Origin of the sequence: Mesorhizobium sp. M1428 (assembly GCF_040317515.1) — a bacterium.
Taxonomy (GTDB): Bacteria; Pseudomonadota; Alphaproteobacteria; order Rhizobiales; family Rhizobiaceae; genus Mesorhizobium.
This window is the reverse complement of sequence record NZ_JAMYKT010000002.1, coordinates 277104-333674: the sequence shown is the minus strand read 5'-3', so window position 1 is coordinate 333674 and position 56571 is coordinate 277104. Positions and strand designations below refer to the sequence as shown.

The 56571-nt window shown below is 60.9% G+C and carries 53 protein-coding genes and 1 riboswitch (2 of these 54 running past the window's edge); of the genes, 30 read left to right on the top strand and 23 right to left on the bottom strand.

The genetic code is table 11. The annotated features are described in order from the left end of the window. From NKG60_RS04865 to NKG60_RS04830, 8 genes are all read right to left on the bottom strand, one after another. Positions 1-771, bottom strand: the 5' portion of a protein-coding gene (locus NKG60_RS04865; protein ID WP_352662161.1) for a Gfo/Idh/MocA family protein. Its footprint begins 306 nt before the window's first position; only the first 771 of its 1077 coding nucleotides appear in the window; the start codon lies at positions 769-771; its stop codon lies off the left edge, out of view. A gap of 4 nt (positions 772-775) precedes the next feature. Beyond that, positions 776-1597, bottom strand: coding sequence for a sugar phosphate isomerase/epimerase family protein (locus NKG60_RS04860; protein WP_352662158.1), 822 nt, complete (start codon positions 1595-1597; stop codon positions 776-778). A 185-nt stretch (positions 1598-1782) separates the two neighbouring features. After that, complete coding sequence (locus tag NKG60_RS04855; protein WP_352662156.1) at positions 1783-2625, bottom strand: carbohydrate ABC transporter permease; 843 nt, start codon at positions 2623-2625, stop codon at positions 1783-1785. 5 nt (positions 2626-2630) lie between these two features. Then, positions 2631-3530, bottom strand: a complete 900-nt coding sequence (locus NKG60_RS04850; protein WP_352488892.1) for a carbohydrate ABC transporter permease — start codon at positions 3528-3530, stop codon at positions 2631-2633. Positions 3531-3666: 136 nt separating this feature from the next. Beyond that, on the bottom strand, positions 3667-4911 hold the full coding sequence (locus NKG60_RS04845) for an ABC transporter substrate-binding protein (protein ID WP_352662151.1): 1245 nt from the start codon (positions 4909-4911) through the stop codon (positions 3667-3669). 123 nt (positions 4912-5034) lie between these two features. Next, positions 5035-6180: an ABC transporter ATP-binding protein gene (locus NKG60_RS04840; RefSeq protein ID WP_352662148.1), complete on the bottom strand. Its 1146-nt coding sequence runs from the start codon at positions 6178-6180 to the stop codon at positions 5035-5037. Positions 6181-6269: 89 nt separating this feature from the next. Then, the gene (locus tag NKG60_RS04835) at positions 6270-7220 is read right to left on the bottom strand and encodes a PfkB family carbohydrate kinase (protein WP_352662145.1); all 951 of its coding nucleotides are present in this window, start codon (positions 7218-7220) and stop codon (positions 6270-6272) included. 3 nt (positions 7221-7223) lie between these two features. Beyond that, on the bottom strand, positions 7224-8024 hold the full coding sequence (locus tag NKG60_RS04830) for a beta/alpha barrel domain-containing protein (protein WP_352662395.1): 801 nt from the start codon (positions 8022-8024) through the stop codon (positions 7224-7226). A 162-nt stretch (positions 8025-8186) separates the two neighbouring features. On the opposite strand from NKG60_RS04830, the gene NKG60_RS04825 reads away from it, so the two are divergent. The 3 genes from NKG60_RS04825 (at position 8187) to NKG60_RS04815 (ending at position 11399) form a co-directional block, all read left to right on the top strand. Continuing rightward, positions 8187-8948: a DeoR/GlpR family DNA-binding transcription regulator gene (locus NKG60_RS04825; RefSeq protein WP_352662143.1), complete on the top strand. Its 762-nt coding sequence runs from the start codon at positions 8187-8189 to the stop codon at positions 8946-8948. 270 nt (positions 8949-9218) lie between these two features. Beyond that, a complete protein-coding gene (locus NKG60_RS04820; protein ID WP_352662140.1) occupies positions 9219-10367 on the top strand; it encodes a Gfo/Idh/MocA family protein in 1149 nt (382 codons plus the stop codon). 18 nt (positions 10368-10385) lie between these two features. Further along, positions 10386-11399 (top strand): alpha/beta hydrolase, encoded by a 1014-nt coding sequence (locus NKG60_RS04815; RefSeq protein WP_352974227.1) that lies wholly within the window; start codon positions 10386-10388, stop codon positions 11397-11399. Here the strand turns inward: NKG60_RS04815 and NKG60_RS04810 are convergent. Next, complete coding sequence (locus NKG60_RS04810; protein ID WP_352662134.1) at positions 11359-12381, bottom strand: LacI family DNA-binding transcriptional regulator; 1023 nt, start codon at positions 12379-12381, stop codon at positions 11359-11361. The genes NKG60_RS04815 and NKG60_RS04810 overlap by 41 nt on opposite strands. 266 nt (positions 12382-12647) lie before the next feature. Here NKG60_RS04810 and NKG60_RS04805 point away from each other — a divergent pair, with 266 nt between their 5' ends. Both NKG60_RS04805 and NKG60_RS04800 read left to right on the top strand, forming a co-directional pair. After that, a complete protein-coding gene (locus NKG60_RS04805; RefSeq protein WP_352662131.1) occupies positions 12648-13598 on the top strand; it encodes a sugar kinase in 951 nt (316 codons plus the stop codon). Further along, the gene (locus NKG60_RS04800) at positions 13595-14881 is read left to right on the top strand and encodes a D-tagatose-bisphosphate aldolase, class II, non-catalytic subunit (RefSeq protein WP_352662128.1); all 1287 of its coding nucleotides are present in this window, start codon (positions 13595-13597) and stop codon (positions 14879-14881) included. The genes NKG60_RS04805 and NKG60_RS04800 overlap by 4 nt, the downstream gene beginning before the upstream one ends. Before the next feature lie 1036 nt (positions 14882-15917). Here NKG60_RS04800 and NKG60_RS04795 read toward each other — a convergent pair. After that, the gene (locus tag NKG60_RS04795; RefSeq protein WP_352662125.1) at positions 15918-16058 is read right to left on the bottom strand and encodes a hypothetical protein; all 141 of its coding nucleotides are present in this window, start codon (positions 16056-16058) and stop codon (positions 15918-15920) included. Positions 16059-16166: 108 nt separating this feature from the next. Between NKG60_RS04795 and NKG60_RS04790 the strand changes: the two genes are divergently transcribed. Then, a complete protein-coding gene (locus NKG60_RS04790) occupies positions 16167-17084 on the top strand; it encodes an NADP-dependent oxidoreductase (RefSeq protein WP_352662122.1) in 918 nt (305 codons plus the stop codon). Positions 17085-17339: 255 nt separating this feature from the next. On the opposite strand, the gene NKG60_RS04785 is transcribed toward NKG60_RS04790, so the two are convergent. From NKG60_RS04785 to NKG60_RS04760, 6 genes are read right to left on the bottom strand one after another with little or no spacing between them, the layout of a single operon-like run. Then, entirely contained in the window at positions 17340-17933 is a 594-nt protein-coding gene (locus tag NKG60_RS04785) for a HupE/UreJ family protein (RefSeq protein ID WP_352662119.1), read from the bottom strand. A gap of 47 nt (positions 17934-17980) precedes the next feature. Continuing rightward, a complete protein-coding gene (locus tag NKG60_RS04780) occupies positions 17981-18520 on the bottom strand; it encodes a hypothetical protein (protein WP_352974224.1) in 540 nt (179 codons plus the stop codon). Between the two features lie 2 nt (positions 18521-18522). Next, complete coding sequence (locus NKG60_RS04775; RefSeq protein ID WP_352662113.1) at positions 18523-19731, bottom strand: agmatinase family protein; 1209 nt, start codon at positions 19729-19731, stop codon at positions 18523-18525. Between the two features lie 11 nt (positions 19732-19742). Continuing rightward, positions 19743-20552 carry an ATP-binding cassette domain-containing protein gene (locus NKG60_RS04770; protein ID WP_352662110.1) on the bottom strand — a complete coding sequence of 270 codons (810 nt, stop codon included), beginning with the start codon at positions 20550-20552 and terminating at the stop codon, positions 19743-19745. Continuing rightward, positions 20549-21451, bottom strand: a complete 903-nt coding sequence (locus tag NKG60_RS04765) for an ABC transporter permease (RefSeq protein WP_352662107.1) — start codon at positions 21449-21451, stop codon at positions 20549-20551. Before NKG60_RS04765 ends, NKG60_RS04770 begins: the two co-directional genes overlap by 4 nt. Positions 21452-21465: 14 nt before the next feature. Further along, positions 21466-22530, bottom strand: coding sequence for a putative urea ABC transporter substrate-binding protein (locus NKG60_RS04760; RefSeq protein WP_352866028.1), 1065 nt, complete (start codon positions 22528-22530; stop codon positions 21466-21468). A gap of 102 nt (positions 22531-22632) precedes the next feature. Further along, a riboswitch (guanidine-I (ykkC/yxkD leader) is annotated at positions 22633-22748 on the bottom strand. 374 nt (positions 22749-23122) lie between these two features. Between NKG60_RS04760 and NKG60_RS04755 the strand changes: the two genes are divergently transcribed. The 8 genes from NKG60_RS04755 to NKG60_RS04720 all read left to right on the top strand — a co-directional run bounded on the left by NKG60_RS04755 (position 23123) and on the right by NKG60_RS04720 (position 29011). Further along, positions 23123-23764 (top strand): NADPH-dependent F420 reductase, encoded by a 642-nt coding sequence (locus NKG60_RS04755; RefSeq protein ID WP_352662101.1) that lies wholly within the window; start codon positions 23123-23125, stop codon positions 23762-23764. Beyond that, positions 23761-25239, top strand: coding sequence for an aldehyde dehydrogenase family protein (locus NKG60_RS04750; RefSeq protein ID WP_352662098.1), 1479 nt, complete (start codon positions 23761-23763; stop codon positions 25237-25239). Before NKG60_RS04755 ends, NKG60_RS04750 begins: the two co-directional genes overlap by 4 nt. Positions 25240-25275: 36 nt before the next feature. Next, positions 25276-25620, top strand: coding sequence for an antibiotic biosynthesis monooxygenase family protein (locus NKG60_RS04745; RefSeq protein WP_352662095.1), 345 nt, complete (start codon positions 25276-25278; stop codon positions 25618-25620). 8 nt (positions 25621-25628) lie between these two features. Continuing rightward, positions 25629-26399: a type 1 glutamine amidotransferase domain-containing protein gene (locus NKG60_RS04740; protein ID WP_352974220.1), complete on the top strand. Its 771-nt coding sequence runs from the start codon at positions 25629-25631 to the stop codon at positions 26397-26399. Between the two features lie 144 nt (positions 26400-26543). Beyond that, on the top strand, positions 26544-26888 hold the full coding sequence (locus tag NKG60_RS04735) for a hypothetical protein (protein WP_352662089.1): 345 nt from the start codon (positions 26544-26546) through the stop codon (positions 26886-26888). Positions 26889-26963: 75 nt separating this feature from the next. After that, positions 26964-27758 carry a helix-turn-helix domain-containing protein gene (locus NKG60_RS04730; RefSeq protein WP_352974218.1) on the top strand — a complete coding sequence of 265 codons (795 nt, stop codon included), beginning with the start codon at positions 26964-26966 and terminating at the stop codon, positions 27756-27758. A 70-nt stretch (positions 27759-27828) separates the two neighbouring features. Next, on the top strand, positions 27829-27957 hold the full coding sequence (locus NKG60_RS04725; protein WP_352866118.1) for a YdeI/OmpD-associated family protein: 129 nt from the start codon (positions 27829-27831) through the stop codon (positions 27955-27957). Between the two features lie 244 nt (positions 27958-28201). After that, entirely contained in the window at positions 28202-29011 is an 810-nt protein-coding gene (locus NKG60_RS04720; RefSeq protein WP_352974217.1) for an MBL fold metallo-hydrolase, read from the top strand. 152 nt (positions 29012-29163) lie between these two features. Here NKG60_RS04720 and NKG60_RS04715 read toward each other — a convergent pair whose 3' ends face one another. Continuing rightward, complete coding sequence (locus NKG60_RS04715) at positions 29164-30033, bottom strand: LysR family transcriptional regulator (protein WP_352974216.1); 870 nt, start codon at positions 30031-30033, stop codon at positions 29164-29166. A gap of 233 nt (positions 30034-30266) precedes the next feature. Here NKG60_RS04715 and NKG60_RS04710 point away from each other — a divergent pair, with 233 nt between their 5' ends. Genes NKG60_RS04710 through NKG60_RS04700 form a run of 3 tightly spaced genes read left to right on the top strand, consistent with a single transcriptional unit; the run spans position 30267 to position 31592 of the window. Then, the gene (locus NKG60_RS04710; protein WP_156937304.1) at positions 30267-30422 is read left to right on the top strand and encodes a YjiS-like domain-containing protein; all 156 of its coding nucleotides are present in this window, start codon (positions 30267-30269) and stop codon (positions 30420-30422) included. 10 nt (positions 30423-30432) lie between these two features. Further along, positions 30433-31416: an aldo/keto reductase gene (locus NKG60_RS04705; protein WP_352974214.1), complete on the top strand. Its 984-nt coding sequence runs from the start codon at positions 30433-30435 to the stop codon at positions 31414-31416. A gap of 32 nt (positions 31417-31448) precedes the next feature. Further along, positions 31449-31592, top strand: a complete 144-nt coding sequence (locus NKG60_RS04700) for a hypothetical protein (protein ID WP_352866014.1) — start codon at positions 31449-31451, stop codon at positions 31590-31592. Here the strand turns inward: NKG60_RS04700 and NKG60_RS04695 are convergent. The 3 genes from NKG60_RS04695 to NKG60_RS04685 all read right to left on the bottom strand — a co-directional run bounded on the left by NKG60_RS04695 (position 31577) and on the right by NKG60_RS04685 (position 35951). Then, the gene (locus tag NKG60_RS04695; RefSeq protein WP_352974212.1) at positions 31577-33523 is read right to left on the bottom strand and encodes a calcium-binding protein; all 1947 of its coding nucleotides are present in this window, start codon (positions 33521-33523) and stop codon (positions 31577-31579) included. The genes NKG60_RS04700 and NKG60_RS04695 overlap by 16 nt on opposite strands. A 405-nt stretch (positions 33524-33928) precedes the next feature. Continuing rightward, positions 33929-35035 (bottom strand): acyltransferase family protein, encoded by a 1107-nt coding sequence (locus NKG60_RS04690; RefSeq protein WP_352662068.1) that lies wholly within the window; start codon positions 35033-35035, stop codon positions 33929-33931. Between the two features lie 94 nt (positions 35036-35129). Further along, the gene (locus NKG60_RS04685; RefSeq protein ID WP_352662065.1) at positions 35130-35951 is read right to left on the bottom strand and encodes a class I SAM-dependent methyltransferase; all 822 of its coding nucleotides are present in this window, start codon (positions 35949-35951) and stop codon (positions 35130-35132) included. 425 nt (positions 35952-36376) lie between these two features. Between NKG60_RS04685 and NKG60_RS04680 the strand changes: the two genes are divergently transcribed. The 8 genes from NKG60_RS04680 (at position 36377) to NKG60_RS04645 (ending at position 47590) form a co-directional block, all read left to right on the top strand. After that, complete coding sequence (locus tag NKG60_RS04680; RefSeq protein ID WP_352489794.1) at positions 36377-37087, top strand: AAA family ATPase; 711 nt, start codon at positions 36377-36379, stop codon at positions 37085-37087. Between the two features lie 88 nt (positions 37088-37175). Then, a complete protein-coding gene (locus tag NKG60_RS04675) occupies positions 37176-38459 on the top strand; it encodes a hypothetical protein (RefSeq protein WP_352662061.1) in 1284 nt (427 codons plus the stop codon). 287 nt (positions 38460-38746) lie between these two features. Further along, positions 38747-38980: a Trm112 family protein gene (locus NKG60_RS04670; protein WP_023675609.1), complete on the top strand. Its 234-nt coding sequence runs from the start codon at positions 38747-38749 to the stop codon at positions 38978-38980. Positions 38981-39319: 339 nt separating this feature from the next. Beyond that, positions 39320-40543, top strand: coding sequence for a glycosyltransferase family 4 protein (locus tag NKG60_RS04665; RefSeq protein ID WP_352662058.1), 1224 nt, complete (start codon positions 39320-39322; stop codon positions 40541-40543). Then, a complete protein-coding gene (locus NKG60_RS04660; RefSeq protein ID WP_352662056.1) occupies positions 40540-41796 on the top strand; it encodes an O-antigen ligase family protein in 1257 nt (418 codons plus the stop codon). The genes NKG60_RS04665 and NKG60_RS04660 overlap by 4 nt, the downstream gene beginning before the upstream one ends. Positions 41797-41800: 4 nt before the next feature. Beyond that, positions 41801-43798 (top strand): asparagine synthase (glutamine-hydrolyzing), encoded by a 1998-nt coding sequence (gene asnB, locus NKG60_RS04655; RefSeq protein ID WP_352662053.1) that lies wholly within the window; start codon positions 41801-41803, stop codon positions 43796-43798. Position 43799: 1 nt separating this feature from the next. Next, complete coding sequence (locus tag NKG60_RS04650) at positions 43800-46016, top strand: GumC family protein (RefSeq protein ID WP_352662050.1); 2217 nt, start codon at positions 43800-43802, stop codon at positions 46014-46016. A 122-nt stretch (positions 46017-46138) separates the two neighbouring features. After that, the gene (locus NKG60_RS04645) at positions 46139-47590 is read left to right on the top strand and encodes a lipopolysaccharide biosynthesis protein (RefSeq protein WP_352662047.1); all 1452 of its coding nucleotides are present in this window, start codon (positions 46139-46141) and stop codon (positions 47588-47590) included. A 147-nt stretch (positions 47591-47737) separates the two neighbouring features. Here the strand turns inward: NKG60_RS04645 and NKG60_RS04640 are convergent, their stop codons facing one another. Continuing rightward, positions 47738-48853, bottom strand: a complete 1116-nt coding sequence (locus NKG60_RS04640; RefSeq protein WP_352662044.1) for an NAD-dependent epimerase — start codon at positions 48851-48853, stop codon at positions 47738-47740. Between the two features lie 247 nt (positions 48854-49100). Beyond that, positions 49101-49814, bottom strand: coding sequence for a helix-turn-helix transcriptional regulator (locus NKG60_RS04635; RefSeq protein WP_352489803.1), 714 nt, complete (start codon positions 49812-49814; stop codon positions 49101-49103). 286 nt (positions 49815-50100) lie between these two features. On the opposite strand from NKG60_RS04635, the gene NKG60_RS04630 reads away from it, so the two are divergent. Beyond that, positions 50101-51840 (top strand): sensor histidine kinase, encoded by a 1740-nt coding sequence (locus tag NKG60_RS04630; protein ID WP_352662040.1) that lies wholly within the window; start codon positions 50101-50103, stop codon positions 51838-51840. 185 nt (positions 51841-52025) lie between these two features. On the opposite strand, the gene NKG60_RS04625 is transcribed toward NKG60_RS04630, so the two are convergent. Beyond that, the gene (locus NKG60_RS04625; RefSeq protein WP_023675618.1) at positions 52026-52703 is read right to left on the bottom strand and encodes a LuxR C-terminal-related transcriptional regulator; all 678 of its coding nucleotides are present in this window, start codon (positions 52701-52703) and stop codon (positions 52026-52028) included. Positions 52704-53213: 510 nt separating this feature from the next. On the opposite strand from NKG60_RS04625, the gene NKG60_RS04620 reads away from it, so the two are divergent. The 4 genes from NKG60_RS04620 to NKG60_RS04605 form a co-directional block, all read left to right on the top strand. After that, positions 53214-53936 carry a nucleotidyltransferase family protein gene (locus NKG60_RS04620; protein ID WP_023675619.1) on the top strand — a complete coding sequence of 241 codons (723 nt, stop codon included), beginning with the start codon at positions 53214-53216 and terminating at the stop codon, positions 53934-53936. Positions 53937-53989: 53 nt separating this feature from the next. Then, positions 53990-55126 carry a DegT/DnrJ/EryC1/StrS family aminotransferase gene (locus NKG60_RS04615; protein WP_352490098.1) on the top strand — a complete coding sequence of 379 codons (1137 nt, stop codon included), beginning with the start codon at positions 53990-53992 and terminating at the stop codon, positions 55124-55126. Next, positions 55123-55797: a sugar transferase gene (locus NKG60_RS04610; RefSeq protein WP_352489804.1), complete on the top strand. Its 675-nt coding sequence runs from the start codon at positions 55123-55125 to the stop codon at positions 55795-55797. Before NKG60_RS04615 ends, NKG60_RS04610 begins: the two co-directional genes overlap by 4 nt. Positions 55798-55871: 74 nt before the next feature. Beyond that, positions 55872-56571, top strand: partial view of an SDR family NAD(P)-dependent oxidoreductase gene (locus NKG60_RS04605; RefSeq protein ID WP_352662035.1) — the 5' portion only. It continues 305 nt past the right edge of the window; only the first 700 of its 1005 coding nucleotides appear in the window; its start codon is at positions 55872-55874; the stop codon falls past the right edge of the window.

Genomic DNA, 56571 nt, shown 5'->3' with positions numbered 1-56571 from the left:
CTCGTGCCAGTCCATGCGCACGGCAACCGTGAGGTCGAGATGGCCGAGCGCGCCATTGGCGAACTCGGTCTCGACGAACCAGCAATAGGCGCCGAATTTTTCGTTGAGGCGGGCACGCACAGCGGTGATCTCGCCGCACAGGAAGCGCGCCGTGTCGACGAGATGCGAGCCATGCGCCAGCATGAAATATTGCCTGAGATCGGCCTTCGGATTTCCGGCCGGCTTCCTCGCCAGCTTGCTGGTGACGGGCAGAGGTTGGATCGCGTCGGTGTTGGTGTAGCGATGGGTGGAATCGCAATACCAGGCCTTCAGTGCCAGGATGTCGCCCATCTCGTCGCGGACGAAATCGCGCGCCGCTTCCAGCGCCGGGTCGAAGCGCTTCATGTGCCCGACCTGCAGCACCTTGCCGGAACGGCTGACCGCATCGGCAAGCTTCTGGCCTTCCTCGACCGAGACGCCGATGGGCTTTTCGCAGAGAACGTGCTTGCCAGCCTCGAGCGCCTTGATCGACATCGGCACGTGATAGGCATCGGAGGTGGCGACGATCACCGCCTCGAGTTCAGGGTCGGCCAGCATTTCATCAAAGTCGCCATACATCTTCTGCGGCTCATAAGTGGCGCCCATGCGTGCCAGCAAATCGGGCGCGGCATCGCAGATCGCATAGAGATCGGCATTGCTGGCCTTCACGCAGGATTCCAGATGCGCGAATTGCGCGATCGGCCCGCAGCCAAGCACACCGACACGAAGACGACGGTCTTTCTTGCGGATCATTGTCTCAGGCTCCGTAGCCGCGCATGGTCTGGCGGTTGGTCTTGACCGCTCCGGCCGGATCGGCGGCGGCGGTTTCGGATTCCTCTTCCAGCACCAGCCAGCCGTTGAAGTTGGGCGCCGCGCTAGCGATCTCGATCACTTTCGCCGTGTCGCAGACGCCCTTGCCGAGCATCGCCCAGGCGCCGCTCGCATCGACATCCTTCAGGTGCACGTAGCAGATGCGATCGCGATAGGTTGAGAGCGTGCCGGCCATGTCCTTGTGACCGCGCAGGATGTGGCCGGTGTCCGGCACCCAGCCGACCAGCGAGGCGTCGAGCAGCCCGAAGATGCGGTCGTAATCGGCGCGGTCGTAGAGCAGCGTGTTGTGGTGCGAGCTCGGATGCACCGCGACCTGGACGCCGACCTTGCGGCCGAGTTCACCAGCCTTGTTGTAGACTTCGGCCGCAATGGCGAACTTGTCGTGGCGCGGACCGTCCGACACGACGGTGGCCGAGCCCATGGACACCAGCGCGCCCGGAAAGGCGGCGGCAAAATCGATCCAGCGCCTGGCGGTCTCGAGGTCGGCGCCGATCTTCTCCTTGAGTGTGAAGCCGCTATTCGAACCGAAGGCGAAGGAGACGAGCGTCAGGCCGGATGTCTTCAGCGCCGTCGCGAACTGCGCCGGTTTGCCGGCATAGCGGCCGATCATCGTGTCGGTGATTTCGATGCCGGCATAGCCGCCATCGGCGATCGCTTTGAGCAGGTCGTCGGGGCCGCCGGCAAAACAGTCTCCGAGCATTTCCCAGGTGAAGGTCTGGCAGCCGACTTTGAGGTCTTTCACGTTCATCCTTTCATTCCTTGATTCCACCTGCGCAGGCCCTTCGATGATGTGGCGCTGGAAGAACGGCACCAGCACGATCAGCGACGCTACGGCGCCTGAGGCCGCGGCGATATCACCTGCCAGCAGAGAAGGTCCAATCCATCGATTGCGATGCGCGGCCTACTCCATCGGTTCTCCGTGGGAGGGACATCCTACTTGACCGAGCCCGCGGTCATACCGGCCAGAAAGAACCTCTGGGCAACGAGGTAGATGAGCAAGAGCGGTAGCGAGCCGAGCACGCTCATCGCCATCATCTGGTTCCATTCGAAGGCGTGCTGCCCCATCAATAGCTGGATACCGATCGGGACGGTGCGCATGGACGTTGACTTCGTCAGCGTCAGCGCAAAGAGAAATTCGTTCCAGCACAACAGGAAGGTGTAGACCGACGTCGCCACGATACCGGGCAGTGAAATCGGGACGATCACCCGCCAGAGTGCGGTCCAGCTGCTGCCGCCGTCGACAGCCACCGCTTCATCGAGATCGCGGGGCAAGGTGTTCAGATATCCCGTCATCAGCAGGATCGCGTAGGGCAGCGTAAACACCAGGTAAGTCAGGATCAGTGCGACGTAGGTGTCGAAGATGCCATACGAGACGACAAGCCCGAAGAAGGGGATCAAAAGCGTGATCGGCGGGATCGTCTGCGTGCTGATGATGAGTGTGTTGAGGCTGCCCTTACCGCGGAAATTGAAACGGCTGAACCCATAGGCCGCCAGCAAGGCGATCAGCACCGTCAGCACGGTCACCGCTCCGGCCACGAAGTAGCTGTTGAAGAAGAAGCGCAGCTTTACCGGGTCGCCAAGGATGGCCGCATACGCTTCCAGCGTGACCGCCTTCGGCAGGACGGTTGGTGGCAGGGCAAAGATTTCGGTATTCGACTTGAACGAGCTGCTCAGCATCCAGTAGATCGGGAAGGCCGCGAAAAAGAGCCCTGCTGCAAGCGCGACATGCAGCGCGACGGTGATCAGCCTGTCTTTCGGCGTGTGCCTTTTCCTCATGGTGACTATCGAGCCTTTTGATAGCGGATGTAGAACAGCGTCAGGCCGAGAGAGATCAGCAGGATGACCACGGCGCTTGCCGACGCCTGCGACAGGTTGTAGCTCGAAAACGCCAGCTTGTATGTGTAGGTGCTGAGGACCTCGGTCGAATAGATCGGACCGCCGCCCGTCGTTATCCAGATCAATGGAAAGACCTGCATGGTCCAGATGAAGTCGAGCAGAGAGATGCTGATGATGATCGGCATCAGCTGCGGGATGGTGATGAAGATCAGCTTCTGGTAGGCCTTCGCCCCGTCGATATCGGCAGCCTCGTAGAAATCCTTGGGAATGCCCTGCAAGCCTGCGAGCAGGCTGACCATGAAAAGCGGGTAGCCCGCCCAGATATTGGCGAAGGTGACGGCGTGCAGCGCGGTCTCGGGCGAGGAAAACCACTCGACCTTGGAACCGATGATGCCCATCTGCATGAGAACGCTGTTCACGACACCGTTCGGCTCGAGCAGGAGGCGCCAGATCACGGCGATAATAACCGCGGTGAACAGCCAGGGCAGAATGTAGAGCACGCGCAGGATATTGCGCAGCGTCGGATTGATGCGGTCGCTGTTCAGCATGAGCGCGAAGATCATGCCGATGGTCATGTGGAAGACGACACTCATACATGTGAAGTAGAGCGTGTGCCACAGCGAAGCCCAGAACACCGGATCGTTAAAGATTGCCTGGTAGTGTTTCAGTCCGGCAAAGGACGGGTCGCGACGCAGCACTGCGCTGTTCTGGAACGAATAGCCAATCACCGTCACCATCGGCAGCAGCATCAGCAGGCCGATTATGAGGAGCGAGGGCGACAGGTAGAGATAGGGTGCGACCGCTCGTTTCAGTCTATGGTGGCGGGAGCGCTTCTGCCGGGTCATATGCCAACCTTGGGATACGCCTTCAAGAGAAGGGGCTTCGGAAACAGGTCCGTCTCGCATTGCCGATCCGTTGTTGCCGGAGGCCTGCCCGAAGTCAGGCCCCCGGTCGAAGATCGAAAACGAAGAAACAGGCCGATCAGAATTTCGCCATCCAGCCCTTTTGAGCGTTGGCCGCGGCTTGTTCCGGAGACTGCTCGTCGGTGAGCATCTTCTGCGCTTCCACGTCGAACTGGGTCATCAGGTCTTCCGCCACCGGCAGGCCCGTGAACTCATTGGCAAGATAACCGGTCTTGAAGATTTCGAAAGCCTTGCCGAAAGCTTTGTCGGAGGTCACGAAATCGGGCTTGGCGTTGACGTTGCCCGGGAAGGCGTTGGCCAGCGACACCAGTTTGGCGTTCACCTTTTCACTCATCAGATATTGGACGAGCTTCCAGGCTTCCTCCTGATGTTTCGAGGCCGCAGAGATGCCGATGCCCCAGGAGGCGTAGGGAAGGCCGCGCTTGCCGTTGTAGTTCTCCACGACCGGGACCGGGATGAGATCGAAGTTCAGTTTGGGATTGCGTTTGCGGATGAGGTTCACATGCGCAAGCGAGTCGATCATCATTCCGACCCGATCGTTGACGAATTCCTCGACCTTTTCCTGCTCGGTCTTGGTGGCAATGCCGGGCGAGATGACGCCGGCGTCGTTCAGCGATTTGACGAACGTGAGCATATCCACCACCGGCTTGCCCTCGAGAGCCGGCTTGCCGTCACCCATCATCGATTGACCCGATGCCCAGACCCACGACATCATGTCGTTCTGGACACCGGACGGCGTTTGCAGCGACAGGGGTAGCACCCAGCCATACTGGTTCTTGTCGGCATGCGTCATCTTCTTGGCGGCTTCGAGAAACTCCGCGCGGGTCGACGGCAGCTTGGTCACGCCTGCCTGGGCGGCGAGGTCCAAATTCACGAAGACCGGATAGACGAACGAAGCCACGGGAAACATCACCGCCTTGCCGTCCACCTTGATGATATCCGCGACCTGGCTCTTGTCGAACCCGCTCGCATCCATCATCGGGTTCATGTCGGCCAGCGCATTCTGCGCGTTCAAATTGTTCACCCAGGCGCCGTCGAGGCCAACGACGTCGCTAAGCGTTCCGGTTGCAGCACCAACCGAGATCTGGTCTCGCGTGGTCGCATAGGGGCCGCTGACCAGCGTCACCTTGATTCCGGGGTTTGCAGCCTCGAAGTCATTCATGATCGCCCTGAGCGAGCCGGCCGGCAATTCGGGCTCCCACCATTGGGTGAATTCCAGCGTCGTATCCGCCATGGCGCCGGTTGCGCCAAGCAACCATGCGGCCGCGGCTATTTTCAGCATCGCGGGTTGTATCCGAAACATCACTTTCTCCTCCTTCTTCAAAATCGACCGCACAATGCGGCCGATCGTCTGGTTTATTTAGAAGTCTTCTTGCGAGTATCTTTCGCAGGCGCCTCACTCTCGCCTGCGGTCTGCTGCAGATATTCAGATCGCCAGATGCGTCTCGGGATCGAAGAAATGGAACTTGGCATCATCCACGGCCAACCCGATTTCCGAGCCGGAGTGCACGGCGCTGATCGGCTCGAATCTCGCCACCGCGTTCGATGCCAGGCCAAAATCGTCCACCGCGTCCGGATCGCCGGAATCCACCCGGACCGCGTCGATGTTCAGGTGAACGATATGTTCAGAGCCGAGTTCTTCGATCGAAGTCACCTTTGCGGGTATCGTCTGATACTTGCGACCGGATTCGAGGCTGCTGTCATAAAGATCCTCCGGTCGTATGCCGAACACGACCTTGCGCCCCGCATACGACCTCAAGCCCGGCCTGCGCACGAAGGCTGCATCCTGCAGCCGGATGGCGAAGGTGCCGGAAATCAGTTCGTCGCCGGTCAGGGTCGCCTCGAAAAGGTTCATCGAAGGAGAGCCGATGAAGCCGGCAACGAAGGCGTTCACCGGCGATTCATAGAGCCTCTTGGGTGTGTCGACCTGCTGCAGCACGCCGCCTTTCAACACCGCGACCCTGTCCCCCATCGTCATCGCTTCGGTCTGGTCGTGGGTCACGTATATGGTCGTGACGCCGAGTTGCTTTTGCAGACGGGTGATTTCGGCGCGCATTTGCACGCGCAGTTTCGCGTCCAGATTGGAAAGGGGTTCGTCCATGAGAAAGGCGGCCGGCTCGCGCACCATAGCGCGGCCCATGGCAACCCGTTGACGCTGTCCGCCCGAAAGGTTCGCGGGTTTGCTGTCCAGCAAAGACGTCAGCTGAAGGGTTTTGGCGATCTCGTCCACGCGCTTCTTGCGCTCGGCCTTCGGCTTGCCTGCCAGCCGCATCGAAAAGGCGATGTTTTCGAACACCGTCATATGTGGGTAGAGCGCGTAGCTCTGGAAGACCATCGCTATGTCGCGGTCCTTGGGCGGCATGTCGACGACGTCGACTCCGCCGATCCGAAGACTGCCGCTGGTGATGTCCTCCAATCCCGCGATCATTCGCAATGCGGTGGATTTGCCGCAGCCGGACGGCCCGACGAGAATCAAGAACTCGCCGTTCTCGACCGATAGGTTCAATTGGTCGATCGCGCGAAAATTGTTCCCGTAGGTTTTGCAGATACTCTCAAGAATGACTTCTGCCATCTTCCTCCCTCCACAAGTATAAGCCGCTGATTTTATAATTGTTCTCGGCTTATGTTCACCTCCGAAATATTTCCTCCGACAGCTTCAGGCTATGTTCCAGTATCGACATGCGCACTTTTCAGTTCGACTGCTGACGGCGCGTTGGTCGATGCCAGGAGTTCCGTGACCTGGTCGTCAGTCGGAAGCGCCTCGCGCCCGCCACGCCCGGTTATCGAAAGGGCCGCCGCCGCGGCCGCGAATGCCACCCGGCCTGCGGCGTCGGCTCCGCGCGTCAACGCAAGGGCATAGGCGCCATGAAAGCAGTCACCCGCGCCGGTCGAGTCGACGACCACAACCCGGTGCGGGGGCAAGTGCCAGAGACCTGTCTCTTCACGCCCGCGATAGTACACGCCCCTCCCACCATCGGTCAGAACCACGGCGGATCGCGACGGCAACCATAATGCCTCGAGCATCTCGGCGGGCGATCGGCACCCCGTGGCAGTCCGCGCAAAGCCGAGTGGAAGAATGAGATGGTCGCAGAGCGCGATCAGCCGCTCCGTGGCGGGGCCGCCGCTCCATTCGATATCGCCGAGGATCGCAAGGCCGAGATCGCGAGCCCGAGCCACGACATCCAGCGACCGGATCGCGTAGCTATCGACGATCAAGACGGTCGCGCGGCTGAGGATATCGTCCGGAAAGTCGGGAGCGGTGCCCAGCATCGCATCGTCGTCATACGCGATGAACCGTTCCCCGTCCGAGCCGACGGTGATCCGTGAGCGCACCGGGCGCGCGTCGGGATGGCGCGGCGCGAATGCGGTTTCAACACCGCTCGCAACGAGATCGCGCAGCACGGCGTCGTCCGCGGCACTGCCCAGCCATCCGACGAACCCGGCGGTTCCGCCGAGCCGCACGACTGCGGCCAGCGCCGTCGCGATATTTCCCCCAAAAGCGCGGGCATTTTGCAGGACCTTCCCCTTGCCCGCCGACAACGGCTGATCGACATAGACGATGTCGTCGATCGCAATAGCGCCGAAGCCGAGGATCGAGGGGACGGTGGGCATCGTTCAGGCACCCGCCTTCGCCAGGGCGTCTTGCGCCGAAAGGCCGTCATGGATGACGCCGCGAAAGGCAAGCGCTGCCTTCTCCGGATCGCCATGCCCCCAGAGATTGCGGCCCACCACGGCACCGCGTGCGCCGGCACGGATGGCGTCCGCCGTCTGCTGAAGCGCGCCGAGTAGCGTATCGGTCTTCGGACCACCCGCGATCACAACCGGCACCGGGCAAGTCCGGACGGTCTCTCGGAACGACTCGAAATCGCCCGTGTAGCCGATCTTGATCACGTCGACGCCGGACTCGTAGCCGATGCGCGCCGCATAGGCGATCTCGTCGGGGGTGAAGACGATTTTTGCTCCGTCGGTGAAATCGCGTGGGTAGATATGCGCCACCACAGGCATGCCGTAGCGGGCCGCTGCATTTACCGAATCGGTGAGCCAGCGTATGTATTTGCCCTCGGTCGCGCCGCGCACCGGAATGGCCACGGCCAACGCATCGGCCCCGGCGCGCACCGCATCCTCGGGCGTTGCGATCAACTCGCTGATGCGATCGTCCGGAGTGAAGCAGCCCGCCTGAATCACCAGGGAAGCCTTGCCTGCATATTGCGGCCACAGATGGCGCGCGGTGCCCGGCTGGATGCTGACGTAGTCGGGTCTGCCCGCCATGACGCGTGCAAGCGCACCCGGCAGGTCGGCAAGGCCGCCTTTGCGCACGTCGCCATAGCCGACGAAGTGGTCGACCGCGCCGCCAAAAAGGTTCCCCGATGGATGCGAGAAGAGGCGCGCAAGACGCACCTTGGTTCCTAGGCTCATGAGTGCAAAATTCCCTAATCGTTTGATTTCAAAATCCTGAACCCAGTGTTTCCGAAAGAAATAAGAAAAACAATCTTTCGAAAGCTTTCGAAATTGCGTATTTTTGGTAAGGTGAGCCAAGGCCAGAGCGGTTGCTTGGCGCAGGGAGGCGAAGGCAGGGCAATGTTGTCGGAGCAGAGACGCCAATCGATCCTGGGTGAGGTGCAACGCAGCGGACAGGTTCGCACGAAGGACCTGTCAAACGGGTTTGGCGTGTCGGAAGTCACGGTGCGCTCCGACCTCGAGATACTGGACCGAAAGGGACTACTGACCAAGACCCGTGGAGGGGCGGTGACCCGTACCACCGATTCGACTACGGCCGCGTTCGCCCGGCGGATGCAAACGAACCTCGACGCAAAGAAGTGCATCGCCCGGGCGGCGGTAGACCTGTTCGAGGACAACCAATCGGTCATCTTCGACGGCGGCTCGACATTGATGCAGCTTGCCATGCAGTTACCGCCGCTCAGCAATGTCGTGGTCGCGGCCACGGCCATGAATATCGTGCAGCATCTTATGCATCGTCCCGGGCTCGACGTTCATATGATCGGCGGCCGGGTCTACCCCGACACGGTGAGCACACTGATCACCGATTCCGATACGGCTCTCGGCGGCTTGGTAGCGCATCAGGTCTTTGTTGGAGCGCATGCGATAGACTCGTCACTGGATGTGGTCGACGTGAACGAAGACATGGCGCGAACGAAGCGAAACCTCGTTCGCATGGCCCGGCGCGTTGTCCTCCTTGCCGATTCGAGCAAATGGGGCGTCAGCGGGACCTCCAAGGCATTTTCGCTGTCGGCCGTCGATGTGGTGATCACCGACGATGGCCTGCCCGGTCCAATACGCAGCCAGCTTGATAGGACCAGGGTCAAGGTGATCTATGCCTGAACCCGTCTCGGTCCCTGGCCGCGACGGAAAGATCCAGTGCGCCCATGAGCCACGGGATTCGCATCGGCCGTTGGCCGGTTTTTCATGTCAATCATGTTTTCTCCTCCTCAAGGCTGGCGGCCTCCAATGCTGAGCCAGCGTTTTCACATGCTCTATAAAAATTTTACGCGCGTCAAGTTCTAAAATGTTGTATAGCGGCTTTCGACTATGAACCGTTGCTGACGCAAGGGTGCAGCCAGGCCATGACCGCGTTGGGAGGTACGATCTTAAATGCACGGAAAATCAAAGACAAAGCTCGGCATCGGCGTCATCGGATGCGGCAACATCTCGATGACCTATTTGCGCAATGCGGCTCTGTTCGGCGGGGTAGAGCTCAGCGCCTGCGCCGACATTTCGGCCGATATGGCTGCGCTGCGCGCCAGGGAGTATGGCATCCGCGCACTCGGCGTCGACACGCTGCTGGCCGACCCGGACATCGACCTTGTTCTCAATTTGACGATACCGGCGGCGCATTTCAACATATCGCTTTCGGCGCTTTCGGCGGGAAAGCACGTCTTTACCGAAAAGCCTCTGGCGACGTCGGCCGCCGACGGCCGCCGGCTGGTCGAAGAGGCGAGGGCGCGCGGGTTGCAGCTCGGCTCGGCTCCAGACACCTTCCTCGGCGCTGCCGGACGGCGGGCGCGCCGGCTGATGGACGAGGGTGCGATCGGCTGCGCTGTGACCGGCACCGCCTTCATGATGGGGCGCGGCATGGAGCACTGGCATCCCAATCCGCAATTCTACTATCAGCCCGGCGGCGGCCCCGTCTTCGACATGGGCCCTTATTACCTGACGATGCTGGTCAACCTGCTCGGCCCGGTCGAGCGCGTCATGGCGATGGCGACGCGCGGCCAGGAGGAACGGCTGATATCAGCCGAAGGTCCTTACAAGAACACCAGCTTCAAGGTCGGCACGCCGACCACCATTCTGTCGCTGCTGGAGTTCCGCTCCGGCGCCACCGTCACCTTCGGCGCCTCCTGGGACGTGTTCAAGCACTCCAACCATCCGATCGAACTGCACGGCACCGAAGGCTCGCTGCGATTGCCCGATCCCGACACATTCGGCGGCACAGTTTCGCTCTCGGCGCGCGGCGACGACTGGGCCGATTTCGCCAGCGAGGCCGAACTCTACGGTGCGCGCAACTGGCCCTATGTCGCACCCGACCGCGCCAACTACCGCATGCTAGGCGTCGCTGATCTTGCGCGGGCGCTGGCCGATGGGCGCAAGCCCCGCGCCTCCGGCGATCTGGCGCTGCATGTTCTGGAGATCATGGAGGCGATCCTGGCATCGGGCGAAAGCCGCGGCTCAATTGCCGTCAATGGGACCGTCGACCAGCCGCCGCTGCTCGGCGAGGACGAGGCGGCAGGTCTGCTTGCCTGACGAGGAGGGAGATCCATGATGAAATCGCCTTCAGCGCCGTCCCTGTCCCCACTCGACCCGGAAGCCCGGTATGTGCTCGAGCTCGGCCGGCAGGCCGACGCCTTGCCATTCGAGACCGGTACACCGCAACAGGCACGCCGTGCCTACGAAGAAGGCCTTCCGGACCAGCAGGGTGAGCGCCAGCCGGTGGCTTCGGTCACTGAGCGCGCCATCCTTGGACCCGGCGGTTCGCTGACGCTCAGGATCTATCGCGGGCAGGACGCGCCTGATGCAACTGCCCCGGCGCTGCTTTACCTGCATGGCGGCGGCTGGGTGATCGGCAACCTCGATTCCCATGACGAGATCTGCCGCTGGTTCGCCAATATGGCGGCTTGCGTCGTCGTTTCGCCCGCCTACCGGCTGGCGCCGGAGCACAAATTCCCGGCCGCGGTCGAGGATTGCCGCGCCGTGCTCTCCTTCATGCAAGAGGCGCCTGGCGATCTCGGCATCGACGCTCGGCGCATTGCCGTTGCCGGCGACAGTGCCGGCGGCAATCTCGCCACGGTGCTTAGTCTTCTCGCGCGGGGCGATCCTACTCCGTTGACCGCGCAGCTGCCGTTCTATCCCAACACTGATGCCGCGCAGACGGCGGACAGCTATCGCCGCTTCGCCGAAGGTTTTGGCCTGACCGCCTCGACCATGGCGTGGTTTCGTGATCACTATGTCCGCTATGCCGCCGACATCGACGACTGGCGCGCCTCGCCACTCAGGGCGGAGAGCCTCGCCGGCGCGGCGCCAGCCTTCGTCGCCATCGCCGGTCACGACATCCTCGCCGATGAAGGCGAGGCCTACGCCGGGCGTCTGCAAGACGACGGTGTGCCGGTCGTGCTGCGGCGTTGGCCAGGCCAGATCCATGGTTTTGTTTCCATGGGCCGCCATGGCACGGCAGCGCGACAGGCCGTTGGCGCTGCGGTCGCCGCATGGCGCGGCTTCGATCCGGCTTTTGACAAGATCAGGCCGACTGACGCATCACCAGCGTCGCATCGAGACTGACTTTGGGTGCGACCGCCGTGTCGTCCTTCTCAAGCAGCGCCAGCAGCGTCTCGACGCTGCGCCCGGCCATCGAGGCGAAGTCCTGCGCCATGGTGGTGAGGCCGGGGCAGGTGTAGCGGCTCAGTGGATGATCGTCATGGGCGGCTACCCGCAGGTCGCAATCGCCCTTGCGGCCGATCTTGAGTCCGCGCGCATAGGCGGCGGCCATCACGCCAAAGGCCAAGCGGTCGTTGTTGCATAGGATGGTCTTTCCCGCCAGGCCGCCATTGTCGAGCATCTTTTCCGTCTGCTCGTAGCCGATCCGTTCGAAATCCCAAGTGTAGTCCTCGGTGTTGCCGATGACGACCGGCTCATGCCCGAGCCGCTTCATCGAGGCGACATAGCTCTCCAGCCGTTCCGGCGAGTTGTGGTTGACATGCGGGATATCGAAATAGACCGGGGCGCCGCCGGACCGGCAAAGATAATCGACGATGGTCGAGACGCTCTGCGCGTTGTTGTTGCCGACGAACGGCGTCCCGCCTTCGAGATAGGTGTCGAAATAGACGACCGGGATCGCCTGCGTCAGCTTCTCCAGCGTGCGGTGGTCCGAGCGCACGCCGAGCGGCGCGATCAGCGCGCCGGAGACTTTCAGCGACAGGATCGTTCGCGTTGCCTCCACTTCGAGTTCGCGCGAGCCGTGCGAGGAGATCACGATCGGCCAGTAGCCCTTGTCGCGCAGCCTGAGTTCTATGCGGCTGACCATCTCCGAATAGAAGGGATCGGCCACCGTCGGCACCATGATGCCGATGCTGCGGGTACGCTTGCGGTTGAGGTTGCGCGCGAACAAATTAGGCTGGTAGTCGGACGAGCGCAGCGCTTCCTCGATGCGCTTTCGCGTCGCCGCCTTGACACTGGTCGGATCGTCGAAATATTTCGACAAAGTCGGCCTGGAGACGCCACAGGAGCGGGCGAAATCCTCCATCGTCTTGTGCTTCATCGCCACCGATTCCCCCGCCTACCGGAAACCTCGTTCCTTGTGCTGCCCGGCACCTGCTTACGGTGCGCCGGCGTGCAACCGCAAGGCAAAATTTTACAGAAAACTCCGGCCGCTTCACGCGTATAATAAAATTATTCCACGCGCAAATTTTTAATTGACGCAAAAAAGTGCAAGCCGTATTGACTCTGGATGTCGGTTGCCGCCAGGCACAATTGTGCGCGACTGAAGTCCGCAGCCGGACTGGGGCGAAACGCCGGGAGGAATTCCGCCAGATGAAGAAGCTGGTCTCAGCCGGCGAGATCCTCGTCGAGATCATGGCCGAGCGTATCGGCCAGAGCTTTCTCGAGCCGGGCCCGCTGCTGGGGCCTTATCCGTCCGGCGCGCCCGCCATCTTCATCGGCCAAGCCGCAGCGCTCGGCCAACCCGCCGGCCTGATCGGCGCGGTCGGCGACGACGATTTCGGCCAGTTGAACATCGAGCGGCTGCGGACGCTGGGAGCTGACGTGTCGGCGATCGCGGTTCACAAGGGCCACGCGACGGGCACCGCCTTCGTCACTTACCGGGCGGACGGCAGCCGGCACTTTGTCTTCAACATCCGCAACAGCGCCGCCGGCCTGGTCGGGATCGATGCCGCTGCGACAAGCATGCTGGCCGGCACCGACCATGTTCATCTCATGGGCTCGTCACTGTTCTCCGACCGCGCCACCGATGTCGCGCTGGCGGCGATCCAAACGGTGAAGGCCAAGGGCGGGACGGTGTCCTTCGACCCCAACATTCGCCGCGAGATCATGCAGGCCTCCGGCATGCGCGCAGCGCTCGACCAAGTGCTCAAGCAAACCGATGTCTTCCTGCCGAGCGGCAACGAACTGTTCCTGTTTTCTTCGGCCAGCGACGAAAAGGGCGCGGTCGATGAACTCCTGCAGCGCGGCGTTTCCTGCGTCGTCCTCAAGAAGGGCGCCGACGGCGCCGCCTACCACGACCGTCACGGCACGGTGGCCTTGCCGGGCTTTGCCGTCAACGAGATCGATCCGACCGGTGCCGGTGACTGTTTCGGCGCTGCCTTCGTCTCGTTCTGGCTTCGTGGTGCTGCACCCGCCCAGGCGCTCAGGATCGCAAATGCCTGTGGCGCGCTAGCCGTTACTCGCAAGGGGCCAATGGAAGGTATCTTTCCGTTAGCCGAGGTTGAGGCTTTCGCAACCATCGCCGGAAAGGGCCAGCCATGAGCGCCGCGACGCAGAGATTTGCCAGCATCGCGGTGAAGCGCGCCGCGGGTGAGAAAGGCGGCATCGCCTCGATCTGTTCGGCGCATCCGCTGGTGATCGAGGCCGCGCTCCGCCACGGCGCGTCGCGCGGTTCCGATGTGCTGATCGAGGCGACCTGCAACCAGGTCAATCACGAAGGCGGCTACACCGGCATGACGCCCGCCGGCTTCCGCAGCTTCGTCGAGGGCCATGCGCAAAGGGCCGGCTTTCCGCTCGATCGCCTGATCCTCGGCGGCGACCATCTCGGTCCCAATCCGTGGAAGCATCTTCCTTCCGCCGAGGCGATGACGAAGGCGAAGGCGATGATCGACGCCTATGCCGGCGCCGGCTTCACCAAGCTGCATCTCGACACCAGCATGGCTTGCGCCGACGATCCCGCCCCGCTTGCCGACGAGATCATCGCTGCCCGCGTCGCCGCGCTTGCGGCCGTCGCCGAGGCGGCGGTCGAACGCATTGGCGGCGAGAAACCGGTCTACATCATCGGCACCGAAGTTCCGGTGCCGGGCGGCGCGCTCGAAGCGCTCGACCATATGCATGTCACCGAACCAGATGACGCCCTGCGCACCGTCGAAATCCACGGACAGGCATTTTCGCGCGCCGGCCTCGACGGTGCCTTTGCCCGTGTGGTCGGCGTCGTCGTCCAGCCGGGCGTCGAATTCGGCAATGCCGAGATCATCGCGTACGCGCCGCGGAAGGCGACGCAGCTGGTCGGCGTACTCGGGCGCATGCCGCAATTCGTCTTCGAGGCGCATTCGACCGACTACCAGCCAAACGAGGCGCTTGAGGCTCTGGTGCGCGACGGCTTCGCCATCCTCAAGGTTGGACCCTGGCTCACCTTCGCGCTGCGCGAGGCATTGTACGGGCTGAGCCACGTCGCGGACGTGCTTGCGCCAGACCCATCCCGTGAAAGCCTGCCGGCGGCGATGGAGCGCGTCATGCTGGCCTCGCCGGATAATTGGCAGAGATACTATCCGGGTACGCCGGACGAGCAGCGCGTGCAGCGGCACTTCTCCTTCAGCGACCGCATCCGTTACTACTGGCCGACGCCCGACGCACAGCACGCGACACAGACGCTGCTGGATTTTCTGGGCGACAGGGACATTCCCCGCCCTTTGGTCAGCCAGTATCTGGGGCAACTCGATGCCGACGTTGCGGCAGGTCGGATCGAGCCCGTCGCGCATGACCTGCTGATTGGCAGCATCACCCGTGTCCTCGATTCCTATGGGCGTGCGACGTTACAGTAGCGCGGATCGTTCTACATTCGTCGTTGCAGGGTGGAGCCGCGCCCGGAGGCCGCGCGCGTGAGCTAAGATGTGCGCTCACTGACACACGCGGAGGCTATGCCGGACCTTCAAAGGTGGGCTGCCGTTGGAGGCAGGGCATAGCCAATTCGATGGTGAGAGCATCGCGGAACCATACGGAACGATACGGGAATACTTCTGATTTTGGCCCACGAAAAACCCAATCAAATCGACGTTTCTAGGACATCCTCCGGGCCCACCATTATCGTTATTTATCAACGACTTAGAAAAATTTTACCTCGGTTAGGCACGCCATAATTGGCGAACCTCCATCCTGGAATTGATTTTGTTGATTTATGGTGGCTACCGAGGACTCGGTGCACCGAGGTGGAATGGACCGTAGGCGCCAAGAGGCGCGCTGAGATCAAAAGCTCGATCGCGATAGGTCTGAAGCTTCTCCTGGCTAGCGGTCCACTAGCGCGCGGCTTGCATCGATTGGCGGGGCAAAGATTGGCTGCTTCCTAGTGCGAACCTCTTGAGTGTCTGTCTGGAATGACCGCAATGGCCGACAGGGGAATGGCGGCTTGTGGCGTCTGAAGAAAGATGGCGGACGTTGAGCCCGGCAGGACCAAGGTCTGGAGCGACCCTCAACGGTCCTTCTGACGGTTCCGGCGGAATGACCGCAATGCGCGGCTTGCGGACACGGCCGTGCCCGCAAGCCAAGGGGCAGGAGCAGCCCATTGCAGGATCGGGCCCTTCAAGGATCGCTGAGCGCTAGTGGCGCTATTGCGCCGCTTCCGCGAGCTGTCGGCAATACTGTGTAAGCCGACGCGTATCCAAGTTGGTCACGCCGAGCAGGAGCCCCTGCCACGGGGGTGATCGGACGCACCATTGAGAGAGGGGCGACGGAGCCAAGCCGAACGAGCGGGCGCGGCGGGCGATCTCCACGTCCGACAGAGAGGCGGTTATCGAGACAATGACGGCCAAGCCAGCGGTGGCTTCGACTTTCAGCGACTCCGACCCGACCTGCGCGAGGCCCTCAAGCAGGGCTTGCCGCCGAGACGCGTAGAGGCGCTTCATGCGCCGCAGATGCCTCGATGGCGTCCCGGACCGCCCGGTAGATCTGCGTCGCCAGCGGCGTCCTTGCGGCGCGGTCGAGATGGATGGGCACAGCAGCCATGGCGCAATGGTACCATCATTCCCGCCAATCTTGGTCCTGTTTCACGACCAGAGCCGGACATATCTACCGGCCATCGCCACGTGACAAATGACCGAGGAGACAATTCCGATGAAGGCAATCGTTGTGACGGATCAGGCCGCGGGAACGGCCGGGATGAAGCTGGCCGAGCGGCCCGAGCCGCAGGCAGCGATAAACGACGTCGTCGTTAAGGTTCATGCGTCGGGATTCGTCCCGACTGAGTTGGCGTGGCCGTCGACCTGGACCGATCGCGTCGACCGTGACCGGACGCCATCGATCCCCGGGCACGAGCTGGCCGGAGTGGTCACCGCCCTCGGTTACGGGACGACGGGACTGTCGGTGGGCCAGCGGGTATTCGGCCTCGCCGATTGGTATCGCGACGGCACCCTGGCGGAGTATGTAGCCATGGAGGCACGTAACCTCGCGCCGCTGCCGGGCGACGTCGACTTCACGGTAGGCGCAAGTTTGCCGATCTCGGGCCTGACTGCGTGGCAGGGTCTGTTCGACCATGGCCGCCTTCGGGCCGGGCGGAGCGTCCTTGCGCATGGTGCGGCCGGCGCAGTCGGGTCGATGGTGACGCAACTCGCACGGGAGGCCGGCGCCTACGTTATTGGCACCGGACGCGCAGCCGACCGTCAGAAGGCGCTCGACTTCGGCGCGAACGAGTTCGTCGACCTCGAGAACGACGCCCTGGAAGACGTCGGCGGCGTCGATCTGGTGTTCGATGTCATCGGCGGCGACATACAGAAGCGATCCGCGGGCCTGGTTCGAGCCGGAGGAACACTGGTGACCGTCGTCGGGCCGCCCGACGCGCAGCCCGCCAATGGCCTGGCAGTCGACTTCGTTGTCGAGTCCGATCGTGCTCAACTGAGTGAAATCGTCCAGCGGGTGCGGGACGGACGGCTCCGGACGAACATCGGCAACATCTCGACCCTCGATGATGCCGTTTCCGCCTTCAACCCGACCGAGCGACGCTCGGGGAAGACGATCATCCGCGTTCGTCCGTGAGCGACACGCGCTTATCGATGCACGCGGCCGACCGGCGCTGTCCAGATCGGCCGGCTGCGTCCTAGTCGCGACCCACGGCGGACCGCTCCGTACGCGCGAGACGTACGGCAAGCGGCATAGCCTCGGTCCCTGGATGCGATCAGAGTCGCTCAGACCGGGTCTTCAGGATCTGGTAAAGCATGTTTCGGATGCGCAGCCAGACGGTCAGACGCTTGATCATGCCTTCGCTTCCTGTTCATCGCAGATGCCTGCGGGTCAGATGATCTGTGCCGCCAACCCCATACCGACCACCGACGTGCCGACCCCTGCCGTGCGGATGGCTCCCGGCCAGCGCCGAAGTGTCAGGGCGGCCAACGCGCCGGTCGCGTGAAGAGCCGAGGTGGCGACCACGAAGCCAACCGCGTAAGCGATGCCGCTGGCAGTCTCGGGAATTTCGAGGCCGTGGGCATTGCCGTGGAAGAGGGCGAAAAGGGCAGTCAGCGACGCAGCCACAGCGAGCGGAAACGGCTTGGCAAGCATCATCATGGCGCCGAAGACTACCAGCGATAGCGCTATGCCCGCTTCGAGTGAGGGCAGGCCGATGCCGGCGATACCGAGCAGGGCGCCAGCGACCATCGCCGAGACAAAGCACGACGGCACGATGATGATCCCATTGCCGCCGGCGCGAGCGGCAATGATGCCTACAGCCATCATGGCAAGCAGGTGGTCCATACCGGCCAGCGGGTGCTGAAGGCCGTCTACAAACCCGTGAGCATGAAAACCGCCGCTGTGGGCGAAGGCCAATGAGGGGATGAGAGTTGTGGCGGCTGCCAAGGCGAGTCTGCCGAAGAATGAAAGCGTTTTGTTCATGGTTCCTGACCTGTTTGATAGAGGTGCGATCGGTTCAAGGCCGGTGCTCATTGTCCGGCTCCTGGCATGGTGAATTGTGCGGCGCCGGACCTGTCGGCCAGAAGCCGCGCCTCGCCGAAGTCGAGGGGCGTTTGTGCCTCGCCGTTATGGTAGACGAAGGCCAGGCGGCGCCGACGCGACGTCAGTTTCGCGGGCAGCGGGTGATAGGTGACGCCGGCGCCGCCGATCAGCGGCATGACGGCGCCGACATCGACCATGTCCTGCGTCTCGACGCGCAGGAGATGCAGCCGTACGCCGTCGGCGGTCTCGCCGACGAACGGAATCCCGGCGAGGCGCAGGAAACTGGACGGGTCGGGCGCCCGCGAAAACCCTTCGAGAAACGCGATCTCGACGAGATCGAGATCCGTCGCCCGCGCGTCGGCGGGTTCGGGCGCATGGTGGTGCGGTAGATGCGGTGTCTGCCATTGCAACGGCTTGCCGGCCGGCCCGTTGTGGCCGACCGGGTGCGGATGGTGATGATGACCGTTCGGCCCGTGATGGTGACCGTCGCTATGGTCATGGCTGTGGTGATGATGATCCTCATGCATGGTCAAAAGCTCGTCGGCTTGTCGATGATGGATTTGTGTTTGCCGAGATTGCCGTGCGCGACCATCGAACCGAGCGCCTCGACGACCACCCGCACGCCAAACAGCGCCGTGATGTCTGACGTGTCGTAGGGCGGCGACACCTCGACCACTTCCAGTCCGCAGATGCCGGGCGCCGACACCAGCCCGAGCAGCTTCAGCGCCTCGCGCGGCAGGAACCCGCCCGGCTCCGGCCAGCCCGTGCCAGGCACAAAACCGCAATCGATGCTGTCGACATCGAAGGAGATGTATACGGCGTCGGTGTCCTTCCATGCGAGATCGAGCGCGATCTCCGCCGCCTTCTCCAGCCCCATCTGTTCAATGTCGGAGATCGTCAGCACGTTCGTTCCGCGCTTTCTCGCCTCGGCCACGCCGTAGCGAGGCACCTGCCAGCCGCCGATACCGAGCTGCACCAGATTGGTGGCCGAGACGTTCGGCAGGTTTGTCGCCCAATACCAGGGCGTCGTGTGCATACGTTCGTCGAGATCCTTTTCCTGGATGTCGATGTGGCGGTCGAAATGGATGATGCCGATGCGCTTGGAGGTCACGTCGGCGATGCCGCGCACGCACGGAAATCCGATCGAATGGTCGCCGCCCAGCATGATCGGCAGCGCGCCGGACGAGGCGACATGGCTGACGCCCTTGGTGATCTGGTCGAAGCTCTTTTCGAGATTGGCGGGGATGGTGAAGACGTCGCCGGCGTCGCAGAGCGTCATCTGCTCGCGCAGGTCGACACCGAGCTCGTAATTGTAAGGCGTGTAGAGCGCCGAGATGCGGCGCATGCCTTGCGGCCCGAAGCGGGTTCCGGGCCGGTAGGTGGTGCCGCTGTCGAAAGGAATGCCCATGACGGCAGCGTCATATCTGCCGACATCGCGGACGTTCTCGACATAGGGCGCCTTGAGGAAGGTGTTGATGCCGGCGAAATGCGGCAACTCGCCTCGCGCGAATGTCGGGATCGACTTGTCGATGATCGAATCCGATCCGGGCAGGCCCATGTCGAGTGCCCATTTCTGTTCCTTGCGCCAGCCATCCTCGGGTAGCTTTCCTTCCGCCTCGATCGACTTCCAGCCCTGCATGTCGCGGATCTCGAAGTTCGGATGGTGGAGGCGTTGGCGCGGCTGGCGGTCGGTGAGCCCGGCGCGGCGATGCCGACGTTCTGGACTATCTCTATGCATGAAAACCTCCTTCACGACGCCGTCGTCGCGATTGCGCTATCAAGTCGGGTCGTCCCGACCATCGCGGCCACTTCGGCCACGTCTCGTGCGGAAGCCCGGTTCTTGCGGTCGAGCTTCAGATCGTAGGTGATCGTCGCGCCATAGGCGGACGGGAACTGGGGGTCGTGGCGCACCTTGTCGAAGACCAGCACGCGGGTGCCGAGCTTGAATGCCTCGCCGATATCATGGGTGACCATGACCACGGTCATGCCGTGCTCGGTCCATAGCTCGGTGAGGAGCTCATGCATCTCGGCACGGATGCCGGGATCGAGCGCGCCGAACGGCTCGTCGAGAAGCAGGATCCGCGGCCGGCCGAGCAAGGTCTGCGCGATCGCCAGCCGTTGCTGCATGCCACCCGACAGCGAAGCCGGATAGAGGTCGCGCGCATGGGCAAGCCCTACCCGTTCCAGCATGGTTTCGGCTTCTTGCCTGGCGCTTTTGCGCCTGGCGCCGAAGACGCGGCCGAACGGTCCGCCCGAACGGAAGTCCTCGACCAGCAGCAAGTTCTGCAGCGCGGTCAGATGCGGAAACACGGAATAGCGCTGGAAGACGATGCCGCGCTGCGGCGTCGGCTCCGGCACGATTGGCTGGTCGCCGACGACGACCACGCCGCCGCTTTGCTGTTCCTGGCCAAGCAGGATGCGCAGGAATGTCGATTTTCCACAACCGCTGGCGCCAACCAGCGACAGGAATTCACCCGCTTCGGCGGAGACGTTGACCCGTTCCAGCACACGGGCGTCGCCGTAGCTCTTCTCCAGCCCATGGACGAGGATTCGGCTCATCTGGTCCGCACCGGATGCGCCCAGGGCGAGATGATGTGAGAGAGCCGCACGAGCAGCCAGTCGGTCATCACCGCAAGCAGCGTGATCCAGGCGACGTAAGGCAGGATGACGTCCATCGACAGGTAGCGACGAACGAGGAAGATGCGGTAGCCGAGCCCCTCGGTGGAGGCGATGGCTTCTGCCGCGATCAGGAACAGCCAGGCCGGCCCAAGCGCCAGCCGTACGCAAGTGATGAGGCGCGGCATGACCTGTGGCAGCACCAGCCTGAGCACCATGGTCCAGCTGTTGCCGCCGAGCGTCTGTGCCTTGGCGACGAGCTCCGGCGGCAATTCCATCACCCGGTTGGCGATGTCGCGCACCATGACCGGTGCGACGCCGAGAGCGATCAAGGTGATCTTGGCCGTTTCGCCGAGGCCGAGCGCAATGAACAGGATCGGCAGCAGCGCCAGTGGCGGGATGACGCAGACAACTGTGACCAAGGGCAGTAGAAAGGCCCTGACGCGCGGGATGAAACCTATGGCGACGCCGAGGCTGAGCGCCACCAGCGTGGCCACGCCGACGCCGGCGAACAGCCTAATCAGGCTGGCATAGGTGTCGGCCCATAGGATCAGGTCGCCGGAGCGCTTGTCCGGCACTGTCGCCAGGTCTGAAAAGGCCGACCACATCTGTGCAGGGGAGGGCAGCAGCTTGTCGCTGGGATTGACCGCCAGCCTTTGCGCGGAAGCGAAGAGATAGGCCATCGCCACGGCGGCAAACGGCAGTGTCCCAAGCAGCAACGCTCCGCCGCGCGAGACCGTCGCGTTGATGAGGCGAAGCCGCGCTTTCGGCCTGCTAAGTTGCAGGCGCGCGATCTCGGGGCCTGTTGCGGCCTGCACGATGCCGGTTCCTCTGGCTAGCATGTCGCGCTCCCGTGTCAGAGCGTTCCGCCCGCCGCCTCTGCCATAAAGGCCGGATCGAAGCGCAGTTTGACGTTGTTGACGTCACCCAGCGTCGAGCCATCGGGGAAGCTCATGCCGATCACGTCGACGCTCGGCGCGTTGGTACCAAGAATGCCGTGGCTAAACAGGAAGTTACGCACCAGATCCATGGTCTTCGGCAGTTCGGCGCCGTTGGTGAATGCGACCGCCTTGGCAGGCTCGAAGAACATCGCCGTTGATGCAAGCTGAGCGTCGAAACCGGCAAGATCCGTCCCCGACGCCTTGGCCATCTCTTCCTTCGCCGCCTTGCCTTCGGGCGTCCCCGACGTCATCAGCGCCATGGCTTCATACCATGCACCGACAAGCGCCTTGCCCAAAGCCGGATTGTCCTTCAGCGTCGCGGTGTTGACGACCATCATGTCGATGATCTCGCCGGGAATCTCAGTCGAATCGAATACCTTGTGGGCGCCCGGCATGGCGGCGATTTCCGAGACCAGCGGATTCCAGGTGACGACGGAGGTGACATCGCTGGTGCCGTAGGCAGCGACCATGTCGGCATCGGAGGTGTTCACCACCGTAATGTCCTTTTCGGCCAACCCCACCGTCTCCAGTGCGCGCGCCAGCAGATAATGCGAGACGGAGAGCTCGACGAGATTGACCTTCTGACCGGCAATGTCTTTGAGCGCGGCCTTGTCCTTGAGGATGACCGCGTCGTTGCCGTTGGAGAAGTCGCCGACGATCAAGGCCGTCGTATCGACACCGCCGCCGGCCGGGATCGAAAGCGCATCCATGTTGGTCATCGAACAGCCGTCAAAGCCGCCGGCGGTGTACTGGTTGATGCTCTCGACATAGTCGTTGATACGGGTGATCTCGACATTGATGCCGTATTTGTCGGCCCACTTCTTCATGATGCCGCTGTCGGAAAGATAGCCCCACGGCATCCATCCGACATAGATCGACCAGCAAATCTTGAAGTCTTTCTTGGGCGCCGCTTCCGCGGCCGATATGGAGGGAAGGCTGAGTGAAGCGGCTAGGATGATTGCGGCCAGTTTGCGAAGCATTGCATACCCCTGTTTGCGATCCGGATTGCGTCCGAACGTCTGTTTGGGGGGTTCACGGAGCGCGCATCCGGGAGAGGTTCGCGCCAGCAAACCCGTGCAGGGTTCTCCCGGGATTTTGGCCCGCCGTGTTCCGCCGGATGCCTCAATGCATCTCAAGCGGTCGCGTCTCTTGGACCAGCACCGTGATCGACACGGCCGGAACCCTAGACGCTCTGCACGTGAATGACGAAGCAAGGGGCGTGCCAGTCCGGAAAGCCGTCCTGAGGCGGCTTTCCCCGGATTTGCAGGCAATCGCGTTATGCTGATGCCACAAAAGTCATCGCAACGCCGACGGATTAGGCAAAGAAAATCTAGTGTCACCAATGTGAGCCTTGTGCCCTGGGGACCTCCGCTGATGGCACCATCCTCTATGGTGCCCCACATACACGCCCAGTAGGGACACGTTCGGGGAGGGCGTGAGCGCGCGGCGGATCCGGATGCCAATTGGCGCCGACCCATGTGGCGAGTGCGCCCGATCGTGCAAGGGCAATTCGTGAAATAAGCGCGACTGCAATGATGCTAGCCAAGCCCGATCGCGTGTCGGGAGGCAGTTGTGAAAGTTGCGATCATCGGACCAGGCTCGCTCGGAAAGGCCTTGGCGAAACGTCTTGGCCTCGCCGGGCACGAAATTCGCCTCAGCTTCAGTCGTGACGAAGGTAAGTTGCGCGCAATCGCGGCAACCCTCCATGTTGGCTTCGGTGCCCCTGACGAAGTAGCGAGATGGGCCGACGTAATTGCCCTGGCGACGCCATGGCCGGCTCTCGAGTTGGCGATGGACGCGCTTGGCGATTTGGCGGGAAAGATCGTCTGGGACAATACCAATGCAGTCGCGCCTGACCTTTCCACGATGCTGCTAGGCACTACGACGTCTGTAGGCGAGGAGGTTCAGAGGCGCGCGCGGGGCGCGCTTGTCGTCAAGTGCATTCCGACCTTTGCCGAATTGCTTGACAGGGATGATCCGCGTCTCAACGGCGATCCGGTGACGAGCTATGTCGCCGGCAATGACGCTGATGCCAAGGCGGCGGTTTGCCGGCTTCTCGCCGATCTTCCGACAATGCCGGTCGATGTCGGCGATCTCACGGCCTCGCGCCTGATCGAGCCGATGATGCTGCTATTGGTCCAGCTCGCCTATCGGCGCGGGATGGGGCCGACAATTTCCTTCAATCTCATTCGACAGCACGGAACCGGTTCATGACTGATTATCTACCCGCGCGGCGCACGGCGATTCCAGTAGGACGTCTGCTGATCGATGGTCAATGGCGCGATGCCGTCAGTGGCGAGACTTCGACGACTTTTGATCCGACCACGGAGGCGGCGATCACCGATATTGCGAAGGCGGACGTCACCGACACGAGCGATGCCGTCGCGGCCGCGCAGCGGGCTTTCGAGCAAGGACCCTGGGCGCGGATGCATCATGAGGAGCGCGCCAAGATCCTGTTTCGCATCGCCGATCTGATGGACGAGCGGGCCGAGGATTTCGCGGTGCGCGAGGCGATGGACATGGGTATGCCCTATCGCGATTTCCGCGATATCATCATGCCGCACTGCTCAGGACTGTTCCGCTTTCATGGCGGGCTCGCCATGAGCGCGATGGACGGCGCCTATCGTACAAGCTACGAACCAAATATCAGGATCCTGACGCGGCGCGAGCCGCTCGGCGTGGTCGCTGCGATCACCCCGTTCAATTTTCCCCTCGCGCTGTCCTGTTCGAAGATCGCGCCGGCACTCGCGGCGGGTAACACGGTCGTTCACAAGCCTGCGACCGACACGCCCCTGACGGCCCTCGCCTTGGCGCAAGTCATCCTCGACGCGGGCGTGCCGCCGGGCGTCTACAATCTCGTCACCGGCCCGGGCGGCACCATCGGCGACGCGCTGGTCAACGATGCCCGCGTCGACAAGATCGCCTTTACCGGATCGACCGCCGTCGGCCAGGGCATCATGCGCAACGGTGCCGGGACGATGAAACACCTGACCATGGAGCTCGGCGGCAAGAGTCCCAATATCGTTTTCGCCGATGCCGATATCGATGCCGCGATACAGGCAGCCTTCTGGGGCATCTTCTGGAACAAGGGCGAAGTCTGCGTGGCCGGATCGCGCCTGCTGGTCGAACGCGCCTGCTATGACGAGGTGGTCGAGAAGCTGAGCGCCATGGCGAAGTCGGCGACGCTCGGCGATCCGCTGGACCCTGCGACGATGATCGGGCCGATCGCGTCGCGCGGCGAGTATGACAAGGTCTTGAGCTATGTCGAAGAGGGCAAGCACACCGCGCGACTGGCCGCGGGCGGCGGCACCCGCAAGGTCAATGGCAAGGGCCTTTTCATCGAACCGACCATCTTCGCCGATGCGACCAATGACCTAAGGATATCGCGCGAAGAGATTTTCGGCCCCGTCCTGCCGGTGATTCCATTCGACAACGAGGAGGACGCGATCCGGATCGCCAACGATACGAGTTACGGGCTCGCCTCGGGCATCCAGACGGGCGATCTCGGCCGTGCCTTACGTCTTGCCGACCGGATCAAGGCAGGCACGGTCTGGCTGAACTGCTGGCACAAGTACCACCCCAATGCGCCGTTCGGAGGCTTCAAGATGAGCGGCTATGGCCGCGAGCAGGGCCGCGAGGCGTGGGAAAGCTACACCCAATACAAGACGATTTGGGCAAATCTCGTTTGACCAAGTGCCTGCCATCGCCAAGAATAAGGACCAGTCATGGCTTATATCACTACGATCGACGTCCTCGGAATCACACCGAAGGAGTACCGCGCAATCCTTGATGAAATGGGCGTAGAGCTCCGACCCGAACCGGGGATCTATCTGCATTTGACCGCACCGATTGAGGGCGGCTATCGCGTCATCGAGGTGTGGGATCATCGCGAGGGATTCGAGGCATTCATGCAGGCGCGGTTGGCGCCGGCGGCGGCGGCGATCGGCTTAAACCGAGAGATGAAGGTGACGATCGAACCGCTCTACAACATCTTCGCGCCTAGGTTGGAGGAGCTGCCGCCGCTGGTCGAGGACGCGTTTTTGCGCCCCAACGCTCCCATTCCGGCCTGATATCACGCATGTCGGTCCGCGATCCCAACCCGCTCGACCCGCTGCGTCCAAAGCGGGTCGCGATGGTCCTTTCAAACCCGGCTGTGTCAACCACCACAGGCTGGCCGGTCGGATTTTGGTGGAGCGAGTTAACTCATCCCTGGCTCGCCTTCACGGAGCGCGGATACGAAGTCGCGATCTTCTCGCCTGAGGGCGGCAAATGCGAGGCGGATGCCTTGAGCGACCCGCGTGATCCGTCCGGCTATTCGGATACGGATCTGATTTCGCTCGGTTTCCTGTCGACGCCGAAACTGGTGACGCTGGTGGAGACGACCCGGTCCATCGCGGAGCTGTCGGTCGACGCGTTCGACGCGATCATCGTCGCTGGCGGCCAGGCGCCGATGTTCACCTTCGAAGGCGCAACTGAGTTGCAGCGGCTGTTCGTCGCCTTTTTCGCGGCCGGCAAGGTTGCGGCCGCCTTGTGTCATGGCGTCGCGCTGCTGCGCTACGCGCGCCTCTCAACCGGCGAGCTGCTGGCCAAAGGGCGCACTGTTACGGGGTTCGCCAATGTCGAGGAAGATTTCGCCGACAATGCCGTCTGGGAAATGGGCGCGCTGCCGCACGGTAAGCATCTGATGCCATGGCGGATCGAGGATGAGATGCGTGCGCTCGGCGCGAACTATGTTCAGGCCGGGCTGTGGCGCGATTTTGCCGTGCGCGACGGCAATTTGATCACCGGCCAGCAGAACTTCTCCGGAGCGGCGACCGCCCGTCTTGTCATCGAGGCGCTCGGTGGCTGAGGACCAAAGATCGCTCCTGTCGGTGAAGTTCGGGAGTCAAACTCGCCGTCAGGACGGCGATGCCAAACGACATCGGCCCAGTAGGATCCGGGGTCGTCCAAGAACTTCATTTCAAACAACCACAATCAGCAGCGAGGATGAACCATGGCCGTGGTGACGACACTTGATATTGCCGGCCTGACGGCGGAAGATTATAGCCGCATCCTCGATCGGGTCGGCGTGGAGAAACGGCCCGCTGGTGGCATCTACCAGCACATCTCGCATGCCACCGACGATGGCTATCGCATCATCGAGATATGGGACGACAAGGCAGGCCTGGAACTCTTCTTGCAGGGCACACTGTTTCCCGCCGCACAGGAACTGCAAATTCAGCGTGAAATGACCATTATGACCCAGACACTGCACAACATCTTTGTGCCCCGGATTGGTGAACTGACTGCCTTGGCAAATGATGCCCCTGGTGGACCGGTCAAACGGGCAAAAGTGTAGGCGTCAAGGATCGAGGATGCGGCGATCGATCATCGAAGTCCTGGAGGAACTTGCGTCCGGACGCCCGGTACAACGATGGTGACCGCCGCAAGTGCAAAGAGATTGTTCTTTCCTGCCGGCGACTATCGCCATGCGCCGGCCCGAGTCGTTCAGCTGCGTGTGATTCGCAGCGGTTCATCCTATGCAGAGATCGATCTTGGCCGCGGGCTGCGGCGCGTCTTCACCCGCCCCGGCGACCTGCTGCTCAGCCTTCCCGAGCGTGCCACGCGGTTCAAGATCGAGGAGCCGCGCGAGCTGACGATGATCACCGTTGACTCCGCGCTGGCGTCAAGGCTCCTGGTATCCGCAGCCGGGACGCTCGAGGATCTGGTGATCCTGACCGATCGACCGGTACGCGATTCGCTGGTGGCCGAGTTGTGCCGACGCCTCGAAGGCGACCCGCCAGCCAACCCCGTCATCCGCGAATGGACGCTGGGCCTGGTTTTCGCGAACCTGCTCCGTCTCGGGCATGCACGTCAGCGGCGGCAGAAATCTCCGGTCCTAACCTCGCAGCGGTTCGACCGGGTCCTCGCTACGATTGACGGCGATCTGGAAAAGGGGGTGTCGATCGACCATCTTGCCGGAATCGCGGGAATGCCACGACGCGCCTTCACCGCCGCCTTTCGCGAGGCGACGCAATTGCCGGTACATCAATTCATTTTACGCCGCCGCGTTGATCGCGCGGTCGAGCTTTTGGAAAATAGCGATCTGCCGCTGGCCGAGATTGCTCAGCACGCGGGTTTCACTCACCAGGCCCATATGAATCGCGTCGTGACCCGATTGAAAGGGCTATCGCCAGGCCGGCTGCGGTCTCGCAGGCGCGACGGCTGACTTGTGATCTATTCCAGCATCGGGATTCGAATGGCGGAGACGTGAGTTGCTGAAACGTCCGTTGGCTAAAATGCCCGACAGTTTGCCTGCAGAGCTCGAGGCCGCAAATCTGATGCATGCTTTCAAGCAACGGCCTCCCTATCAGCGCAACGATTACTTGCATTGGATCGCGCGCGCCCGTCACCCGGAAACACGCTGAAATCGCATAAATCAGATGATTGACGAGCTTACGAAGGGGGGAATCTACATGGGCATGCAATAAGAGCTGGCATCGTCGCGAAGCTAGCAGATCCGTCAACGATCATCTTCCGATAGCCTATCGAGATCGGGTGCTTTCCGCATTGATCTTCATCGATTTCCCCACGCTTTTGCGCAGAGTATGCAGAGAGCCAAATAGTGACAATCGAACCTATCCTCCATTTTTGCTTGCAGCAGGTGGCCTGATGATCGTTACATCGCAAACCAACAACGTGCTCGGCAGCACGTCGGGAAGGTGGCGCGTCTGGTCGCTCTCGGACGGTTACGTCGAGATGCCGGCGGACCTTCTGCGGGACCCGCAGGATAATCCGGTGCCGCAAGCTGCGCTGGCAGGGGCGCTTCGCCTGTCTGTCAATTGCTTCGCGCTCGCAGGTCCAGGCGTTGAGGGCGTTCTGGTCGACAGCGGAGGAGGGGGCTGGGCCCCAACAGTGGGGCGTCTTGAGCAGGCCATGGCGGAAGCCAAGATCGCCCCGGCTTCGATCACGGTCTTGGCGCTCACCCACGCCCATCAGGATCATGTGCACGGACTTTTGACCCCCGACGGCCGAGTGCTCTTTCCAAACTTGAAGGCGATTATTATTCCCGAGGCGGCTGTGCAGAGCTTTTTCGCTTACGCGGACCTTGCGCAGTTCCGGCCCCTGCTGAAGCCTGTCCAGAATGGCGACAAGGTGGGTGACCGATTGAGGGCGGTCGCCTTGCCCGGTCATGCTGCCGGTCATACCGGCTACGGGTTCGACACGGACGAGGACCGTTTCCTATTCTTCGGGGACGTCGTTCATGTGCCGGCCTTGCAGTTCGGCAATCCCGCGTTCAGTTGGGGCTATGACGACGATCAGCTGACCGCGCGCACAACCCGCCTAAAGGTTCTCAGTGACGCGGCCGAGGCAGGGACGTGGATCGGCGGCGCGCACCTTGGCTGGCCGGGCATCGGCCGCGTGGTGCGCAAGGGCGAAGCATACGGCTATGAGCCCGCAGAAGGACGAGTGACCGGATAGGCGGCTCGGTTTATACCGCTCTCTTCGCCCAAGGCAAGGATCTCGACGAGCAGCGCGCCGCACTCCGGCGTCCTCAACGGCGGCGGCACCATCGTTCGGCCTACCAAAATATCTGATTCTTGATCCGCCGGCGGCCGATCGACGCCTGAGGCTTACCGGATCGGCGTCTCGCCGCGAAACAGCGGCTGGTGCGCCCGCATCACGGCGGCGATCCGGTCGGCGACTTTCCGTACCGGCGGGGAGTGACGTTCCTCGTGATGGGTGACGATCCATTGGTCGGTTTCGAGTTCGGGGATAGGCTGAGCGACGCGAACCAGCCGCGGATCGCTGTCACCGACGAAGCACGGAAAGACCGAAAGCCCGGCGCCGGCGGCCACCAGTTCGCGCACCGAATGGGTGTTGTTGCCGCGTACGGCGATGCGGTCGCCGTGATGGGCTTGCAGCCAGCGCGCCGAGGCAATGTTGGCGCCTTCGCCGGTGACGCCGACGAACAAACCGGCGGCGATGCCGTTGATCAGGTGGCGTCCGGAATAAATGGCGTGGGCGACCTTGCCGCTCTGACGGCCGGCAAGCCATTGCTCGGTCGGGCGCTCGCTGCGGATGCCGACGTCGGCGGCGCGGCGGCCGATATCGACCCGGTCGGTGGTGGTCACGAGTTCCACCCTTATGCCGTCATCGACCGTCCAGATCTCGCCGATATGGGCGGAAACGAAGGCCGAGGTCCATGGCCCGGCCGAGACGCGGACAATGCGGTCGGGCAGGTTTCCCTCGCGCCAGCGGGTCAGCGACTGCATTGCCGCCTCGACGTCTTCGGCGCGCCGCAGCAGTTCCTCGCCGACCGGGGTCAGCCGGTAGCCGGTCTGCTGACGCACGAACAGAGGTTCGCCGATCTGCTTTTCGAGCGCGGTGACGCGTCGTCCAAGCGTGGCTGCGCTGAGGCGCGTGGTTCCCGTCGCTGCGCTCAAGCCACCCAGCCGCGCAACGTCGAGAAACAACCTCAGATCGTCCCAGCCGATATCCATTTTGCAGAAATGAAAAACTCGTTGCGACGGTGGCTGTAGCGCGAAGCGGGCATCACGCGCAAGTATGCAGGCGTTGGAGGCGTTGGACAATCCTGCCTAGCGGGACAGGGACACAAGCGCCTCCGCTGGCCAAGAAGCGAGCGCAGCCCTTTCGATCGCGCATGCGATTGGCGCAGATGTTTTGCGCTTTCGACCAACCCAGGTGGGCATTCTGCGGGCCAAAGGAGACGATCATGTTGGATGAACTTCGATACCGTTTCGCCCGCTGGATTGCCTATCGCCAGACGCTTGCGAGCTTGAGGCAGGCCCGGGACAGCACACTGGCGGATGCCGGCATTTCTCGCGAAGAGATCCGCGAACGTGCCCGCCACGCCAGCTTGCGTCGTTGAGGAGGCGGGCATGCAGATGATGGAGCTTTGGGATGGCCGCTCGGTACCGCGCATCGGCATCGGCACCTGGGCGGCGGGTGGCCCCGCGCGCTGGCGTGACACGGCGACAGTCTATGGCGAGGTCGACGACGTCAGGTCGCAAGCCGCTCTGGCGATGGCCTATGAGATCGGCGCGCGGGTGTTCGATACGGCTGCCGCCTATGGCGCCGGCAATGCCGAACTGATCCTCGGGCGGGCGTTGAAGAATAAGGACGAAGCCATCATCGTCACCAAGGTCGGCTATTTCGGTGATCCCCAAACGCGCAAGATCGCACCCGAGGATGCCTCTGCCGCGGCGATCCGGACATCGATCGACAATTCGCGGCAGCGCCTGCAGCGCGATTGTGTCGACGTCGTGCTGCTACATATCAACGAGTATCCGATCGAGCGCGCCGGCGAGGTGTTCGATACGCTCGGCCTGTTGCGCCAGGAGGGCAAGATCGGCGGCTTCGGCTGGAGCACCGATCACCGCGAACGGCTTGCCGCCTACGCGCCGCGCGAGGGGTTCGTCGCCGTAGAGAACGACTTCAATGTGTTTACCCCGGCAAACGAGCTGATGGCCGTTGCGGCGCGCGAGAACCTCGTCTCGTTCAGCCGGCTGCCCCTGGCAATGGGGCTGCTCACCGGCAAATACACGCCGGCCATGCGGCTGCCCACCAACGATGTGCGCGGCGGGAATGCCGAATGGATGGTGTTTTTCAGGGATGGCACCGCCAACCCGCACTATCTGTCAAGGCTCTCGGCAATCCGCGACCTGCTCGCCTCGGGCGGTCGCACGCTTGCGCAGGGCGCGCTCGGCTGGATACTTGCCAAATCGGCAATCGCCCTGCCGGTTCCCGGCTTCACGCGGCCCGAGCAGGTCGCGGACAATCTCGGGGCGCTGGAAAAAGGGCCGCTGCCGGCGGCGGTGATGGCCGAGATCGACGCCGTGCTGAAAGTTGCCGAGACCGCTTAGGGTGTGGCGGCGCCGAAATTCGCATTGGCGATATGCCGGCCAACTTCGATCTGTCGGATGTCAGCCGATATCGCATCTTCCTTGATCAAGCTTCCGTGGCGCAATTGAACAAGGACGGAGCGGCGGACACGCTCGAGTTGAAGGTCCGCCGCTCTGGTTTTCAGATCAAAGAGTGATGCTGCAACGGGAGATGGGTAGCGAACTGCGCTTGAGCTGCGCCGCCGACCGCGTCGCTGTCGATCGAGAGCGACCCGGTTGAGCTGTCAAAGATGATGTGGTGGGAACCATCATCCGTGGCCGTACCAGCAGGGGAAGTATGCAATGAAAGCCCGCCCGACTTAAGCTCGGTAAGAGCGGCTTGATCGAGGTGGAGCTTGTCCTGAAGCTTGCTGAAATCGAAGGCATCGTTGCCTCCGTGGCTAGACATGATTTCGGCGGCAGCGCCGTTCTTTGCCTGGGCGCCGACACTTTCATCGGGCTGGACGGTTTGCGCGAACCCGTGGCGGATCAGGCTGGTTGCCGTCTTGTCGGATGGATCGTTGGTCGGGAGAAGCTCCGAGCCGGCCGAAAGAGAATGGCTCAACGAGGCCAATATGCGGTCAACGCTGCTGCCCTCGCTTACCTTGTCGCCGGCATTGTCGTGGGTGGTGTCAGTCGAACTGCCGTCGGTGGCGAAGAGGTGCGACCGCGCGGTCTTACCATGACTGTCATCGCCGGTGGTGGCGGCGGTAGCAGTCGAACTGCTATTGCCAGCAAGGAATTGCGAAAGCGCGGTCTTGCTGTGGCTGCCATCGCTGGTGATAGCGCCAGAGGCGGCGGAATCAGTCGAACTACCATTGCCAGAGAGGAGGTGCGAAAACGCGCTCTTGCCATGGCTGCCATCGCTGGTGGTAGCGCCGGAGGCGGCGGTGACAGTCGAACTGCCGTCGCTGGCGAGGAGTTGCGACAGCGCGGTCTTGCTGTGGCTGCCATCGCTGGTGATAGCGCCAGAGGCGGCGGTATCAGTCGAACTACCATTGCCGGCGAGGAGGTGCGAAAACGCGCTCTTGCCATGGCTGCCATCGCTGGTGGTGGCTTCGGAAGGGGCGGTTGCGGTCGAGGTGCTGCCGCTGGAGGTGGTCTCGGCCGGGGCTGTGGCGGTCGAGGTGCTGCCGCTGGAGGTGGCCTCGGAAGGGGCGGTGGCGGTCGAGGTGCTGCCGCCGGTGGTGGCCTCGGTAGGGGCGGTCGCAGTCGAGGTGCTGCCGCCAGTGGTGGCCTCGGCCGGGGCGGTGGCAGTCGAGGTGTTGCCGCCGGTGGTGGCCTCGGAAGGGACCGTCGCCGTGGAAATGGGATCAGTGGCCGCAGCTTCGGAAGGAGCAGTCCCGGCAGTGCTGAGATTGTGTTGCCGGAAAACGGCCTGCAGTTCCGGGGAGCTTTCAAGCGCGGTGTCGCCGCGCTGCGAACCCCAGGCGTATGCGTACTCGAAGGCGGGTGACGGAACCAGCTTGGCCCAGTGGTCCATCATGGTTTCCATCTGGGCGGCGGTGGGCACGACATATTTGCCACCCATGTCGGTGTTATAGTCGCCGCCTCCAAACGTCTGGTAGCCTGGAACGATCTTGCTCGTCGGGATGCCCGACGCCTGAGCGGCGGCGACGAATTTGTCGATCATGTTGTAGTCGACCGCGCCATCCGTGCGGACAGGATAGACATCCACGCCGTAGTAATCGATACCCGTATTGGCGGGATTGTACGTGCCCGAAAAATCCGGATTCGCCGACGTTCCCAAGCTCATCATTGTGATGTAGGTCTTGCCGTCCGGCACATTGGAATGAATCCAGTCGGATTCTGCCTTCAGATTTGCGGCAGAGGCATAAGTGCCCCATTGGCCGGTGGGATCCGGCTCGTCGACAAGGAAGAAGCCGAACAGCTTAGGATTGCCGATGAAGGGCGTGACCTTGTCGATAAACGATTGGGTTACTCCGTCGGTTTCGTTCAGATAGACCAAGCCTTTCATACCGTCCGGCAGCGCATTGAGCTGGTCAACGGATGAAACGTCAGCCAGGTTGAATCCGGCTTGAGCAATTTCCGTGCCTGATCCGCCTGACGTGTAATGCAGAGTTGTCATCCAATATTCCTTTTTCTGTTTCGACAGCGCCCTACCTACAGACAGCGTATATTAGCGCCAAATCACATACCGGCACTCGGTGTGAGAATCTTTGATCGTAAGTTGATACACATCGCGACGTTCTCGCTGATAAGCCCTTCGATGGGTGTCAGGTCGCAAGAGAGTCTCGCGCCATGTGTCGGACCTGGCGTGCGCTATCTGGGGCGCGCATCGCTGCTCTTGAAGCTCCGGTCTATCTTGAAGAAGGGCCTCGTCATGCCAGGTGCTGGGGTATCGGCTGAGCCGTCAACGAAATCGGAAGCGGGACGCATCCAGTGTGCAGTACAGCCGTGCCAAGCCCAGATGCTCCGGTGTTTCGCGATTAACGCGAATCTTTCTGGGACACCCGCCGAGAGCTTGCGATCATCATGTTCGTGCGGAAGAGGCTGGCCGGATTGGCTGCGAGGCTGGCGCAAGGCGATATATCCCGGACATCAGGGCGCGGACGAGCGGCTTGCGTACCGGCGTCTCGATGAAGCGCCAGACGAGAAAAGAGGCAAGGAGGACCCCGGCCAATACAGCGGCGAATGCGGCGTCCTTGCCGATATGCGGCGCCAGCGCGTTAAGCGAAATATAGCCAATGTACTGATGCAAAAGATACAGCGGATAAGTCAACCCTCCGAGCATCATGACGGTCTTGGATGGAGCAATCATGGAGCGGAGCAGTATCGCGCCAGCGAAGACTCCGTAGACCACTATATTGGCAACGAGGAGGGCAGGATACGAAATGGCTGCCCCAAAGTGCTCCTGCATCCAGTTGTGAGAGAACATTATGGTCTGGCAAGACACCAGGAACGCGACGGCAAGAAGCAGGAACGCAGCCGGCGAACGACCCCTTGCAACGATGTCTTCCGCGAGGATGCCGGCGGCAAACAAAGGCGCATAGTTTGTAATAAAAAGAATGCGTATCGCCATGTTTCCAAAGAAGAACTCGTTGCTTGCCGAAATTGCGAGCCAGATGGCAGCGATGGGTATTTTCCAGCGCTGAAAGGCACCTGCAAAGATCAGCACCGCAACCCAGCCGTAGAACAGGATCTCGAGCATGATCGACCAATAGGCGCCATCCATGGATGGTCTGCCGAAGAGGCGAGCGAACATGGAGAGATTGGCTATATAGGTGGCAACATCAGTCGGGAAACGCTGGTCTTTGGCGACGACGAGAAAAACAAACGTCGCGGTCATGCAGACGAGGAATCCTGGATAAAGCCGGGCGAAGCGGGCGACCGCGAATTCTTGCCAGGTTCGACCTTCGGCCGACCACGCGATGACGAAACCGCTGATCAGGAAAAACAGATTGACGCCGAGATAACCATAGATGGCGTAAGGTGCTGCGGCAGGATATTCCACATCGAGACTTCCGGCGATCGCGCCGCCAAAAAGATAATGATAGAGCACGACCGCGAGGGCTGCAGCCAGGCGCAGCAGGTCGAGTGATGCCATGCGCGCCGGAATGGCCTTGCCTGCCGGTTCCACAGCTACCTCCCGCAGCCGTTTCAGCTTTTGACAACCATCAGCGGCCTGATCCGCAGTACCAGTGCTAACGCGAAGACTGCAAACCGGCGGCAGGTCAAGCCTTTACCTTCTCAAGTACGAACAGCTGCTCGCAGGACAGGAACCGCAGGACGCTAAAAGAGCGTACCAGCTTGAGCCCCGCCGCCGCGAAATCCTGTCGTGCAACGGTGAGATTGACGGGATGAGGCGCCGACATCCTTCCGGTGATCATCTTTCGCAGCCTTAGCCGTATTCTCTGGAGGCGGGTGCCAAGGCCGTAGGATACGATCAGGCGACGGCTGGCAACGCGCGCGAGCTCAATGATAATGTCGCGCCTGAGATGTGGCGGGATAAGGTGAATGAGGCGAAGACAGACCACCGTATCAAAGCTTTCGTCGGCGAACGGCAGCTGCGTCACGTCACATCGGATGAATCCCCGAAATCCGGATTGACCTTCATATGCTGATTTAGCCAAGGCCATCATTTCCATTGAAATGTCTGCAGCCAGCACCTGACAATCATGCTGGCCCAGCACGCCGGCCAGCTTCCCGGTTCCGCATGGGATATCGAGCACCTGAGACGGAGGCGGGCTGCACCTCTCCAGCGCCTTGGCGATGCAGCGTTGCTCCCGTCGCGCAATGACGTATGACGCAACGGTGGACAGCTTCAACCGGCCTGTATAGCCGTTCAGGTACCAGCTCGCAAAACTCGGATCTTGGTATCTCTGTTTTGTCGGGAGCTCATAGGCCGCGACTGCCGCGACCTTGGCGTTGTAATTGGCAGGTATAACCGTATTTGCCGCTGCCGTCTGATGTGCCTCGAGGTTCTCGCTCATATGCCTGCTTTCATACGATTTCTCCTGCAGATGAGATCGAAGATTTTTGTCCGACACGTTCATTGGATAGCCGACCAAGCTGCCCTATTGGCGATAGAGGGGATAAACGGCCAGTTGGCTGCGTCCATCACAGAGAAGGTTTCCAGAAGGCTGGGTGTCTCGCATCCCTCGAACGGATGAGACATGGCGAACTCATGACTGCCGCGCCCTCGCGGAAGTGTGCTGGGGAATAGGGCTACTGCACACCCCTGTCGGAGACGGAACGGTAAACGGACGGAAGGCAATCCGGAAGGATAGTGACCGAAACGCACTCCTTCCGTTCACGATTTTGGCGTCCGTCGATATCCTAACGTGACCACACCGTCATTCATACGGATGGCGCGGATTCCTGGCTCGTCGGCTAGACATCCCAGGAAGAGATGGGCGTTCGCTTCAGCAAATGGACATGACGTCACTGCCAGTAGGCTTCCCTCAGTCTGGATTGAAAGATGATCTTGGAGCTATTTGGGCCGTCCGGTGCTGGTAAGACGACGTTAGCGTCCGAGCTGGTGCACGTTTTGCGAGCTCAGGGCTACTGTGTTGTTTTGCAGACCGGTGACCGCCGACATCCGGTTAGAAGGGCCGCCTTCAAACTGGTCTCCGGCTTGCATTCAAAGTGGATCGGACAGCGTTCTCTCGGTGCAGAAGTGCTTAAGATTCTTCCACCCAAGAATGAGCTGTGGGCGGCTCGCCTGAACTGGCACCTTGAAGCTCTTCTTCAAGCTTGGCGCGCGGCAATAGCGTCCAATGACACGATCTCAATTTTTGACCAGGGTATGGTGCAATTCGTATGTTCACTGGTTTTGTTCAGCGGCATAACGGATCGTGAAAGGGTGTCGCGCGCGCTTGAGCTTCTACCCAAACCGGATCTGCTTGTCCGATTGCAGGCGCCAAGAGAAATTCTAGAGGTCCGTCTGAAGGAACGCCGGCGTAACCTCGGTATCATTCAGAAGTTCCTCGAAGTCGATCTGCAGAGCAGTCTTGATCATATTGACCACGTTAATCTCATTGAGGAACAACTTGGATCGTTTCCGGTGCCAACAACTTGCGTCGAAAGTTTAGATTCGAACGGGCTCACAGCCGCCACAGAAATGATAGCGCGTGGAGTAATCGACAAGTTCGGCGCGGCGCGGGCGAAATTTAAAAGAGTTGAAGCTTAGAGAGATGGCGGTTTTGAAGCGTCGACAGGAAGATATCCAATAATATGGAATCAAATTATTGAAAAGGAACCGCGCGAGTTGACATGACATGCGCTTTTCTCGCTACCAGACTGCCTTGGCGTTGACGTTAGCTGCTGTCAGCGCGATATCCATAGTTATCCACGGGGCGGTGAGTGGAGAGGACGTCGCATCGACAAAGTTCGTCGCGCCGGTAGCCATGGACCTGCCGGATTACCTGCATGCCGCGAAGGATGCGGCATTTGGCACAACTTTCACCCGAATAACCAAACCCGGAATCCTCGGCGCCGGCATCGCATGCGGGAGCAAATATTGCAGCCACCGCTATTCGAGCGCCCAGGCCTGGAATTCGGATCAGAGCCTTCTTGTCATCAGCAACGGCTGCGGCGGCTTATGCTTCCTGGATGGGCGCACCTACGCCCCGCTTTTTCGCCGTGATCGATCGATCGAATGCGAATGGCATCCTCACGATCCCGACCTGATGATCTGCGTCGGTGGCCGGAAAATCTCGACCTGGGCGCCACGCACCAATCATGAGGAGGTCCTGTTTGTTTCGACTGACAGTAGCAATCTCCAGTTCGGGCCATATAAGGGCAATCCAAGCCGTGACGGCAGCCGTATTGCCGTACGCGCGCTTCGCCGGGACGGCAAAGCGGTGGTCTTTGCCTACGATCTCAAACAGCGGCGGAAATTTCCGGAAATCGATCTCGCACAGCTTGTCGGCGCCAACAACGCCTGCTCAATCTCGCCGCTGGGCGTCAACATCTTATGTATTCAGAGCCTGAAAGACGACACTGAACAGACGTTCATCTTTTCTGTTGACGGCGTTCTGCGCCAGACATGGACTGAGCATCATCGGCCTGGCCATGGCGACATGACCGTCGATGCCGACGGCAGCGAAATCTATGTGGGGATCAGTAAGTCCGATCCGGACAAATTCCAGGTGATCAAGCGAAGGCTGTCAGATGGGAAAGTCACCTCGCTCATGAGATATGGTGAAGCACAGCATGCATCGCTCAGGTCGCTGGACAGGCCCGGTTGGGTATTCCTTAGCTATTCGGGCAATCCGGACGAAGTATCGAAATATCCGGCTTGGGCGCCATATGCGCGGGAAGTCATCGCGCTGCGCATCGACGGCAGCGGAGAGGTCCGGCGCATTGTGCAGACGAACAATGTTCCATTTGACTACTGGAGTGAGACCCACGCCTCGCCGTCCCCGGACGGTTCACAGGTGATCTGGTCAAGCAATTGGGGAGTACCCGGCGGCCCGGTTTACGATTTCGTCGCCCGTATTGACTGGCCGGAAGGATCAGACACTGGCTCGAGAGCATTAGCCGCGAGCGGTCTTCAATAACGAAACCTTCCGGTCACCTATGGCGCCGATCGTGCTTGCTCCATTCACGCTTTTACCCGCCTCACGTTCAGCTTCGCCGCCATACGGCTCCGTTCAATGTCGATTCATTCAAACGGACGACGACAGTGGCCAAGCCTGCACCTAGCGTGATTGTGCAATTTGCAAGGCTTATGACACTTGCCGGAATCCTACGAATTACAGCGATGACGTCGGGTGACGGCTTGTATCGCGAAGGGCGCTCGCGCCGGAGTTCACTGTTGATGTCACGGCCGAGAAAGGAATAGCAGATGGATACGGACAAGCGAGCCGAAGAGAATGCCTCTTTCAACCCTGAGTTGTTAGAATGGTTGGTATGCCCAATGACCAAGGGCTCACTTGCCTGGGATTCGGACCGCGATGAACTCGTTTCGAAGAGCGCAGGACTTGCCTATCCGGTTCGCGACGGCATTCCAATCCTGCTAGCCTCGGAGGCACGCACGATCACCTCCCGCGTGGTCAAACTTCGCGCATCCAGACGATGATGGGAGCCGCGCTAAAGTAGGCGGCTTTCCGACGACAGCCAGCAATGACAGGAAAGTGTGCCGCGGAGCGCGAGCCGTTTGTCAGTGGACCACTCTGCGCTCGGCACCCGGGGCAGCGGCGACTTCTTTGATGCAGCGCGCGGCGACCTGAACCGGCTGGGTACGGCGGCCCGTTGCCGGGACAGGGTTTGCGTCATTTAAACAGACGAGGACAGTGGCAAGACCTGCCCCTACCGTGACCTTGGGCGAGATGGGTAGCGAAACCAACACCATGAAAGCAAATTCAAGGGCCGGCCACTTCGCGCGATCGGGCTACAGCGAACGGTCAGGAGACGCAGGATGAATCCGCATCTCGTGTGTGTCGGAGGCGAGGATCATGCCCTGCGAATTCCGTTCCTGATGTCGCTGCGAGAGAAAGGATTCCGGGTTACTGCGGTGTCGAGCGGCGGTGAAGCCGCATTCCTGCGGCATGGCATTCCGCATCGCAGCTACGGTTTCGACCGATTTTCCAGCAGCAGCGGAGAATGGGCCGCCATCAGCACCATTCGAAAGCTGATGGCGGAACTCCGGCCGGACATTATCCAAAGCTTCGACACCAAGCCCAACCTGGTGACGCCACTTGCGGTGCGCGGGAGCGTTCCAGTCGTGCGCACAATCAATGGTCTGGGCTGGACGTTCTCGTCCCTGGAACCGCGCGCCCTTGCCCTGCGCCCAATCTTTTGCGGACTGCAATGGCTTTCGTCGTTATGGACGGCGGCTACGGTGTTCCAGAATCGGGACGATCAGGCATTCTTTGAACGTTACCGACTGATCGGACGCGGCAGCGGACGAGTGATCCGCAGTTCTGGAATCGACGTCGATGCGTTCGCCATGGCAAGGCATCTTGCCCCGTCGGCGATGAAAATGCGCGAAGAGTTTGGGCTCCAATCCGCCGAGATCGTGATTTTTGTCGGCCGGCTAACGCGCCAGAAAGGCATCCCGACACTCCTCAAGGCAGTCCCTCGCATCCTGTCGGAAAGGCCCAATGCCCGTTTCGTGCTTGTCGGGCCATTGGAATCCGAGGGCCCGTTTGCAGTGGACAAGGCGGAGATCGATCGACATGTGCCGCATGTCATCGCATTGGGTCCACGACGCGACGTTCCTGCCCTTCTTGGCATGGCCGATCTGTTCGCCTTTCCAACACAATACCGAGAAGGGATTCCGCGCGTCCTGCTGGAGGCAGGGCTCGCAGGATTGCCTATCGTCGCCTCGATGATGCCTGGTTGCAATGAGGTGGTCGAGGACGGATGGAACGGCCATCTCGTCCCCCCGCACGATGCGAATAGCCTTGCCTCTCGAATTATAGAGGTCCTGTCCGACCGCCGGAAGGGAACGACCATGGGCGCTCGCTCTGTCGAGCTCGTCCGGACGCAGTTCTCGCTACCCTGGGTGGTCGAGCAATATTGCGATCTCTACGACAATGTCCTTAGTGCCAAATCCCGGGGCGGCTTCGCTCGGCCGGCATCGCCGGTGTTGCTTGAAGAGCCTGCTGCAAACCGCGGATCGGGCGGAGCGCGCCGATGATCCGGGACGCGATCCTGGCCTGCGGCGTGGCCATGTCGTATGCGGCGCAGCTCTCAGTTCCGGGCTTGCCCTTCGGCTATGGCGAATTGTTTCTCGCGCTTTGGATCATGCTGTCGATCGGGCGGGTGCTCGCCGGCGGTCACTTGGTCGTCAGGCCCGCCCTGATTCGTGTTGCTGGCTTCTGGCTGATCATCACGCTCGCTCTGAGTATTGGCACCATCGTCGGCTATCTGACCATGGTGCTGTATCTGTCGGTGGTGATGCACGATGTCGTAGCCTACCTGCTGCTAATCTGCGTCACCTGCCTGGCCGCCGCGGAGCCCGACGCGGATCGCCGTCTGCGCAGTGCTGCCTGGTGGGTGGTCGCTATCGCGAATGCATGCTTTATTGTTCAGCTGGCACTTGGATGGGGTTGGATCCACCAATCCGGCGTCGATCCCTGGTACTGGGATCGCTTCCGAGGCTGGTCAGAGAACCCCAACCAGCTCGCGCTCTATTGCGCACTCTTTGGTCCGCTCGCCTTGCATCTTGCGACGACCACAAGCAAGCCGTGGGCGAGGTTAGCCGGGCTCAGCAGCCTTATCCTGATCATCTATGTCGGAAGGCTGACGAAGAGTGATACCTATCTTTACACGACGGTCCTGGTCGGCCTGATATTTGTTGGGCTGCGGGTTCGGACATGGCTCGCAGCCGGTGACGGCAAGGTCAGCCTGTCCCGGCAAATTACCCTCCTGCTGATGATTGGCTTCCTTCCGTTGGCCATGTCGATGACGCCTTACATCGTCACGGAGGCGGGCAGCGTCGAACAGTTCGCCTTGAGTCTTACCAAGGACAAGGGCGGCGAAGCGACCGCCGAAACAGCTGCACTTCGAATCCATCTCTGGGGAGATGCATTGGGCAAGGGCCTAACGTCAGGATCCCTGGGCCTCGGTCCTGGCCCGCATCTGGAGCGCCCGCCCGTCGGCGACAGCCAATTTCTGCCCCGGCCTTTCGAGGCTCACAACACGATTCTCGATCTGTACACTCAAGGTGGTTTGATTGCGGTCCTGGCCCTGGCCTGGATCGTCGGCGCGGCGGCTTTATGCGCATGGCGTGCGAAGCTCGATGCCCTGTTCGTGCTGGTGGTGTCGATCGTCATCTTCGGAACGCCACATCTGATCATCCGCCATCCAATCGTGTGGTTTGCGCTTACCATTTGCCTGGTTGCCGGAACGCCTCGAACGATTTCGGCAACCTCTAGCGACCTGAGGTGATGGCATGTGTGGGATTACCGGAATTCTCCTTGCACCCGATGCCGCCAACATCAAGCCGCTCAGGGCAATTGGCCAGATGACGACGGCCCTCCGTCATCGTGGGCCTGATGGCGAAGGCTTCTGGATCAATCGCGAAGCCGGCATCGCCTTCGGCCACAGGCGTTTGGCTATAGTCGACCTATCGGAAGCAGGACGCCAGCCGATGCATTCGGCAAGTGGCCGATATGCCATTACCTTCAACGGCGAGATCTACAATTTCCGCGATCTGCGCCGCGAACTTGAAGACGTTGGCCATCGGTTCCGTGGCGCCAGCGATACCGAAGTGATGCTGTGCGCAATCGAGAGCTGGGGTCTCGACACCGCACTCACGCGCCTCGCTGGTATGTTCGCATTTGGATTGTGGGATCTAAAGACCAGGACCCTCCATCTCGCCCGCGACCGAATGGGCAAGAAGCCGCTCTATGTTGCTGCAACGCGCGATGCGCTCGTTTTTGCCTCCGAGCTGAAGGCAATCCATCGTTTTCCAGGTTTCTGTCAGGAACTCGATCTCGACGCGGCCGCGACAATGCTTTCGAAGGGATGGGTACCGGGTAACTGTTGCATCTGGCGAGGCGTGTTCAAGCTACCCCCGGGCTCGGTCCTGTCTGTGACGGCGGCGGATTTTGCCGAGGCGCGCAGCGCCGCATCCCTTTCGCAACGCGTCCGACACTGGTGGTCGCTGCCTGAAGTCGCCGCGAACGGACGACAGAATCCGATCGCCGGCACCGACGAAGAACTGACCGATAAACTCGACGACCTGCTTCGACTTGCCGTCCGGGAACGCATGATAGCCGATGTGCCGCTGGGTGCCTTTCTGTCTGGTGGCCTCGACAGCTCCACGGTTGTGGCGCTGATGCAGGCCCAATCGCCAAAACCGGTGCGCACATTCACGATCGCTTTCGGAGAAGGCGGGTTTGATGAGGCTCCCCACGCCGCGGAGGTCGCGCGGCACCTGGGCACCGATCACACTGAACTCCACCTTTCAGCAGCCGCTGCGCGCGAAGTCATTCCGGAACTGCCGCGGATCTGGGACGAGCCGTTCGCCGATGAATCGCAGATACCGACTTTGCTCGTGGCGCGGCTGGCTCGCCAGCACGTTACGGTGGCCCTGTCAGGCGACGGTGGCGATGAATGCTTCGCCGGTTACGCCCGTCATTTCATGGCTGCGCGGTTGAAACGACAGCATGCGCTGCCGTCGCCGTTGCGTCACGCGCTTGCTGCAGGGGTCGGATTGCTGGCCCGTGCAGCGCGTCACGATTTCGTCGGCATGCTGCCGCTTTCGGCGAGTGGACGGCACGCGCTGCGGAGCGACCGGCTGCATCGCCTCGCTCGGCTGCTCGCTGCACCAGATGAGGACGAACTGTATCGACGGCTGACCGAAGCATCGTCCGGGAGCCTCGCACTCCACAAGCCGCCCACATCAATTCAAGGGTGCCCCCGGCTTGATGGCCTGCTGTCCCGTCTCTTGTACGACGATATGGCCGGTTACCTGCCCGACGATATACTGGTGAAGTTGGACCGCGCCAGCATGGCCAACAGCCTCGAAGGCCGGTGCCCGCTTCTCGACCATCGGGTTGTCGAATTCGCCTGGCAGCTGCCGGCACATGCGAAGGTTCGCAACGGCAAAGGCAAGTGGCTTCTTCGTCAGCTGCTTAGCCGCTATGTTCCGCAACGGCTGATCGACCGGCCGAAGCAGGGTTTCGATGTTCCCATAGCAGTCTGGCTGAGAGGCCCGTTGCGCGTCTGGGCCAGCGATCTTGTCGCCGATATACGCCTCTCCGGAGACGGGATCTTCGACTTTGCGAAGGTCGAAACCTGCTGGCGCGACCATCTTGACGGAAGTCAGGATCATTCTCGCGATTTGTGGCCCGCGTTGATGTTCCAGGCCTGGCGCAACGAGGCAGGGCGGTCCGCCGGACCGGCAACGGGCATGTCCACAGCGCTCGAACTGACAGGAGTATGAGATGGAAGGGTCCATAGTCAGCCGAATTCACCTTCCGCGCGCCACTGACATGCACGTGCCGACGCGCGAGATCAACCCGCGCATGAGGCCATTCCTGCGCGAACAGGTCGACGCGCAGAGCCCCTTTCATCAGCTCCTGATTACCATCGCGAGGAGAAAATGGTTCCTGCTTGCAATGGTGATTTTGGGCGGAGTGTTGGCTGGGCTTGCGGGTTTTGTGCGTCCTGTTCTGTTCGAGGCGACCGCACAGGTGATTGTCGATGCTCCTGGCAGGAACGCGGGTCCCGGAGGCGCGGATTCTGCTCAGGAGATGCTGGATGCGAGCATTGATGACCACTTAACCATGCTCTCTTCGCAGGGGCATCTGCGTCGCGTGGTGGCAGCCCTACGCAAGACAGAGATCGGCAACATTGCTGAGCAAGGTGATGTCGGAAATTCCGGCGCCGCCCCTGTCGGCGGCAACCTGCAGAACATACGCACCTTCGCAGCCGGTCTGCTAGAAAGGATTTGGCCGCAGGGCAGGTCGGAGGCGGCCGATGCAGCCGAACTCAAGGCGTTGCGGAAGGGCATGAGGGTTGGACAGGAACTGAGGTCAAGGGTGATCACCGTCGGCTTCACCGACGACGATCCGGCGCGAGCCGCCCTGGTGGCCAATACGTTCGTCCAAGTGTACATCGACGATCTCGCACAGAAGCGCAGAGCGTCAGACAGGCTGGAACTCACCTCGATCGTCGCCAGCCTGCCGGTCGTACAGAGCGACCTGGCGAAAGCGACCGACCGCCTGGAAAAGTATCGACTGAGCCATGGCGCGGTCGATCAAGGTGCGGCGGATAGCGCTGCCAAGGAGACAGCCGAACTTAGTCAGCAGATATCGTTGTCGAAAGCGGATCTCTCAGCGACGGAATCTCGCCTTCAGCACATCGAGGCTTTGCGAGAGGAAGGAGCATCGGTCGCGGCGCTCGCCGAAGCGATCGGGTCTCCGGTGTTGGCCGACATGGCGGCTCGCCAAGCCAACGACAATGCGGATGCGGGCCTTAGCACTGCGATCAACGGCGAGATCGAACAAGGCACTGCTCGCATTGTGGCGGAGGCGAACATCTACCGTGCCCAGATTGCTGCTCTGGAGGGGCGTAAGAATGTGCTCGATGCGGTGGTGGCCGACACAGCCGGCCGGCTTTCCGGCTTGCGTGCGCTCGAGCCGCAGGTCAGCATCCTGACGCAGCGATACAACCAGCTTCTCACCCAACAACAGGATCTGGTCCAGCGCATCGCAACGCCCTTGCCCGGCGTCTCTATCCTTTCAGCGGCCTGGCCGCCGACCAATCCAAAAACGCTGCCGCCCGTCTTTCTTATTCCGCCCGGCATGATCGTGTTTGGCCTCATTGGCGGGATCTTCGTCATGGTACGCAGCCGCCTCAATCAGACCTTGCGCGGCGGGGCCGAAGCTGAAGCCGCGCTCAGGGTTCCGTGCCTGGGGCTGATACCGGAAGCGCCCACAATACACGCGAAACGACTACAGCAGCTGGTTCTCGGCCAGCAAAACTGCAGCTACAGCCGAGCCGTCACCTCTCTACTTGTCACCGTGACGCTCAACAAGGCGAGGGGCCGCGCGTCGCACGTCATCCTCGTCACGTCCAGCGTCCGGCATGATGGCAAGACCGAGCTCGCATGGAGCCTCGCCTTGGCAGCTACCCGACTTGGGGGACGAGTGCTTTTTCTCGATCTTGACGGCACGGGCGCCCGCCTCACGAACGAGTTTCTGAACGAATTCGGTACGTTCAAGCCGCATAAATCCTTTGGCGACTATATGAGCGACCGTTGTCCCCTGCACGACGCGGTCACCGGGATGCCCGAAATTGGCATTGACTTCATGGCACTCGCACCATCGGAGGATTTGCTGCCGCAACTGTACATGATCGACGGGTCCCTGGTCACAGATGAGCTGCGCTCGATGTACAGCATCGTCATCATAAATGGACCGCTGGGACTTGGAGGACCTGAGGCCAGGCTACTCACGGGCTGGGCTGACGCGGTTCTTTTCGCTGTTCGCTGGGCCAGGACGCGCCGCAGCATCGCGCGTGGTGTTCTGCAGTTGCTGACGGAGAACGAGACGGCTCAGGTCCCCGTAGGCAGCGTTCTCACGCAGGTCAATCTTAGGAAACACGCCGGCTACCGGTTTGGGGACAGCGCGGATCTCTTGCTCGAGAGAACATCATGAGTGTCACATGCGGGATTCCGCGTAACGACCGCCACGGCATTCGGCCTGTCGAGCGGAGGATAATATCGACGATCTCGCAGTCCGGAGCCGGGTCCGCGGCCGAGGGCGATCAGGGCGATGAAATGCGCGACGCCGGCGCAAGAGACATCGACGATTGCAGCGATCCGAAGCTCGCCCGCTTCCCTGCGGCCGCCGTTGCTCCAACGAATATGGTTTTACCGCACAAGGAGGACACGGGCAGGGGGCTCGGCTATGCCAGCATCTTCGCGCTTTTGGTCTATATCGGGGGTGCGGGCTTGACCAGCTTGGCGCAGTTATTGATTGCGCGCATCGTCGGCTCCACCAGCTACGGCATCTATTCCTATGTTCTGGCCTGGACCTCGGTGCTTGCCTATCTTGCAACGCTTGGTTTCCATGTATCCTTGTTGCGTTTCGTCTCCGCCTACAGTGCCAAAGGGCGGCTTGACCTGGTACACGGCGTAATCAGGTTTGCTCTGCAAAGGTCGCTTGCGGCAGCGACACTATTCGGCGTCATTGGCGCCGCCTTGGTCTTTTTCTTTTCAGATCCTTCTCACAAGGAGCTTCAAATCAGCCAGCTGCTAGGCATGGCAGCAGTGCCTTTGGTCACCGCCTACGCGTTGGGCGCAACACTTGTTCGTGCTTTCGGCGGCGGTGTCTCGTCCCTTCTGCCGGAACGCATCGTGCGCGACGGCCTCTTGTTGACGTTGCTGGGAATGGCGGTCTTATCCGGATCATGGACCCCCAACGCACCCTTGGTGATGCAGGCGGTGCTGGCAAGTTCAACCATCACGGTCGGCCTGGTGTTCGTCATGGCGGCAAGATTTCAGCCGCCTGGCTTGCGGCAGGTTCAGCCAGCCAACGAGTCGCGGGAATGGTGGTCCGCGGTTCCGCCAATGATGCTCATGGCTGGGCTCGATGTTTTCATCAGCCGGGCCGGAGTCATGGTGCTGGGCTGGACGCATCACATTCGCGAAGCAGGCATTTTCGCATTGGGATTGAACGTCGCCTTGCTTGTGAGCCTTTCCCTGGTTGCCGTCTCTACGATGTTTGCGCCGACAGCGGCTGCCCTTCATGCCCGAGGCGATCGGCTCGCTCTGCAGCAGCTGTTTTCACGGGCCGCCCTACTTTCCTCTGGTGGGGCTCTAACGATGGCCATCCCGATGCTTGCGATTATTGAACCTCTGTTGAGCTGGTTCGGCGGGGATTTCAGTACCGCGGCACCAGTCGCGCGGATACTCATTCTCGGATATGTCTTTGTCGCGCTGTGCGGCCCCCAGATGCTCCTCTTGATGATGACCGGAAACGAATGGGCGGCAGCCGTAACCATGATCGTCGGCGCCGCGGCCAGTGTCATAGGCTGTGCCACAGGAATTGCGCTCTACGGCGCGCCGGGCGCCGCAATCGGCCTCGCGCTTGCGTTGGCGATTTGGAATGTGGCGATGTCGATCTACATCAGCAAACGGCTGAAAATTATCCCTGGGCTGATCTTTGCGCTAACATCGTTCAGAACGCACGCAGTCGAAGGCCAGCCGCGACATTGGTTCCTGCGCTGATCTGAGACCGTCGCCTCGATACGCGACGGCATCAGCGTTCAGGAATTTCGAGTCCAGGGTTGTGTCGGATAGAAGCTGGCGAGGGCGGCTTTCTGGCTGACGCGTTACGCGCCGAGTGGCAGATCATCGCCCGACAGGGCGCGCGGCCTACACGGTGGCCTCATCATTCACCAACGTCTGTTGCCGTATGCTGGCCGCGGCATCCGTTCCATGAAAGTCCCGGTACCATTCGACAAAGCGTTGCACTCCGTCCTCGAGCGGTGTTGCCGGGGCGAAGCCGACGGCCTGGCGAAGATCGCTGACGTCGGCGCGCGTCTCCAGAACGTCGCCAGGCGGCAACGGCACATCCACGCGAAGCGCCTGGCTGCCAAGAGCGGTCTCGATGATCGAAATCAGCCGGTTGATCTCCTCGGGCCGGTCGTTGCCGATATTGTAGACGCGATATGGCGCGGAACTTGTGGCAGGGTCGGCGGTGCAAGGGTCCCAATTTGGATCTGGCCGCGGCGGTGCAGCGAGTGCTCGAACCACGCCCTCAGCTATATCGTCGATGTAGGTGAAATCCCGCCACACACGGCCGGCATTGGCTACTTGAATTGGTTTGCCCTCGACGATCGCGCGCGTGAACAAGTAGACCGCCATGTCGGGCCTGCCCCAAGGGCCGTAAACGGTGAAGAAGCGCAGTCCGGTCACGGGCAGGCCGAACAAATGGCTGTATGAATGCGCCATGAATTCGTTCGAACGCTTGGTGGCGGCGTAGAAGCTGACGGGATGATCGGCGCCGTGGTGTTCGGAAAACGGCACGGTTCGATTCAAGCCGTAGACGGAGCTCGAAGAGGCGTAGACGAGATGACTGACGCTGTGATGCCGGCAGCCCTCAAGGACGTTGAGAAACGCCACTACGTTCGATTGTACATAGGCGTGCGGGTCAACAAGTGAATGACGCACGCCGGCCTGAGCCGCGAGATGGACAAAGTGTGAGGGGCGAACGTTTGAAAACAGCAACTGAACGCGCGCGGCATCGGCCAGATCCATTCGCACCGGCGTGAATTTCGCCTCGCTACAGAGGCGTGCAAATCGCGCTTCCTTGAGCCGCAGATCGTAGTAGTGCGTGAAATTGTCGACGCCCACGACTTTGACACCGAGACGCAAAAGCCGTGAGGCCACGTGAAAACCAATGAAGCCTGCGGCGCCGGTGACGACGATCGGTCCTGTCCGTGCAAGTTTCTGCACCGCGCGGTCCGAACGGGATCGAGCGATTTCCATCTTCTCCGATGCGGCAAGGACAGACTCGCTGCATAGATCGTTGTCCACTTGTCGCCTTTCGAATCCGTTCGACGGTACCGAATAGCCGGTCCGGGATTGCGGCTTTCGATATTTACGCTGGCGCATAGAACCTATTGGAGTGCGCAACGCGATGCACGACCTGCCAAGTCGTGACACGCCAACTTGCGTGGTTTTGAATCCCGGGCGGATGTCGACGTCCGGGCGATTGGATCGAAGTGGCCGGCCCTTACGGCAGGACCGAAATACGCCCGAGAAGGGCCACCAGTTCCGCCTGGCGTTTTGTTTCGGTCTTGGCGAACAGCGAGGCAAGCTGGGAACGGATCGTGGTGCGGCTGAGACGCCAGCTGCGGGCGATCTCCAAAGGTGCGTCGCCCTGGGCCAAGCGCAAGGCGAGGTGCGTTTCTGCGCTCGTCAGGCCAAACATTCTTTGCAGCGTGCGAGGATTTGGCCCCGACCTGTTGTCGCGATCCAGCAACGCCACAATGCTCGTTCCCTCGGGAGCGATAACGCCGTTCTCGTTCAGTATCACCGGTCGGTCGCCCCTGCTGCGGATCACCACCCAAGACAACGAGCCCGGCAGGAATTGGCCCGGAACATTCGCGATCAGCCGCCTTAGGGCGGCGGTAAGTCCGCTCGCCGTGTCGGCCGCTTCGCCCTGGCGCTCAAGCGTGGTTTGGGCGGCTGCGTTCCACTCGACTACTTTTCTTTCGCGATTCAGCACAAGATAGCCACAGCCAATGCGATCAAGCACGCCGGTTATGGATTCCAGACTGCGGCCTTTTTGTTCGCCGAACCTTGCGTCCAATGGATCCGATGCGCGATCGGGAAGGTGACCAGAAGAAGAGGGCCGCGTATTCCGCGCTTCAAAATCATACTTGGTCCTCGTAGCAATGTACCGATTGCTCGAAGAAGCATCGACCTGTCTATCGATCAGATTCATTTTCTACCCCTAACCCAAAGTTTCACACGCCCGAAATAAGTATTCGGGATTCATGTAGTTTTCTATGTGTCGCTGGATTCTAGTCTTCTATGCGCTGACGGATGATACGTTCATCACCACCTTGAAAACTTAATATGATCCGACAGTTCTAAGGCAGCTCTTAGGCCCCGCTGCGTCCGATAAAATGCGCGCTATGATAGCGGTATGGCAATCCGGCAGTGGTACTAAGCTGTACGTTTTTTGCTCTAGTCTCGACGGGCTAGTCAGAAGGTTGTAGTCTGTGTCCATGAGCTCGCAGTCGCGCAGGTCGAATTCGAACCCGTCGGGCAGATTGCTAACTCATATTGCCTCTGCATCGGTGTTAGCCGCCACACTGATATTTGAAATAAAATCCTCAGCCTATATTGGGCAAGGCGCCAGTTTTCTGGAATTTATTCCGGCTATTATTATTATCGCCTATCTCGAAGACCGTGTACCGGCGCTCGCTGCGACCATTCTGATGGTGGCTGTCGGGCTGTGGGCACGAGGACACGATCAGATTTCAAGTGGAGATTGGGCACGCGCAATCCTGCTTCTGGTTTCGGGCGGGGTGATTGCCATGACGTTCCATCGCCTTCGGCAGGACTTGCGTGAGTTGCTGGAAGTCGCGGAGGCCAGGCTCGCTGCCGTCGAAGCGACGGAAAGCCGCTATCGTTGGGCCTTCGAACGTGCTGCCCTGGGATTCGCGAACACCAACGAGAAAGGTGAGTTGCTGCAGTCCAACAAACGCCTCTGTGAGATGACCGGGTACAAGGAGGAGGAGCTTGCCCAATTGCAGCTCGATACGCTCGCCCATCCGAACGACCGGCACACCTTGGCGCAATTGTTGGCGAGGCTGGGCAATGACATCTCTTCGTTCGTTTCCGAGGTCCGTCTATCAAGAAAGGACGGTACGGCATTCTGGGCTCGGTTAACGCTTTCTTCGTCCGCACCCAAGGGGGGGCTCTCGGAGAGCATCTTCGTGGTGGTCGACGATATTTCGGAACGACGCGCTGTTCACGAAGCGCTTCGGGCCCAGAAGGAATGGCTGGACCTCGCTCTGTCTGCTGGGCGCTTGGCGACGTGGCGCATTGACCTTAAAAACGGGACAGTCACGGGCTCGGACACGTTCTGGGACATTCTCGGCCTGGCCCAGGCCAATAGCCGCAGTTTGGAGGAGCTGTCAGCTGTCGTTCATCCGGCGGACTGGCCAAAGCTGGCGGCATCGAGAAAGGCCGCACCATCGGTCACGAATTACGATGTCGAGATACGCGTCCGCCGACCGGACGGACATATCCGCTGGGTTGCGCTGCGCGGAAGGGAGGAAAGACATGATGATGGTGGACAGCGGCTTGGAGTGGCTGCCGACCTGAGCGAGAGACGACAAACCACGCTGCTGCGCGCCGCGGCAAAGAAGCGGGAGCGCATCATGCTCGAACAGCGTCACAGATTCGGCAATGTTTTCGCAGTGATCACGGCGCTCGTGAAGATGGTCGATGTTCCCGGAAACAACGTCGCCAAATACAAGGAAATGCTGATCGACCGGATACGCGCGCTCGAGGCAACCCATCTGCTTCTTTCACGCAACGGCAGCGTATCGGGGGCGATAAACGATCTCGTTGCGCAAGAATTGCACCCATATATTGGAACACGTGCGATATCGGTCAGCGGTCCTTCCGTGGCGATGTCGGGAGGCGCCGCCGAGAGTTTTGCAATGATCGTTCACGAGCTTGCCACCAATTCCATGAAATATGGAGCGCTTGCCGATCCAAAAGGCCGGATCGACGTAAGCTGGACGTTCGCACCTGAAGAAACAGGCAATGATATCGTGTTCGAGTGGGTGGAATCGGGGCGGCGTCGGACCTCAAGCGTAGTCCGTCATGGCTTCGGTTCCATGATAATCGGAGTGGATGGAGCGCCGCTTGTCGGTCACTCTCCCAGGCTGGAAATATCGGACCAAGGGTTGCGGTATTCGCTGCGGCTGTCACGCAAGGAAATCGGATTGTAGTGCAGTGCTCCAATCGGAAAGCAGATATCTAAAGGCGGGTCGCGCTGAGCGGCCTTTGAGATGCCCAGGGTTCCTTCCAAGAATGTCGTTGGCCCAAAGCCGCGCCGCGGCTTTGGGATATGCAGCAATTATGCATGAGGAGTCTTGCGACGCCGTTTGCACGTCCAAAAGGGACGCGCGGCGCTCTAGCTGGCATGTCTCGAAAGCCAAGTCTTCAGCATGACGGCAGCCTCGGTCCGATTGCGTACCCCCAACTCACGCAGAACCGCAGCAGCGTGGATTTTCGTGGTCGCCTCCGCGATTTCCAGATCGCGTGCAATTTCCTTGTTTGAATAGCCTTCCGCCATCAGCTTGAGGACTTCCTTTTGCCTCGAAGTCAGCCTGCCAAGGTTGACGCCGGCGGTACGCCTCTGTGGGCCTTTGTCGTCGGAATGGGTATGTGCGTGGGTTGTTTGCGTTGCACCCGGGCGTGACAGAAGTGCAGGAACATAGATGCGGCCGGAGAGGATTTCATTGACTGCCAAAACAACCTCTTCGTCCGTCTGCGATTTTACGATGTAGCCGTGAAGCCCGATCGACAGCGCGGTGAGTATTTCCGAGCGTGAATCGTTTCCGGAAACGATCGCAAATCGCGTGTCCGGATAGGCGGACAGGATCCCGCCGAGCACTTCTTGATTGAACAGGCCCGGCATATTCAGGTCCAGGATCGCAAGATCCACGAACGATTGCTCTGCCAGCAAACTGAGCACCGCGTCGAAACAAGACGCTTCAAATATCTCTACACCTGGAATGCCTGCGGTCAGTGCCAATCGCAAGCCGCGACGATACAAGCCGTGATCGTCGGCGATGACGATTCGATACATTGAACTACCCCAACGCCTGTCTGAATGGATTGAACGGCGATGGCCTGAAAGTCGTGGCCATCCACTCGTCGATTCATCCAGCTGACGCTGCGGCACCCCCAACACCGCAAACGCCAGATTTCTAATATAATCTTAAATGACGGGAAACGCTCCTCTTTTTTTGCCCCTTGTAAGCGAAACCCGCCGAACGTCGTCGAACATACGTTCTGACCTTTTGGACAGCTGACAGACCGGTCGGTCGTTCAGCAGTGCTATAGGTCTAAAGATATAGAACAGCAAAACGGCTGAATTGTTACCATTCGAATGCACGACGACATCCACCCTGACGGCCACATACCATCCAGATGCAATGTCCGGATCAGGGGACAGTGGGGAAATCTCACCGGTCTTCTACGGGAAATCTCACCGGTTCTTCTGAGGGGACAAGAACGCATTTCCCGGTGCTGACCAGGGCAGGATAGCCGGCCCGTGACGATAGCGTTCAGGCCGAATAAACAAGGGAGGACCAGGATGAAAGCGGTTATTCAATGTGGAGGAATGGGAACACGCCTCCGCCCCTTCACTTCGGTCTTGCCGAAGCCGCTCATGCCGATCGGCGCACGGCCGGTTCTCGAGATGCTTCTGAAATGGTTGCGACGCAACGGTATTCAGGAAGTCTATATTACAACCGGATATCTCGGCCACTTGATCCGCACCGTGTGTGGAGATGGCTCGCAGTGGAACCTGAAAATTCGATATACGCAGGAAATGGAGCCGCTTGGCACCATCGGGCCACTGTCTTTGATCAGGGATGAACTGACGGAGCCATTCATCGTTCTCAATGGCGATGTCCTCACGGATCTAAGCCTCAGTCGATTTGTGGCAGCGCACCGTAAGCACACCGATCCAGTGACGATCGCAACAGCCTGTCGCCTGATCAAGATGGACTTCGGCGTCATCGACGAAGTTGACAATACCGTGCAGGTCTTTCGCGAGAAGCCGACGCTTTCGCATCTGGTCAGCATGGGAATTTACTGCATGAACCCGGATGTTCTGCAGTTTATCCCATCCGGCATACCCTTTGGGTTCGACGACCTGATGCTGCAGATGATGCAGAACGGCACAACCGTGCACGTGTACAAACATGAGGGTCTCTGGCTCGATATCGGGCGCGTCGACGACTTTCAGAACGCACAGACCATTTCCTGGGAGGACCAGTCGGCCTCGATCGAGGTCACTGCGACCGCTGCATGATCATGATGAAGTCACGAGTCCGGTTCCCACAGTTATCAGTCTAGGAGGTTGTGATGCTCTTGGTCAGTGCCCCGATCTTGGGTGTGCCGGAGAAGACTGCTTTGACCAAGGTCATCGACAGCGGCTGGCTGACCATGGGGGAGCAGGTACGAGCCTTCGAACAAGCTTTTGCCGACGTTCATGATGCAGAGGATTGCGTCGCGGTCAGTTCTTGCACCGCGGCGCTTCATCTCATTTTGCACGCACTTGGCATCGGACCGGGCGATGAGGTGCTGGTGCCATCCTTGACGTTCGTGGCGACCGCAAATGCGGTCCTCTATGTCGGTGCGACGCCGGTCTTCGTCGATATCGAGTCAGCCGACGTGCCGCTGATGTCGATCGTGGAAGCCGAAGCGAAATGCACGGCCCGCACCAAGGCAGTCATTCTTGTCCATTTCGCCGGCTACCTCGCCGATCGGGAACACTGGCAGAAGTTCGCCCGTGCCCGGGGGCTGCATATCGTAGAGGACGCGGCGCATGCGCCGGGCTTGAAGGAGGTGGGGACATTTGGTGCCGCGGCCGCCTTCAGCTTCTACGGCAACAAGAACATGACCACGGCGGAAGGCGGGGCAGTGATTGCCAGGGATGCTGGTCTGCTCGAGACAATCCGCCAGGCGCGTGGGCATGGGATGACCACCGGGACGCGTCAAAGGCTGAACAGCCGCACCCCGCAGTATGATGTCACCATGCTCGGTTTCAATTATCGCATGGATGAACTGCGGGCTGCAATCGGACTGGTCCAGCTGCAAAATTTGCAGGAGTGGAATGAGATCAGGCGTATCCTGGTCATGCTGTATCGCCGTCTCATAGCGAAGCATTGCCCGGCCGTGACCATCCCGTTCCACGAGCCGCGGACGTCGGCCTACCACATCATGCCTATCCTTTTGCCACGTTACGCCGACAGGCAAGACGTCATCGACGCACTGCGCGCGCAAGGGATACAAACCACTATCCACTACCCGCCGGTGCACCAGATGACGCTCTATCGTGAGCTCATTCCCGGTACTCACTTACCGCGCACTGAAGATTTCGCGCAGCGCGAACTGACTGTACCGCTACATCCGCAGATCACCGCGCCATTGGTTGAATCGGTAGTCGTCGCTCTTGCCGCGGCGGTCAATAACTGCGCTCAGACAGGAACAGCCGCATGAATGCCCTGGACCTAGCCATTCACCGGTCTAACGTCTCGAGCGCCGCCCATGGGTCTGCGAGACGAGCAATCGATCTCGTCATTGCTGCGGCCGCGGCGATCGTCTTCGCCCCGCTGATGCTGCTGATTGCCGTGGCGCTGCTACTGGAAGGCGGTCGGCCCATCTTCTTCACTCAGACCCGCGTCGGGGCTGGTGCTCGCCCATTCCGCATGTACAAGTTCCGCAAGTTCAGCGTGCAATGCGACCCCGGTGGCTTGGCGCTGACCATGGCCGACGACAGCCGCATGACGCCGATAGGACGGTTCCTCGCCGTCACAAAATTCGACGAACTGCCACAGCTTTGGAACGTCTTCAGAGGCGAGATGGCAATCATCGGGCCACGCCCGGAGAGCCTTGCCTTCGCCGATTGTTTTCGCGGGGGCTTCGAGGGTATTTTACAATACAAGCCAGGCTTGCTGGGTCCTGCCCAGGTTCTCTTCCGGCACGAAGCCCGTTTTTATCCTCGGTCCGTGGATCCGCTACTGTTCTACCGCGAGGTTCTGTTTCCTGCCAAAGCCAGGCTCGACCTTTCCTATTATCCGCAGCGCACGATCGGCTCCGATGTCGTGTGGATGGTGCGCGGGCTGCTGGCGGTGCTTGGCGTCGTCTCGCCGCCGCCGATCGGACCTTGAGAGCAGGTGGGACATCCGCGCTCTCGTGGATTTGCAAAGTCAGTGCCTCACGTCATAGGGGGAACGCTTGGGTCATGGCATACAAGGGCAGGAAAGTTCTGGTTACGGGTGCCGATGGGTTCATCGGTTCTCATCTCACCGAAGCACTCGTCCGTAGCGGTGCCGACGTCACGGCGGTGGCTCTCTATAATTCCTTCGACAGCCACGGCTGGCTGGACGATTTGCCGGACACCATACGAAGCCAGCTGAATCTCATCCGCGGCGATGTTCGCGACAGCGCGTTCCTTAACCGGATCGTGCGTGGCCAGGCGGTCGTGTTTCATCTCGCCGCACTGATAGCTATCCCGTATTCGTATGCCGCTGCCCAGTCCTATGTGGAGACCAATATCCTGGGCACGGTCAACGTTCTCGAAGCGGCGCGCCAATGGGAGACGGAGCGTGTGGTGCACACTTCGACAAGCGAGGTCTACGGCACCGCGCTGACAATGCCTATCAGCGAATCCCACCCGTTGCAGGGACAGTCACCATATTCGGCATCCAAGATCGGCGCGGACATGATGGCAGAGTCCTACGCCAGATCGTTCGACATCCCCGTGGTCATCATGCGGCCCTTCAATACGTACGGCCCGCGCCAGAGTGAGCGGGCCATCGTACCGACCATTATACGCCAGGCCCTCGACAAAAAATGCCCGGCGATCATGGTGGGAGACACAAGCCCGATCCGCGATCTTACTTTCGTGGAGGACACCGCGGCGGCGTTTCTGACCGCAGGTT

Bases quoted from the DNA above. Each gene is read 5' to 3' on its own strand.
- NKG60_RS04845 (WP_352662151.1), bottom strand. From the start codon at position 4,911: ATGTTTCGGATACAACCCGCGATGCTGAAAATAGCCGCGGCCGCATGG.
- NKG60_RS04750 (WP_352662098.1), top strand. From the start codon at position 23,761: ATGACTGATTATCTACCCGCGCGGCGCACGGCGATTCCAGTAGGACGT.
- NKG60_RS04805 (WP_352662131.1), top strand. From the start codon at position 12,648: ATGAAGAAGCTGGTCTCAGCCGGCGAGATCCTCGTCGAGATCATGGCC.
- NKG60_RS04800 (WP_352662128.1), top strand. From the start codon at position 13,595: ATGAGCGCCGCGACGCAGAGATTTGCCAGCATCGCGGTGAAGCGCGCC.
- NKG60_RS04630 (WP_352662040.1), top strand. From the start codon at position 50,101: ATGAGCTCGCAGTCGCGCAGGTCGAATTCGAACCCGTCGGGCAGATTG.
- NKG60_RS04820 (WP_352662140.1), top strand. From the start codon at position 9,219: ATGCACGGAAAATCAAAGACAAAGCTCGGCATCGGCGTCATCGGATGC.
- NKG60_RS04720 (WP_352974217.1), top strand. From the start codon at position 28,202: ATGATCGTTACATCGCAAACCAACAACGTGCTCGGCAGCACGTCGGGA.
- NKG60_RS04660 (WP_352662056.1), top strand. From the start codon at position 40,540: ATGATCCGGGACGCGATCCTGGCCTGCGGCGTGGCCATGTCGTATGCG.
- NKG60_RS04860 (WP_352662158.1), bottom strand. From the start codon at position 1,597: ATGAACGTGAAAGACCTCAAAGTCGGCTGCCAGACCTTCACCTGGGAA.
- NKG60_RS04735 (WP_352662089.1), top strand. From the start codon at position 26,544: ATGGCCGTGGTGACGACACTTGATATTGCCGGCCTGACGGCGGAAGAT.
- NKG60_RS04620 (WP_023675619.1), top strand. From the start codon at position 53,214: ATGAAAGCGGTTATTCAATGTGGAGGAATGGGAACACGCCTCCGCCCC.
- NKG60_RS04615 (WP_352490098.1), top strand. From the start codon at position 53,990: ATGCTCTTGGTCAGTGCCCCGATCTTGGGTGTGCCGGAGAAGACTGCT.
- NKG60_RS04695 (WP_352974212.1), bottom strand. From the start codon at position 33,523: ATGACAACTCTGCATTACACGTCAGGCGGATCAGGCACGGAAATTGCT.
- NKG60_RS04830 (WP_352662395.1), bottom strand. From the start codon at position 8,024: ATGAGCCTAGGAACCAAGGTGCGTCTTGCGCGCCTCTTCTCGCATCCA.
- NKG60_RS04705 (WP_352974214.1), top strand. From the start codon at position 30,433: ATGCAGATGATGGAGCTTTGGGATGGCCGCTCGGTACCGCGCATCGGC.
- NKG60_RS04610 (WP_352489804.1), top strand. From the start codon at position 55,123: ATGAATGCCCTGGACCTAGCCATTCACCGGTCTAACGTCTCGAGCGCC.
- NKG60_RS04745 (WP_352662095.1), top strand. From the start codon at position 25,276: ATGGCTTATATCACTACGATCGACGTCCTCGGAATCACACCGAAGGAG.
- NKG60_RS04645 (WP_352662047.1), top strand. From the start codon at position 46,139: ATGCGCGACGCCGGCGCAAGAGACATCGACGATTGCAGCGATCCGAAG.
- NKG60_RS04740 (WP_352974220.1), top strand. From the start codon at position 25,629: ATGTCGGTCCGCGATCCCAACCCGCTCGACCCGCTGCGTCCAAAGCGG.
- NKG60_RS04760 (WP_352866028.1), bottom strand. From the start codon at position 22,530: ATGCTTCGCAAACTGGCCGCAATCATCCTAGCCGCTTCACTCAGCCTT.
- NKG60_RS04710 (WP_156937304.1), top strand. From the start codon at position 30,267: ATGTTGGATGAACTTCGATACCGTTTCGCCCGCTGGATTGCCTATCGC.
- NKG60_RS04780 (WP_352974224.1), bottom strand. From the start codon at position 18,520: ATGCATGAGGATCATCATCACCACAGCCATGACCATAGCGACGGTCAC.
- NKG60_RS04625 (WP_023675618.1), bottom strand. From the start codon at position 52,703: ATGTATCGAATCGTCATCGCCGACGATCACGGCTTGTATCGTCGCGGC.
- NKG60_RS04815 (WP_352974227.1), top strand. From the start codon at position 10,386: ATGAAATCGCCTTCAGCGCCGTCCCTGTCCCCACTCGACCCGGAAGCC.
- NKG60_RS04640 (WP_352662044.1), bottom strand. From the start codon at position 48,853: ATGGAAATCGCTCGATCCCGTTCGGACCGCGCGGTGCAGAAACTTGCA.
- NKG60_RS04795 (WP_352662125.1), bottom strand. From the start codon at position 16,058: ATGGCTGCTGTGCCCATCCATCTCGACCGCGCCGCAAGGACGCCGCTG.
- NKG60_RS04730 (WP_352974218.1), top strand. From the start codon at position 26,964: ATGGTGACCGCCGCAAGTGCAAAGAGATTGTTCTTTCCTGCCGGCGAC.
- NKG60_RS04790 (WP_352662122.1), top strand. From the start codon at position 16,167: ATGAAGGCAATCGTTGTGACGGATCAGGCCGCGGGAACGGCCGGGATG.
- NKG60_RS04725 (WP_352866118.1), top strand. From the start codon at position 27,829: ATGCCCGACAGTTTGCCTGCAGAGCTCGAGGCCGCAAATCTGATGCAT.
- NKG60_RS04765 (WP_352662107.1), bottom strand. From the start codon at position 21,451: ATGCTAGCCAGAGGAACCGGCATCGTGCAGGCCGCAACAGGCCCCGAG.
- NKG60_RS04775 (WP_352662113.1), bottom strand. From the start codon at position 19,731: ATGCATAGAGATAGTCCAGAACGTCGGCATCGCCGCGCCGGGCTCACC.
- NKG60_RS04840 (WP_352662148.1), bottom strand. From the start codon at position 6,180: ATGGCAGAAGTCATTCTTGAGAGTATCTGCAAAACCTACGGGAACAAT.
- NKG60_RS04785 (WP_352662119.1), bottom strand. From the start codon at position 17,933: ATGAACAAAACGCTTTCATTCTTCGGCAGACTCGCCTTGGCAGCCGCC.
- NKG60_RS04670 (WP_023675609.1), top strand. From the start codon at position 38,747: ATGGATACGGACAAGCGAGCCGAAGAGAATGCCTCTTTCAACCCTGAG.
- NKG60_RS04635 (WP_352489803.1), bottom strand. From the start codon at position 49,814: ATGAATCTGATCGATAGACAGGTCGATGCTTCTTCGAGCAATCGGTAC.
- NKG60_RS04700 (WP_352866014.1), top strand. From the start codon at position 31,449: ATGCCGGCCAACTTCGATCTGTCGGATGTCAGCCGATATCGCATCTTC.
- NKG60_RS04825 (WP_352662143.1), top strand. From the start codon at position 8,187: ATGTTGTCGGAGCAGAGACGCCAATCGATCCTGGGTGAGGTGCAACGC.
- NKG60_RS04685 (WP_352662065.1), bottom strand. From the start codon at position 35,951: ATGAACGTGTCGGACAAAAATCTTCGATCTCATCTGCAGGAGAAATCG.
- NKG60_RS04770 (WP_352662110.1), bottom strand. From the start codon at position 20,552: ATGAGCCGAATCCTCGTCCATGGGCTGGAGAAGAGCTACGGCGACGCC.
- NKG60_RS04650 (WP_352662050.1), top strand. From the start codon at position 43,800: ATGGAAGGGTCCATAGTCAGCCGAATTCACCTTCCGCGCGCCACTGAC.
- NKG60_RS04850 (WP_352488892.1), bottom strand. From the start codon at position 3,530: ATGACCCGGCAGAAGCGCTCCCGCCACCATAGACTGAAACGAGCGGTC.
- asnB (WP_352662053.1), top strand. From the start codon at position 41,801: ATGTGTGGGATTACCGGAATTCTCCTTGCACCCGATGCCGCCAACATC.
- NKG60_RS04675 (WP_352662061.1), top strand. From the start codon at position 37,176: ATGCGCTTTTCTCGCTACCAGACTGCCTTGGCGTTGACGTTAGCTGCT.
- NKG60_RS04715 (WP_352974216.1), bottom strand. From the start codon at position 30,033: ATGGATATCGGCTGGGACGATCTGAGGTTGTTTCTCGACGTTGCGCGG.
- NKG60_RS04855 (WP_352662156.1), bottom strand. From the start codon at position 2,625: ATGAGGAAAAGGCACACGCCGAAAGACAGGCTGATCACCGTCGCGCTG.
- NKG60_RS04665 (WP_352662058.1), top strand. From the start codon at position 39,320: ATGAATCCGCATCTCGTGTGTGTCGGAGGCGAGGATCATGCCCTGCGA.
- NKG60_RS04680 (WP_352489794.1), top strand. From the start codon at position 36,377: ATGATCTTGGAGCTATTTGGGCCGTCCGGTGCTGGTAAGACGACGTTA.
- NKG60_RS04835 (WP_352662145.1), bottom strand. From the start codon at position 7,220: ATGCCCACCGTCCCCTCGATCCTCGGCTTCGGCGCTATTGCGATCGAC.